Annotated in this window: 43 protein-coding genes, 2 tRNA genes and 20 pseudogenes (2 of these 65 only partly in view); 32 read left to right on the forward strand and 33 right to left on the reverse strand. The window is 58.6% G+C overall.

Going from position 1 to position 57,671, the window contains the following annotated elements:
* The 9 genes from nusA to rlmE all read right to left on the reverse strand — a co-directional run.
* A protein-coding gene (nusA, locus tag EIO60_RS08410; protein ID WP_258576493.1) for a transcription termination factor NusA crosses the window boundary here: on the reverse strand, positions 1-4 show its start. The gene continues 1,484 nt to the left of window position 1, outside the view; 4 of the gene's 1,488 nt are visible here — the first part of the coding sequence; the start codon lies at positions 2-4; its stop codon lies beyond the left edge, outside the window.
* Between the two features lie 24 nt (positions 5-28).
* The gene (rimP, locus tag EIO60_RS08415; RefSeq protein ID WP_258576494.1) at positions 29-487 is read right to left on the reverse strand and encodes a ribosome maturation factor RimP; all 459 of its coding nucleotides are present in this window, start codon (positions 485-487) and stop codon (positions 29-31) included.
* A gap of 208 nt (positions 488-695) precedes the next feature.
* Positions 696-772: transfer RNA gene (locus tag EIO60_RS08420), tRNA-Met, on the reverse strand.
* A 59-nt stretch (positions 773-831) separates the two neighbouring features.
* A tRNA-Leu gene (locus tag EIO60_RS08425) sits at positions 832-918 on the reverse strand.
* Positions 919-966: 48 nt separating this feature from the next.
* Positions 967-1,305, reverse strand: coding sequence for a preprotein translocase subunit SecG (secG, locus tag EIO60_RS08430; protein WP_258576551.1), 339 nt, complete (start codon positions 1,303-1,305; stop codon positions 967-969).
* A 222-nt stretch (positions 1,306-1,527) separates the two neighbouring features.
* Positions 1,528-2,862: a phosphoglucosamine mutase gene (glmM, locus tag EIO60_RS08435; RefSeq protein WP_258576495.1), complete on the reverse strand. Its 1,335-nt coding sequence runs from the start codon at positions 2,860-2,862 to the stop codon at positions 1,528-1,530.
* A 7-nt stretch (positions 2,863-2,869) separates the two neighbouring features.
* Positions 2,870-3,703, reverse strand: a complete 834-nt coding sequence (folP, locus tag EIO60_RS08440) for a dihydropteroate synthase (protein WP_258576496.1) — start codon at positions 3,701-3,703, stop codon at positions 2,870-2,872.
* Positions 3,704-3,779: 76 nt separating this feature from the next.
* On the reverse strand, positions 3,780-5,702 hold the full coding sequence (gene ftsH / locus EIO60_RS08445) for an ATP-dependent zinc metalloprotease FtsH (RefSeq protein ID WP_258576552.1): 1,923 nt from the start codon (positions 5,700-5,702) through the stop codon (positions 3,780-3,782).
* Between the two features lie 113 nt (positions 5,703-5,815).
* Positions 5,816-6,445, reverse strand: coding sequence for a 23S rRNA (uridine(2552)-2'-O)-methyltransferase RlmE (rlmE, locus tag EIO60_RS08450; protein ID WP_258576553.1), 630 nt, complete (start codon positions 6,443-6,445; stop codon positions 5,816-5,818).
* A gap of 126 nt (positions 6,446-6,571) precedes the next feature.
* Here rlmE and yhbY point away from each other — a divergent pair, with 126 nt between their 5' ends.
* Positions 6,572-6,865, forward strand: a complete 294-nt coding sequence (yhbY, locus tag EIO60_RS08455; RefSeq protein ID WP_258576497.1) for a ribosome assembly RNA-binding protein YhbY — start codon at positions 6,572-6,574, stop codon at positions 6,863-6,865.
* Positions 6,866-6,987: 122 nt separating this feature from the next.
* Here the strand turns inward: yhbY and greA are convergent, their stop codons facing one another.
* Complete coding sequence (greA, locus tag EIO60_RS08460) at positions 6,988-7,464, reverse strand: transcription elongation factor GreA (RefSeq protein ID WP_258576498.1); 477 nt, start codon at positions 7,462-7,464, stop codon at positions 6,988-6,990.
* 249 nt (positions 7,465-7,713) lie between these two features.
* Here greA and dacB point away from each other — a divergent pair.
* The 3 pseudogenes from dacB (at position 7,714) to EIO60_RS08475 (ending at position 10,346) form a co-directional block, all read left to right on the forward strand.
* Positions 7,714-9,131, forward strand: a pseudogene (gene dacB, locus EIO60_RS08465) (serine-type D-Ala-D-Ala carboxypeptidase).
* A gap of 3 nt (positions 9,132-9,134) precedes the next feature.
* Positions 9,135-9,591, forward strand: a pseudogene (locus tag EIO60_RS08470) (winged helix-turn-helix domain-containing protein).
* A pseudogene (locus tag EIO60_RS08475) lies at positions 9,588-10,346 on the forward strand (ATP-binding protein). The pseudogenes EIO60_RS08470 and EIO60_RS08475 overlap by 4 nt, the downstream one beginning before the upstream one ends.
* A gap of 42 nt (positions 10,347-10,388) precedes the next feature.
* On the opposite strand, the pseudogene EIO60_RS08480 reads toward EIO60_RS08475, so the two are convergent.
* Positions 10,389-12,068, reverse strand: a pseudogene (locus tag EIO60_RS08480) (FepA family TonB-dependent siderophore receptor); the annotation flags it as partial.
* Between the two features lie 29 nt (positions 12,069-12,097).
* Here EIO60_RS08480 and EIO60_RS08485 point away from each other — a divergent pair.
* The 4 genes and pseudogenes from EIO60_RS08485 to EIO60_RS08500 all read left to right on the forward strand — a co-directional run bounded on the left by EIO60_RS08485 (position 12,098) and on the right by EIO60_RS08500 (position 16,977).
* Entirely contained in the window at positions 12,098-12,376 is a 279-nt protein-coding gene (locus EIO60_RS08485) for a hypothetical protein (RefSeq protein WP_258576499.1), read from the forward strand.
* A 118-nt stretch (positions 12,377-12,494) separates the two neighbouring features.
* Positions 12,495-13,637, forward strand: a pseudogene (fes, locus tag EIO60_RS08490) (enterochelin esterase).
* Between the two features lie 257 nt (positions 13,638-13,894).
* Positions 13,895-14,254 (forward strand): condensation domain-containing protein, encoded by a 360-nt coding sequence (locus EIO60_RS16680; protein WP_374058157.1) that lies wholly within the window; start codon positions 13,895-13,897, stop codon positions 14,252-14,254.
* A pseudogene (locus EIO60_RS08500) lies at positions 14,254-16,977 on the forward strand (amino acid adenylation domain-containing protein). Before EIO60_RS16680 ends, EIO60_RS08500 begins: the two are co-directional and overlap by 1 nt.
* A 186-nt stretch (positions 16,978-17,163) precedes the next feature.
* Here the strand turns inward: EIO60_RS08500 and EIO60_RS16685 are convergent.
* The 4 genes and pseudogenes from EIO60_RS16685 to EIO60_RS08515 all read right to left on the reverse strand — a co-directional run bounded on the left by EIO60_RS16685 (position 17,164) and on the right by EIO60_RS08515 (position 18,506).
* Positions 17,164-17,298, reverse strand: coding sequence for a hypothetical protein (locus EIO60_RS16685; protein WP_374058158.1), 135 nt, complete (start codon positions 17,296-17,298; stop codon positions 17,164-17,166).
* Between the two features lie 3 nt (positions 17,299-17,301).
* Entirely contained in the window at positions 17,302-17,646 is a 345-nt protein-coding gene (locus EIO60_RS16690; protein ID WP_374058159.1) for an ATP-binding cassette domain-containing protein, read from the reverse strand.
* Positions 17,647-17,680: 34 nt separating this feature from the next.
* Positions 17,681-17,815 (reverse strand): annotated as a pseudogene (locus EIO60_RS08510) (iron-enterobactin ABC transporter permease); the annotation flags it as partial.
* 29 nt (positions 17,816-17,844) lie between these two features.
* Positions 17,845-18,506 (reverse strand): annotated as a pseudogene (locus tag EIO60_RS08515) (iron chelate uptake ABC transporter family permease subunit).
* Here EIO60_RS08515 and EIO60_RS08520 point away from each other — a divergent pair.
* Positions 18,477-18,599 carry a hypothetical protein gene (locus tag EIO60_RS08520; protein ID WP_258576500.1) on the forward strand — a complete coding sequence of 41 codons (123 nt, stop codon included), beginning with the start codon at positions 18,477-18,479 and terminating at the stop codon, positions 18,597-18,599. The pseudogene EIO60_RS08515 and the gene EIO60_RS08520 overlap by 30 nt on opposite strands.
* Positions 18,600-18,770: 171 nt before the next feature.
* A pseudogene (gene entS / locus EIO60_RS08525) lies at positions 18,771-19,918 on the forward strand (enterobactin transporter EntS).
* Positions 19,919-19,957: 39 nt separating this feature from the next.
* Here the strand turns inward: entS and fepB are convergent.
* Positions 19,958-20,830, reverse strand: a pseudogene (gene fepB / locus EIO60_RS08530) (Fe2+-enterobactin ABC transporter substrate-binding protein).
* 312 nt (positions 20,831-21,142) lie between these two features.
* Here fepB and EIO60_RS08535 point away from each other — a divergent pair.
* The 5 genes and pseudogenes from EIO60_RS08535 to EIO60_RS08555 all read left to right on the forward strand — a co-directional run.
* Positions 21,143-21,736 (forward strand): annotated as a pseudogene (locus EIO60_RS08535) (chorismate-binding protein); the annotation flags it as partial.
* Between the two features lie 43 nt (positions 21,737-21,779).
* Positions 21,780-23,336: a (2,3-dihydroxybenzoyl)adenylate synthase gene (locus EIO60_RS08540; RefSeq protein WP_258576554.1), complete on the forward strand. Its 1,557-nt coding sequence runs from the start codon at positions 21,780-21,782 to the stop codon at positions 23,334-23,336.
* Between the two features lie 17 nt (positions 23,337-23,353).
* A pseudogene (locus EIO60_RS08545) lies at positions 23,354-24,020 on the forward strand (isochorismatase family protein).
* Positions 24,017-24,777: pseudogene (gene dhbA / locus EIO60_RS08550) on the forward strand (2,3-dihydro-2,3-dihydroxybenzoate dehydrogenase). Before EIO60_RS08545 ends, dhbA begins: the two co-directional pseudogenes overlap by 4 nt.
* Positions 24,778-24,780: 3 nt before the next feature.
* Positions 24,781-25,198, forward strand: a pseudogene (locus tag EIO60_RS08555) (hotdog fold thioesterase).
* Positions 25,199-25,291: 93 nt separating this feature from the next.
* Here EIO60_RS08555 and cgtA read toward each other — a convergent pair.
* The 3 genes from cgtA to rplU form a co-directional block, all read right to left on the reverse strand.
* Positions 25,292-26,404, reverse strand: a complete 1,113-nt coding sequence (gene cgtA, locus EIO60_RS08560) for an Obg family GTPase CgtA (RefSeq protein ID WP_258576501.1) — start codon at positions 26,402-26,404, stop codon at positions 25,292-25,294.
* Between the two features lie 232 nt (positions 26,405-26,636).
* The gene (gene rpmA, locus EIO60_RS08565; RefSeq protein WP_258576502.1) at positions 26,637-26,894 is read right to left on the reverse strand and encodes a 50S ribosomal protein L27; all 258 of its coding nucleotides are present in this window, start codon (positions 26,892-26,894) and stop codon (positions 26,637-26,639) included.
* A 15-nt stretch (positions 26,895-26,909) separates the two neighbouring features.
* Positions 26,910-27,221: a 50S ribosomal protein L21 gene (rplU, locus tag EIO60_RS08570; protein WP_258576555.1), complete on the reverse strand. Its 312-nt coding sequence runs from the start codon at positions 27,219-27,221 to the stop codon at positions 26,910-26,912.
* 260 nt (positions 27,222-27,481) lie between these two features.
* On the opposite strand from rplU, the gene ispB reads away from it, so the two are divergent.
* Both ispB and EIO60_RS08580 read left to right on the forward strand, forming a co-directional pair.
* A complete protein-coding gene (gene ispB, locus EIO60_RS08575) occupies positions 27,482-28,453 on the forward strand; it encodes an octaprenyl diphosphate synthase (protein WP_258576503.1) in 972 nt (323 codons plus the stop codon).
* Positions 28,454-28,687: 234 nt separating this feature from the next.
* A complete protein-coding gene (locus tag EIO60_RS08580; RefSeq protein WP_258576504.1) occupies positions 28,688-28,930 on the forward strand; it encodes a helix-turn-helix domain-containing protein in 243 nt (80 codons plus the stop codon).
* Positions 28,931-29,014: 84 nt separating this feature from the next.
* Here EIO60_RS08580 and murA read toward each other — a convergent pair whose 3' ends face one another.
* From murA to mlaF, 7 genes and pseudogenes are all read right to left on the reverse strand, one after another.
* The gene (gene murA / locus EIO60_RS08585; RefSeq protein ID WP_258576505.1) at positions 29,015-30,274 is read right to left on the reverse strand and encodes a UDP-N-acetylglucosamine 1-carboxyvinyltransferase; all 1,260 of its coding nucleotides are present in this window, start codon (positions 30,272-30,274) and stop codon (positions 29,015-29,017) included.
* Positions 30,275-30,341: 67 nt separating this feature from the next.
* Positions 30,342-30,599: a BolA family iron metabolism protein IbaG gene (ibaG, locus tag EIO60_RS08590; RefSeq protein ID WP_258576506.1), complete on the reverse strand. Its 258-nt coding sequence runs from the start codon at positions 30,597-30,599 to the stop codon at positions 30,342-30,344.
* A 114-nt stretch (positions 30,600-30,713) separates the two neighbouring features.
* Positions 30,714-31,019, reverse strand: coding sequence for a lipid asymmetry maintenance protein MlaB (gene mlaB, locus EIO60_RS08595; protein WP_258576507.1), 306 nt, complete (start codon positions 31,017-31,019; stop codon positions 30,714-30,716).
* A 2-nt stretch (positions 31,020-31,021) separates the two neighbouring features.
* Positions 31,022-31,654, reverse strand: coding sequence for a phospholipid-binding protein MlaC (gene mlaC, locus EIO60_RS08600; protein WP_258576508.1), 633 nt, complete (start codon positions 31,652-31,654; stop codon positions 31,022-31,024).
* Between the two features lie 13 nt (positions 31,655-31,667).
* Positions 31,668-32,207: pseudogene (gene mlaD, locus EIO60_RS08605) on the reverse strand (outer membrane lipid asymmetry maintenance protein MlaD).
* A 4-nt stretch (positions 32,208-32,211) separates the two neighbouring features.
* Entirely contained in the window at positions 32,212-32,994 is a 783-nt protein-coding gene (gene mlaE / locus EIO60_RS08610) for a lipid asymmetry maintenance ABC transporter permease subunit MlaE (protein WP_258576510.1), read from the reverse strand.
* Between the two features lie 4 nt (positions 32,995-32,998).
* Entirely contained in the window at positions 32,999-33,814 is an 816-nt protein-coding gene (gene mlaF, locus EIO60_RS08615; protein ID WP_258576511.1) for a phospholipid ABC transporter ATP-binding protein MlaF, read from the reverse strand.
* A 225-nt stretch (positions 33,815-34,039) separates the two neighbouring features.
* Between mlaF and EIO60_RS08620 the strand changes: the two are divergent.
* From EIO60_RS08620 to npr, 11 genes and pseudogenes are all read left to right on the forward strand, one after another.
* Positions 34,040-34,999: pseudogene (locus EIO60_RS08620) on the forward strand (calcium/sodium antiporter).
* A gap of 17 nt (positions 35,000-35,016) precedes the next feature.
* Positions 35,017-36,003: an arabinose-5-phosphate isomerase KdsD gene (gene kdsD, locus EIO60_RS08625; RefSeq protein WP_258576512.1), complete on the forward strand. Its 987-nt coding sequence runs from the start codon at positions 35,017-35,019 to the stop codon at positions 36,001-36,003.
* Between the two features lie 13 nt (positions 36,004-36,016).
* Positions 36,017-36,515, forward strand: a pseudogene (gene kdsC / locus EIO60_RS08630) (3-deoxy-manno-octulosonate-8-phosphatase KdsC).
* Positions 36,512-37,090 carry an LPS export ABC transporter periplasmic protein LptC gene (gene lptC, locus EIO60_RS08635; protein ID WP_258576513.1) on the forward strand — a complete coding sequence of 193 codons (579 nt, stop codon included), beginning with the start codon at positions 36,512-36,514 and terminating at the stop codon, positions 37,088-37,090. Before kdsC ends, lptC begins: the two are co-directional and overlap by 4 nt.
* Positions 37,059-37,607 carry a lipopolysaccharide ABC transporter substrate-binding protein LptA gene (gene lptA, locus EIO60_RS08640; protein ID WP_258576514.1) on the forward strand — a complete coding sequence of 183 codons (549 nt, stop codon included), beginning with the start codon at positions 37,059-37,061 and terminating at the stop codon, positions 37,605-37,607. Before lptC ends, lptA begins: the two co-directional genes overlap by 32 nt.
* A 5-nt stretch (positions 37,608-37,612) precedes the next feature.
* Entirely contained in the window at positions 37,613-38,338 is a 726-nt protein-coding gene (gene lptB, locus EIO60_RS08645; protein ID WP_258576515.1) for an LPS export ABC transporter ATP-binding protein, read from the forward strand.
* A 47-nt stretch (positions 38,339-38,385) separates the two neighbouring features.
* Positions 38,386-39,819: an RNA polymerase factor sigma-54 gene (gene rpoN, locus EIO60_RS08650; protein WP_258576516.1), complete on the forward strand. Its 1,434-nt coding sequence runs from the start codon at positions 38,386-38,388 to the stop codon at positions 39,817-39,819.
* Positions 39,820-39,840: 21 nt separating this feature from the next.
* Positions 39,841-40,128 carry a ribosome hibernation promoting factor gene (gene hpf / locus EIO60_RS08655; protein ID WP_258576517.1) on the forward strand — a complete coding sequence of 96 codons (288 nt, stop codon included), beginning with the start codon at positions 39,841-39,843 and terminating at the stop codon, positions 40,126-40,128.
* Positions 40,129-40,283: 155 nt separating this feature from the next.
* Positions 40,284-40,763, forward strand: a complete 480-nt coding sequence (ptsN, locus tag EIO60_RS08660; RefSeq protein WP_258576556.1) for a PTS IIA-like nitrogen regulatory protein PtsN — start codon at positions 40,284-40,286, stop codon at positions 40,761-40,763.
* A gap of 54 nt (positions 40,764-40,817) precedes the next feature.
* Entirely contained in the window at positions 40,818-41,672 is an 855-nt protein-coding gene (rapZ, locus tag EIO60_RS08665) for an RNase adapter RapZ (RefSeq protein WP_258576518.1), read from the forward strand.
* A complete protein-coding gene (gene npr / locus EIO60_RS08670) occupies positions 41,669-41,941 on the forward strand; it encodes a PTS phosphocarrier protein NPr (RefSeq protein ID WP_258576519.1) in 273 nt (90 codons plus the stop codon). The genes rapZ and npr overlap by 4 nt, the downstream gene beginning before the upstream one ends.
* Before the next feature lie 3 nt (positions 41,942-41,944).
* Here the strand turns inward: npr and mtgA are convergent.
* Positions 41,945-42,641, reverse strand: a pseudogene (gene mtgA / locus EIO60_RS08675) (monofunctional biosynthetic peptidoglycan transglycosylase).
* Positions 42,642-43,536: 895 nt separating this feature from the next.
* Positions 43,537-45,753: pseudogene (gene arcB / locus EIO60_RS08680) on the reverse strand (aerobic respiration two-component sensor histidine kinase ArcB).
* A gap of 868 nt (positions 45,754-46,621) precedes the next feature.
* On the opposite strand from arcB, the gene gltB reads away from it, so the two are divergent.
* On the forward strand, positions 46,622-51,091 hold the full coding sequence (gene gltB, locus EIO60_RS08685) for a glutamate synthase large subunit (protein ID WP_258576557.1): 4,470 nt from the start codon (positions 46,622-46,624) through the stop codon (positions 51,089-51,091).
* Between the two features lie 49 nt (positions 51,092-51,140).
* Positions 51,141-52,559 carry a glutamate synthase small subunit gene (locus tag EIO60_RS08690; protein WP_258576520.1) on the forward strand — a complete coding sequence of 473 codons (1,419 nt, stop codon included), beginning with the start codon at positions 51,141-51,143 and terminating at the stop codon, positions 52,557-52,559.
* 118 nt (positions 52,560-52,677) lie between these two features.
* On the opposite strand, the gene sspB is transcribed toward EIO60_RS08690, so the two are convergent.
* The 5 genes from sspB to zapE form a co-directional block, all read right to left on the reverse strand.
* Positions 52,678-53,160: a ClpXP protease specificity-enhancing factor gene (gene sspB, locus EIO60_RS08695; protein WP_258576521.1), complete on the reverse strand. Its 483-nt coding sequence runs from the start codon at positions 53,158-53,160 to the stop codon at positions 52,678-52,680.
* 3 nt (positions 53,161-53,163) lie between these two features.
* Entirely contained in the window at positions 53,164-53,799 is a 636-nt protein-coding gene (sspA, locus tag EIO60_RS08700) for a stringent starvation protein SspA (protein WP_258576522.1), read from the reverse strand.
* A 327-nt stretch (positions 53,800-54,126) separates the two neighbouring features.
* Positions 54,127-54,519 (reverse strand): 30S ribosomal protein S9, encoded by a 393-nt coding sequence (gene rpsI, locus EIO60_RS08705; RefSeq protein ID WP_258576523.1) that lies wholly within the window; start codon positions 54,517-54,519, stop codon positions 54,127-54,129.
* A 15-nt stretch (positions 54,520-54,534) separates the two neighbouring features.
* The gene (rplM, locus tag EIO60_RS08710) at positions 54,535-54,969 is read right to left on the reverse strand and encodes a 50S ribosomal protein L13 (protein WP_258576524.1); all 435 of its coding nucleotides are present in this window, start codon (positions 54,967-54,969) and stop codon (positions 54,535-54,537) included.
* Positions 54,970-55,197: 228 nt separating this feature from the next.
* Positions 55,198-56,331, reverse strand: a complete 1,134-nt coding sequence (zapE, locus tag EIO60_RS08715; RefSeq protein ID WP_258576525.1) for a cell division protein ZapE — start codon at positions 56,329-56,331, stop codon at positions 55,198-55,200.
* Between the two features lie 176 nt (positions 56,332-56,507).
* On the opposite strand from zapE, the gene zapG reads away from it, so the two are divergent.
* Together zapG and degQ are read left to right on the forward strand one after the other, a co-directional pair.
* Entirely contained in the window at positions 56,508-56,909 is a 402-nt protein-coding gene (gene zapG, locus EIO60_RS08720) for a Z-ring associated protein ZapG (RefSeq protein WP_258576558.1), read from the forward strand.
* A 108-nt stretch (positions 56,910-57,017) separates the two neighbouring features.
* Positions 57,018-57,671, forward strand: a pseudogene (gene degQ / locus EIO60_RS08725) (serine endoprotease DegQ) (it continues 710 nt past the right edge of the window).

The following is a 57,671-nucleotide window of genomic DNA, read 5'->3' on the forward strand; positions in this document are numbered from 1 at the left end:
TCATCCTGGTTAGCCTCAATCCGGACTTTTAAAAGTGGGGGACCAGGTTCGCTTTCTGAATATTGCTCAGCGCGAACACCTCATCTTTGCCCTCAACGGTCACCGTCACCATTTCGCCGTCGACCGACTTAATGATGCCCTGCCATTTACGGCGATTTTGTACCGCCATACGCAGAACCAGACTCACTTCTTCACCCATAAACCGCGTGTAGTGTTCGGAAGTAAAGAGCGGGTGATCCAGCCCCGGTGAGGAGACTTCAAGGTTGTAAGCCACGGTGATAGGATCTTCCACATCCAGAACCGCGCTTACCTGGTGGCTGACATCCGCGCAGTCGTCGACATTGATGCCATATTCACTATCAATATAGATGCGCAGGGTTGATGTGCAACCACGAACGAATTTAATTCCGACCAGTTCGTAGCCAAGCGCTTTTACCGGAGCCGATACCAACTCTGTCAATTTTTGCTCTAATTCTAATGTGGACAAGCCCACCCCCAAGACATAAAAAAGGGCTTAATAGCCCAGTGATGCGATTTCCTGATAACAAAAAACCCCGAAAATTCGGGGCTTTTTGTGACTGGACCCTGTACGCCGCAATGCGGCTCGGCACTGCCCAGAAGAATTTTTTTCAAAAATCGCTGCGATGCGCCCGTCGATGCACACAGTATATTTGAAAAAGAACTCTAAGGGAAAGTGGTTGCGGGGGCCGGATTTGAACCGACGACCTTCGGGTTATGAGCCCGACGAGCTACCAGACTGCTCCACCCCGCGTCCGAAAACGTGACGAATGTTACGCCGATAATGCACTTTATGCAAGTGATACTACGATTTGGTACCGAGGACGGGACTTGAACCCGTAAGCCCAATCGGGCACTACCACCTCAAGGTAGCGTGTCTACCAATTCCACCACCTCGGCACTTTTCAGTGCAGCGACCTGAATCTGTCGCGCCGCAAGCAGACGAACTTACTTCGGGATATCATTACCCGGCGTGGCCGGTTGTGCAGGCTGCTGAGTCGGTTGCGTTGACTGAGCCGGCGCTGACAGATTTTCCCACTCGCTTCCCTTCGAAGTCTTATTGGTGTTCAGGTTATCCAGAACAAGGCTGATGATAAAGAACAATACCGCCAGGATGCCGGTGGTGCGAGTCATGAAGTTACCTGAACCCGTAGAACCGAACAACGTTGCGGATGCGCCTGCACCGAATGAGGCTCCCATATCAGCGCCTTTACCTTGCTGCAGCATAATCAGACCCACAAGGGCGATAGCGACAATAAGGAAAACAACTAAAAGAGCTTCGTACATAATCAACCGGTTTCCTTGCGCGTTAACCGCACAGTTAAGCTTCTGCCATTACCATTACAGAGGGGCCGTGTCGTCATCACACCATCGGAAACGGGTATGAATACTAACCAAAGGCGTATACCTCTGCAAGCGCAATTTTCACCGAATGATTCGACTGCGGAAAAAGCGCCATGCTGATAATTTTAGTGGCGGTTTGGCGCAAAACCGTCCGCCGCCAGCGTTTTAAATCGCCTTGACGCGATCGGCGATGCGATGCGCCAGTTCGGTGATCTGCGCTTCATCTTCGCCTTCGACCATGACGCGGATCAGCGGCTCGGTGCCCGATTTGCGCAGCAGCACGCGGCCGCGTCCCGCCAGGGTTCTCTCCACCTCCGCCGTCACGCTTTTCACCATTTCATCTTTCAGCGGATCGTTGTTGCCGCTGAATCGCACATTGACCAGCACCTGCGGCAGCATTTTCATGCCGCTGCAGAGATCGTGCAGGCTCATGTGATTGCGCACCATGGCGGTAAGCACTTGCAAACTCGCTACAATGCCGTCGCCGGTGGTAGTTTTATCCAGCAGAATAACGTGGCCGGAATTTTCCGCGCCGAGACGCCAGTGCTTCTCCTGCATCTTCTCCAGAACGTAGCGGTCGCCCACTTTGGCGCGCGCAAACGGAATGCCGAGCTGCTTCAGCGCCAGCTCCAGCCCCATATTGCTCATCAGGGTGCCGACCACGCCGCCGCGCAGCTGCCCCTGACGCAGCCCTTCCCGCGCGATGATATAGAGGATCTGATCGCCGTCTACCTTCGCGCCCAGATGATCCACTATCATGATGCGATCGCCATCGCCGTCGTAGGCCAGACCTAAATCCGCCTTCTCCGCCAGCACGCGCTGCTGCAGCAGCCGCAGGTCGGTGGCGCCGCACTCTTTGTTGATATTCATACCATCGGGCTGGGTGGCGATGGCAATAACCGTCGCGCCCAGTTCGCGCAGCACGTTGGGCGCGATATGATAGGTGGCACCGTTAGCGCAGTCGACCACGATTTTCAGCCCGTTCAGGCTCAGCTCACTGGGGAAGGTGCCCTTGCAGAACTCAATGTAGCGGCCAGCGGCGTCGACAATGCGGCTGGCGCGGCCCAGTTCAGCGGACTCGACGCAGGTCAGCGGCTTCTCCATCTCCAGCTCGATCGCCTCCTCTACCTCGTCCGGTAGCTTGGTGCCTTCGGCAGAGAAGAATTTAATGCCGTTATCGTCGAACGGGTTGTGCGACGCGGAGATAACGATGCCCGCCTCGGCGCGGAAGGTGCGCGTCAAATAGGCGATAGCAGGCGTCGGCATCGGGCCGGTAAAGGCGGCAGAGAGACCCGCCGCCGCCAGGCCCGCTTCCAGCGCCGACTCCAGCATATAGCCGGAGATACGCGTATCTTTGCCAATCAGCACCTTTCTTGAGCCGTGACGCGCCAGCACCTTGCCCGCCGCCCAGCCCAGCTTCAGGATAAAATCAGGGGTGATCGGCGCTTCGCCGACCTTGCCGCGAATGCCGTCTGTACCGAAATATTTACGATTACTCATGCCTTAATTATCCTTTTGCTCTCCGTGTCGCTTTGACCACGCGCATCGCCTCGACCGTCTCTTTTACATCATGCACTCGAATGATCTGCGCGCCCTGCATGGCGGCGATGGTCGCGCAGGTCAGGCTGCCCGTCAGACTCTGTAACGAGCCGACGTTTAACAGCTGACCAATCATCGACTTGCGCGACATGCCCACCAGCAGCGGCAGCCCGAAATGGTGAAAATGGCTGAGATGGGCCAGCAGTTCATAGTTGTGGCTAAGATTCTTACCGAAACCGAAGCCAGGGTCGAGAAGCAGATTCGCTTTTTTAATGCCCGCCGCCTCGCAGCGTGCTATCTGATCAACGAAGTAAGCATCCACTTCGCTTACTATTTTCTGATACGCCGGCGCCTGCTGCATGGTGCGCGGGTCGCCCTGCATATGCATCAGGCAAACCGGCAAAGCGGTTTCCGCCGCCGCAGCCAGCGCGCCAGGTTCTGACAGCGACCGAATATCGTTAATGATGTGAGCGCCCGCTCGTGCCGCTTCCCTTATCACTTCAGCCTTAGATGTGTCGACGGAAATCCACACCTCGAAACGCTGCGCAATCGCCCCTACGACCGGAATCACGCGCGCCAGCTCCTCTTCGATGCTGACCTCGTCCGCGCCTGGTCGGGTCGACTCCCCGCCCACGTCGATAATGGTCGCGCCGGCGTTGACCATCTTGTTGGTATGCGTCAGCGCTTCCACCAGCGAATTGTGTTGGCCACCATCTGAGAAGGAGTCCGGCGTAACGTTTAAAATTCCCATCACGTGGGGAAACGACAGATCGAGATGGTCATCGCGGGCGTACAACTTCATGACGAAAACTTCCTTTTTTTACCTGATTACGGATGTAAAAAACCCCAGCCGGGGTTTTATTAGGGGGCAAACCCTGTTATTTATCGAACTGCTCTGACATGGTGTTGCCAAGGTTCGGCGTGCGCGGCTCGTCGACCGGGCGCGGCGCCTTTGGCGTAGCGTTGCTGTCGGAGTTGCTGCCCGGATCTTCCCAGCCAGCTGGCGGACGCACTTCGCGGCGCGCCATCAGGTCGTCGATCTGCAGCGCATCGATGGTTTCATACTTCATCAGCGCATCTTTCATCGCGTGAAGGATGTCCATGTTCTCGCCCAGAATACGGCGCGCGCGCTGATAGTTGCTGTCGATCAGGTGTTTCACTTCCTGGTCGATAATGTGCGCGGTTTCGTCAGACATATGCTTCGCTTTCGCGACGGAGCGACCGAGGAACACTTCGCCCTCTTCTTCCGCATAGAGCAACGGACCCAGTTTTTCCGAGAAGCCCCACTGCGTCACCATGTTGCGCGCCAAGTTAGTGGCCACTCTGATGTCGTTGGATGCACCGGTGGAGACGTGCTCCGCGCCATAGATAATCTCTTCAGCCAGACGGCCTCCGTACAGGGTCGAAATCTGGCTCTCCAACTTCTGACGGCTGGCGCTAATCGCATCCCCTTCCGGCAGGAAAAAGGTCACGCCCAGCGCGCGACCGCGCGGGATAATGGTGACCTTGTGCACCGGATCGTGTTCCGGCACCAGGCGACCGATAATGGCGTGACCCGCTTCGTGATAGGCAGTAGACTCTTTCTGCGCTTCCGTCATCACCATGGAGCGACGTTCCGCGCCCATCATGATCTTGTCTTTTGCTTTCTCAAACTCCACCATCGACACTACGCGCTTGTTGCTGCGCGCGGCGAATAGCGCCGCTTCGTTCACCAGGTTGGCAAGATCCGCACCGGAGAAGCCCGGCGTACCGCGCGCGATAATCGCTGCGTCGATATCGGTCGCCAGCGGTACGCGACGCATATGCACTTTCAGAATCTGCTCACGGCCGCGCACGTCCGGCAGACCTACAACGACCTGACGGTCGAAGCGGCCTGGACGCAGCAGCGCCGGGTCAAGCACGTCTGGACGGTTGGTCGCCGCGATGACGATAATGCCTTCGTTGCCTTCAAAACCATCCATCTCAACCAGCATCTGGTTCAGGGTCTGCTCACGCTCATCGTGACCTCCGCCTAAGCCTGCGCCACGCTGGCGGCCAACGGCGTCGATCTCATCGATAAAGATGATGCAGGGCGCCGCTTTCTTCGCCTGTTCGAACATGTCGCGCACGCGAGACGCACCGACGCCGACGAACATTTCGACGAAGTCAGAACCGGAAATGGTGAAGAACGGCACTTTGGCCTCGCCCGCAATGGCTTTCGCCAGTAGGGTTTTACCGGTACCCGGAGGACCGACCATCAGCACGCCTTTCGGAATTTTACCGCCCAGCTTCTGGAAACGGCTCGGTTCGCGCAGGTATTCCACCAGCTCGCCGACTTCCTCTTTCGCTTCGTCACAGCCGGCAACGTCAGCAAAGGTGGTTTTGATCTGGTCTTCCGTCAGCATGCGCGCCTTGCTCTTGCCAAAGGACATCGCGCCTTTGCCGCCGCCCTGCATTTGACGCATAAAGAAGATCCACACGCCAATCAGAAGCAGCATCGGGAACCAGGAGATAAAGATCGAAGCCAGCAGGCTCGGCTCCTCCGGCGGTTCGCCAACCACTTTGACGTTTTTAGTCAATAGGTTACCGAGTAACTTAGGATCATTGACAGGAATGTAGGTGATGTATTTATTACTGTCTTTTTTGATTACGTTAATCTCACGCCCGTTAATACGTGCCTCGCGGACCTGCTCCTGGTTCACTTCCGACAGGAAGGTTGAATAATCAACCCTACGGCCATTCGACTCGCTGGGCCCAAAGCTCTGGAATACTGACATCAGCACGACCGCGATGACTAACCAGAGAATCAGGTTTTTCGCCATGTCACTCAAGGGATTAACCTCATATTACAACGATGTTAACAGACAGCGTAGGGTACTATATATCCTTCATATCATGGAATCACGGCCGATGGGCTGCAACTTCATCAATTGGGCTATAGTTTGCGCCCTATCGCCACAATGTATACTTCACGCGAACGTGAACGCGAAGCGTCCGGCTTACGAATTTTCACTTTCGTAAACAGGGAGCGAATTTCCCGCAGGTATTCATCGAAGCCATCTCCCTGAAACACTTTCACAACAAAACTGCCGCCCGGCGCCAGGATATCCCGACACATTTCGAGCGCCAATTCTACCAAATACATCGACCGGGGAATATCGACCGCTGGCGTTCCGCTCATGTTAGGCGCCATATCCGACATGACAACCTGCACTTTCTGGTCGCCTACGCGCTCCAGCAGCGCGTTAATCACCAATTCTTCACGGAAATCGCCCTGAAGGAAATCGACGCCAACGATAGGATCCATAGGCAAAATGTCGCAAGCGATAATGCGTCCAGTCGAGCCGATCTGCTGCACCACATACTGTGACCAGCCACCCGGCGCCGCCCCCAGATCTACCACGGTCATACCAAGTTTGAAAAGCTTGTCACCCTGTTGTATTTCATCAAGTTTAAACCAGGCGCGCGAACGCAACCCTTTTTTCCGTGCCTGTAGCACATATTTATCGCTAAAGTGTTCCTGTAACCAGCGGTTGGAGCTGGCTGAACGCTTCTTACCCATCATAATTTTCTCAACTAAATCGTCATCGCAGCGATAAACCTGCACGCAATGGGTTGCGTTGATTTGGTGATAACCCCGAGATGGCGGTAGAATGAACCGTTTTCAATCCCTGAGTAAGCAAAAAATACGATGAATCTAAGTACCAAACAAAAATGGCACCTGAAAGGCCTCGCCCATCCACTGAAACCGGTGGTGATGCTGGGCGGCAACGGTCTGACCGAAGGCGTGCTGGCCGAAATCGAATCCGCGCTGGAACATCTCGAGCTGATTAAGGTGAAAATCGCCTCGGAAGATCGTGAAACTAAACAGCTGATCGTCGAGGCCATCGTACGTGAAACCAAGTCTTGCAACGTGCAGGTGATTGGTAAAACGCTGGTGCTGTATCGCCCTGCCAAAGAGAGCAAGATCTCCCTGCCGCACTGAGGCGCCGGTCGGGAAGCCGGGCAGAGAAAGTGACATGCTCCCGCATGGGATAAAAGGCCGCAGCACGGCTTTTTTCCATTCTTTACATTATGCTTTCGCACTTTTAAAAGCGTAGGAAGCTATTAAAGGTATTCCACCTTCAGGATTTCATACTCGACGTCGCCGCCTGGGGTTTTGATGACGGTCACATCGTCCGCCTCTTTGCCCACCAGACCGCGCGCCATCGGCGAATTCACCGAAATCAGATTCTGTTTAAAATCTGCTTCATCGTCGCCCACGATACGGTAGGTCGATTTTTCGTCGGTCTCGGTATTGAGCACGGTCACGGTCGCGCCGAAAATAATGCGCCCGTTGTTGGGCATCATGGTCACGTCGATCACCTGAGCATTGGAAAGTTTGGCTTCAATCTCCTGAATGCGGCCTTCACAAAAGCCCTGCTCTTCGCGTGCAGCATGATACTCTGCGTTCTCTTTCAGATCGCCGTGCTCGCGCGCTTCAGCTATAGAGGCAATGATGCGCGGGCGTCTTACTGTTTTCAGTTCGTTCAGCTCTTCGCGCAGCTTTTCTGCGCCCCGTAACGTCATCGGAATCTGATTCATTTAAGCTCCTCGCTCTATTCCTGTTTTAATGGCGGCGTCCTGACCTGTGTCCACAGAAAATCTGGTTCTGCAGGGTCTGACCCTCGTTTTGCAAATAAAAGAATCCTGGCCCGGAAAAGCTTCCGGCCCAGAAAGTGGTTTTGCATTTTGATACGTATTTTAACCCAGAGTTCTCTGCTGGTCATCGTTTACTTTCCACCGCAACGGGACGTAGTATTGACGCCTTCACCCACCAGTTAACATGAGATTATGCGATTTTCACGACTTGTTACCGGGCTAACCTGTTTGCTGCAGGCACAAGCAGCGCCAGTTGATCCCGTTGATGAATACATGCAGTACTTGCCAGACGGTGCCAACCTGGCGTTGATGATGCAGAAAATCGGGGCGGCGACGCCGATCATTGATTATCAAGGCAAACAGATGGCGTTGCCCGCCAGTACCATGAAGGTCATTACGGCGCTGGCGGCGCTACTTGAACTGGGCGGCGACTATCGTTTTCAAACCACCTTTAAAACCAAAGGCGCCATTAGCGACGGCACGCTGAACGGCGATCTGGTCGCCCGCTTTGCCGGCGATCCGACGCTGAGCAGTCAGGATCATGGTCGCCGCGCTAAAGAAGCAGGGCATCACCCATATCAGAGGCAATCTGGTTATCGACACCTTAGTGTTCGCCAGCCATGACATGGCGCCAGGCTAGCCGTGGAACGATCTGACGCAGTGCTTCAGCGCGCCGCCGGGCGCGGCGATTGTCGACAAAAACTGTTTCTCTGTTTCTCCGTCTCTCTCTACAGCGCCAGCACGCCGGGATAAACCGCTTTTGTGCGCATCGCCTCCTACTACCCCGCTCATATGCTCAGCCAGGTACGTAACATCGGCCTCAACAGCGGCGAAGGACAGTACCGCGAGCTGGACGTGGTGCCGGGCGAGCTTAACCGCTATACGCTGACCGGCTGTATGCGCCAGCGCGCAGAGCCGCTGCCGCTGGTGTTCGCTATGCAAGACGACGCTGCCTGGGCCGGCGAGATCCTGAAGCAGGAGCTGCGCTAGGCCGATATCGACTACAGCGGGCATCTGCTGCATCAGACAAAGGTCACTTCGCCAGGCACCGTGCTGGCTTCCACGCAGTCCGCACCGCTGCATTCGCTGCTGCATACTATGCTGAAGAAGTCGGACAATATGCCCGCCGACATGGTGTTCCGCACCATCGGCCATCACTACTTCAACGCGCCGGGCACCTTCCGCGCTGGATCGGATGCGATTCGCCGCATCCTGCGCGAGAAAGCCGATATCGATTTAGGCAACAGCATTCAGGTAGACGGCTCGGGCCTGTCGCGTCATGACCTGATCGCACCGGACACCATGATGCAAGTTCTGCAGTACATCGCTAAAAACGATGCGACGCTCGACTATATTTCGATGCTGCCGCTGGCGGGCCATGACGGCACGCTGCATGAAGCGGGCGTTGACGGCAAGTATCGGCGAAAACCGGCTCGCTGCAGGGCGTCTATAACCTGGCAGGCTTTATCACCACTGCCAGCGGCGCGCGCGTCGCCTTTGTGCAGTTTCTGTCGGGCTACGCCTTGCCGCCGCAGGATCAGCGCACGCGTCGCGTTCCGCTGGTGCGCTTTGAAAGCCGCCTTTACCGGGATATCTACCAGAACAACTAGCATATGAAAATCTTGATCGTCGAGGACGATACGCTGCTGCACAGTGCGCAATACAGTCGGCCTGCCAACCGCGACGGCGGCGATCTGCCGGTGCTGCCTCTGACGGCGCGCGATGCACTCGACGATCGCGTTCAGGGACCTGACGCTGGCGCTGATCCGCCGTTATCAGGGCCATAGCGACAACCTGCTGTAACAGGGCGATCTCACTCTGAATCTCTCTTCTCAGCAAGTGCTGCTGGAGAACCAGCCGCTCGATGTGACGCCGAAAGAGTTTGCGCTACTGACGCGCATCGGCCAGAATGTGCATAGTGAAACGCTGCAGCAGGATCTCTACAGCTGGCAGGACGATACCGGATCCAACACGCTGAAAGTGTATATCCACAATCTGCGCCGCAAGCTCGGCAAGGATCGCATCAAAACCGTGCGCGGCGTCGGCTATAGCCTGGAGCACCGCGAGTGAACAGCATGCGTCAGCGCTTGCTGATCATGCTGGCGCTGATCCTGCTGACCTGCCAGGTGATGAGCGCCTTCTGGCTGTGACATGAGAGCCGCGAGCAGATCGGCTTTCTCGTCAACGAAACCCTTTCCGCCAAAGCGCGCAACGATCGCGTCAAGAATGAGATCCGCAAGGCGATCGCGTCGCTGCTGCTGCCCTCTATCGTTATGGTCGGCCTGACGCTGGTGCTCTCTTTCTGGGCGATTAGCTGGATCGTGCGGGCGCTGCAGACCAGCCTGGCGCAGCAACCAGCTGCTGGCGCGACTCAACCATACGCTTGCAGCAGGACGTGCCGCAAAGCGAGATGCTGGCTGCTAGCGATCCTTCAGCCGCTGCAGCAGGAGCTGGCAGGACAGCGCCAGCAAACGCTTCACTGGCCGGCGGCCGACGTGGCGCCTGCCCAGGGCGAACCGGTGCTGCTGCGCAACCTGCTGGAAAATGCCTCGCGCTACAGCCCGCCGGGCAGCCAGATTACTGTGATGCTGGAAGCGGACGACGACGCCGTTTTCCTGAGCGTGATGGATGAGGGGCCGGGAATTGAGCCTGATGCGGCGGAGGAGCTGACCAAAGCGTTTCGCCGGCGCGATCGGCGCTATGGCGGCAGTGGACTGGGGCTGAATATCGTGCTGCGCATCCTGCAGATGCACTATGGCGAGCTAAATCTGATCAATCGCAGCGGGCTGATCGCCCGCTGCATGCTGCCGCTACGTCTTAACTGATCAGACGTGGGTATTCAGGCTGACGTAGTAGGTGCAGCCTGACTAGTTGTAGGTGTTCGCACCCGCGCCATACAGACAGATAGGAATGAGTATTGGCGTTGCCGGTGGTCTGGGCGTTGCCCTGACGGTAGTGGCGCTTGTCGAACAGGTTGTCGATGCCGACCGTGACGCTGGCGTATTTGTTGACATCATCGGTGCCGCTCAGGCCGACCACAGAGTAAGGGCTGACCTCGTCGGTCGCGCTGCCGGTGACCGCGTTGCCTTTGTAGTCATACTTCTTCGGCACCTGCTTGCCGTACCAGGTCAGGGTGGTCTGCAGCGACAGATCCTGCGTCGCTTGCCAGCTCAGCGTATACTCCGGAATAATCGACAGGCGATCGCCGGTCTCTATTCTTGCTTTGCAGCATATAGGTGAAGTTGTTATTCCACGCGATGCTCTCCGTCACCGGAATATTCACCGTACCTTCCAGGCCTTCTACCACCGCCTTCGGCACGTTTTCCCACTTATAGATGTCGGTGGTGCCGTTCGAGGCTTTGCCCGTCGGCGCATAGCCCGCCTCGATCTTGTTGCGGTAGTCGTTGCGGAACCAAGTCAGACCCGCCTGATACTCCTCATGCTTCCACTCCAGCTCAATCTCTTTGTTGATGCTGTTTTCCGCATTCAGATCCTTGTTGCCCTGCAGATAGCAGGCGCCGGTGCTGGCGGCGCAGCCCTGCCCGTTGCTGTAGAGCAGGTAGTTCGGGTTGGTCTGATAGAAGCTCGGCGCTTTATAAGCGCGGCCGATGCCCATTTTCAGCGTGAAGTCGTCTCCCAGCCCCTGCGACAGGTTCAGCGACGGGCTCCAGTTATCGCCGACGATAGAGTGGTGATCGAAACGCAGGCTGGGCGTCAGCATGGTGCTGTCGGTCAGCTCCATTTTGTCTTCCGCAAACAGCGAGAAAATCTCCGCCTGCGAATAGGGGCTGCGGCCAGTGCTGGAGATACCCGGCACCGAGCCGTTAGAAGTCGCCTGGGTGGTCGACGACGGACCCTTCATGCGCTGCTGATCCCATTCGGCGCCGAAAGTGGCGGTCTGATTCACCAGCAGGTCGAACGGCACGCTCACTTCGCTGTGCAGCAGCACGTCGTCGAGCTGAATGGTATTAAAGCCGCTGTTGGAGAAGATGCCTTCGGTGCCGCCGGCCAGCCCTTCGTTGATGCGCGAGTTGCGGTTATTTTCATAGCACGCATAGGTATTGGTGCTGACGCCGTTATCCCAGGCGCCGGTCCACTTCACCGAGAAGTTCTGGCGATAGAGGCGGTTGGTCTCTTTGCCATACAGGCTTTTCACCAGCGCGCTGGTGTTGGTGTTCTGCGTGTCGCCGGCATAAGAGGTTGCCCTGGCGGCTGTAGCCTGCCAAGAACTGCATCGGCGCGAAGGCCCAGCGCAACATAGCGTTAATGTCTTTAATGACGCCTTCGCGGCCCGCCGGGTAGCTGCCGGCATAGGTGCCGGTGCGATCCGCTGCATGCCCTTCGTTGATATCGTAGGCGTCCGCCTGCGTCTTCGCCAGGTTGCCGTAGAGGCGGAAGCTGACGTCGTCGCCCAGCGGCCCTTCTAGGCTGAAGTTGGTGCGGCGCGTGGCGCCTTCCTCTTTGTGCTCAGGCACGTTGTAGTAGGCGTTCCAGGAACCGTGCCACTGATTGTCATCATATTTTTGGGTGATGATGTTCACCACGCCTGGTCGCGGCAAGGCCGAGTTCAATCAAAATGGCGAATGACAAACGTGATAATTTAGGCATTTTTTATGTTCCTGGATTGCCTGCGGAAATCATACCGTTTCCTGCGGGCGCGCCGGTGAAAGAGTCTTTCCTTGCAAGCACGCGTTCCAGCCGAACCCATGCTTTCCTTCGCGGAACATTAGCCTGGCAGCGCAGGCAAATGAGGTGGATGGAACGCGCGCGCTCCCTGAACCTGAATAAGAGCGGGAAACATTCCATTGCAAATACAAATACAAATACAAATACAAATACAAATACAAATGATTAACAATAGCATTATTCGCAATATCTGCACAACAATGCGCGCATCAGGCCCAGTAAATAATGTATTTATGACATGGTTAACAAACGATACCGACAGTGAAGCCTAGTGGCAGAGCTTGCCATTGATTGAAACCGCCGACAACGGCGAATGCGACGTGACCTTCTTCTGGCGCGATCCGCAGGGCATCGAAATCACGTCGCCCACCCGGCGCGTCTGGATCAACATTACCGGCGTCACCGATCACCACCAGCATGCCGCCCCCCATTATCTCAGCCGTCTCGCCGGCACCGACGTCTGGTACTGGCGCACCCGTTTGCCCGCCAACTGGCGCGGCAGCTACTGTCTGATGCCCGACAGCGATCCAGCCGCCTTTGAGGACGAGCCGGATATGCAGGCTTTACGCGCCTGGTGGAGTCAGAAATTTCCTAGCGCGCAGAGCGACGCGCTGAACCCGCTGCGCGGCTGGTCAGACGGGCGCAGCATGCGCGTCTCGCCTCTTCATCCGCCGGACGCGCCCGACCAGCGCATCTGGCAGGCGGTAGATAAAGGCCGTGCGCCCGCCCTGCCGCTGCAGCACCATATCTGGCAGAGCGCGCGCTTTGGCAATTGCCGCTCGGTGTGGATCTACGCCACCGGCGCGGCGCAGCCAAGCGAGCGTCCGCTGGCGCTGCTGCTGGACGGCCAGTTCTGGGCCAACAGCATGCCGGTCGCCTAGCCGCTGCAGCAGCTTACTGACGCGGGCAAACTGCCGCCGGCGGTGTACGTGATGATCGACATCATCGATCGCGACCACCGCAGCCGTGAACGGCCCTGCAACCCCGAGTTCTGGCTGGCGCTGCAGGAAGAACTCCTGCCGCAGCTGCAGGGCTGGGCGCCGCATCGCAGCAGCGACGCCGATACTCTGGTCAGCGGGCAGTGCTTCGGCGGGCTGTCATCCGTCTATGCGGTGCTCAACTGGCTGCAGCGCTTTGGCGGCGCCGTCAGCCTCTCCGGCTCGTTCTGGTGGCCGGAGCGCGGCCAGCCCAACGGCAGAGTGATTCAGCAGCTGAAACAGGGCGCCTTTCGCGATGCGCCGTCGCGCTTCTACCTGGAAGCCGGTCGCCGCGAGCATTTGATTTTTAAAGCAAACCAACAACTTAAACAGGACCTCTCCGCCGCGGGGCATCAGGTTCTTTTCCATCCGGTCGACGGCGGCCACGACGCGCTTTGCTGGCTCGTCGGCCTGCTCAACGGACTGAAAGCAATGTGGCAGCATATTCTTTAAATTAAATCGCTTATCTCGCCCGGCAGACTGGGGCAGGAGACCGACATGCAACTCAATCCCTTTGACGATCCGCAGCAGGATTGTCACGTGCTAAAGAACGATCGGCAGCAGTACAGCCTCCGCGCAGCCTGCGGGCTGGCAGCGCGTACTTGGCCCTCAGCCGCAGGCGGAATGCCTGGCCTGGCTTAATGCGAACTAGCGCGATATTCGCCCGGCGCTTCCTACCGCAAACCGTAGCAACCATGTCTGAGATCCTGATGAATCCACAACACACCGAACAGAAGCTTATGCCGCTAGTGGCGGCGCAGCCCGGCATCTGGATTGCCGATCAGCTCACGAAACACGCCAACGCCTATGCGGTGGCGCACTTTGTCGAACTGCGTGGCAAGATCGACAGCGCGCGGCTCGCCGAGGCGATCGTCGCGGGCATGCGGGAAGCCAATACGCTGAATATGGCTTTCGGCGAGCAGGAAAGCGAAGCGGTACAGTGGTTGTCGCCGCAGGCGTTCTCGCTGCCGGAGGTGATCGACCTACGCGGTGAGGCCGATCCCGACGCCGCCGCCCGTGCGCGCCGATATGGCGAGCGAGCGGCGCGCCGCTCTGGCATCACCAGCTGATGCGCCTCGGCGATCGGCACTGGTACTGGTACTGGTACTGGTACCAGCGCTACAACCACCTGGTGGTGGACGGCTTCAGCTTTACCGCCCTGACGCGCCGCATCGACAACCGATACAGTGCCGCGATGCGCGACGAAACGCCAGAGCCGACGCCCTTTGTGCCGTTCAGCAACGTGGTGGAGGAGTACCAGCGCTATCAGGCCTCTCCGACCTGACAGCGCGACCGTGAATACTGGCGCGAGAAGAGCGCGCAGCTGCCACCGCCCGCAACGCTTTCGCCGCTGCCGCTGGCCGGACAGAGAGCCGGCACCGCGCTGCTGCGCCACGCCTTCTCGCTGGATCGCGCGCTGTTCCAGTTGCTGACCCAGCAGATGGCCGTCAGTGCTGCCGACACCGCCTTTGCGCTGGTGGCGCTCTGGCTGGTGCGCCTCAGCGGGCAGAACGATTTCGCGGCGGGCTTTATCTTTATGCGCCGCATCGACTCTGCGGCGCTGTGCGCCACCGGCCCGGTGATCAACGTGCTGCCGATGGCGGTGCGCTACAGCCCCGATCAGCCCCTTGCCGCGCTGGCGCAGCAGCTGGCCGCGCTCGGTTTTTCTGTCGCTGGCGCTGCAGGCCATCGTCAGCGTCGGCGCGGCCTATTTGCTGCTCGACACTGGCTACCCCGACGACCGCCTGCAGCTGATGCTGGGGAATGCCGCGCCGAAGATGCTGCTGACCAGCCGCGAGCTGGCGACGCGCCTGGCGGCGATTTCGCCGGTCGCGCCGCACTTCTACGACGCGCTGCTGCCTGACACCGCCGTTGACGATCTGCCGCAGGCGCCGCGCCCGCAGGACGGCGCCTATATCATCGATACCTCCGGCTCGACCTGCCGCCCGAAAGGGATGCTGATCGGACGCGAGGCGATCGTCAATCGCCTGCTGTGGATGCAGGTGAGCTATCCGCTCAACGCCGACGACGTGGTGCTGCAGAAGACGCCCAGCAGCTTCGACGTCTCGGTGTAGGAGTTCTTCTGGCTACTGATCGTCGGCGCGCAGTTAGTGATGGCGCCGCCGGAGGCACACCTCGAGCCCGACGCGCTGCAGCAGCTTTTCGCCCGCTATCGCGTGACCACCACCCACTTTATGCCCTCGATGCTGGCGGCGTTTATCGCCTCGCTGAACGACAAAGCCGCCGTGGCGCGCTGCGCCAGCCTGCGCCGCGTCTTCTGCAGCGGCGAAGCGCTGCCCGCCGATCTATCACGCCAGTGGGAAACCCTGATGCAGACCGCGCTGCACAATCTCTACCTCTACGGCCCGACCGAGGCGGCGGTGGACGGCGACAGCGTGCCGATCGGCTTCCCGGTCTGGAACATGGAGCTACGCATCCTCGACGCGCGCCTGCAGCCGGTGCCGCCGGGCGTCGCCGGCGATCTCTATCTTACCGGGGTGCAGCTGGCGCACGGCTACCTTGACCGCCCCGACCTTACCGCCAGCCGCTTTGTCGCCGATCCCTTCGGCCACGGCACGCGCATGTACCGCACCGACGACGTGGCGCGCTGGCTCGCCAACGGCGCGGTGGAGTATCTGGGCCGCAGCGACGATCAGCTGAAGATCCGCGGCCAGCGTATCGAGCTGAGTGAAATCGACCATGCGCTGGCGTCGCTGCTGGGCGTGCTGCAAGCGGTCACTCACGCGGTGGTGCTTGGCAACGCCGGATCGCAGCAGGGCGATGCGCGTCAGCTGGTTGGCTACGTGGTGGCGGATCAGCCGATCGACGCCATGCACGCCGCGCTGGCGCAGCTACCGGCCCATATGGTGCCGGTGGCGATCGTCGCGCTCAACGCGCTGCCGCTGAGCAGCAACGGCAAGCTGGATCGTAAAGCCCTGCCGCTGCCCCAAAGCCGCACGGGCGAAGCGGGCCGCGTCCGGGACTGGAGACGCAGCTGGCGGACGCCTTTGCCGTGCTGCTGGCGATGCGGCTGGCGGCGCAAAATGCCGGCTTCGAGCCGCTGCTGCCACTTCGTCGCGGCAGCGGCCCGACGCTGTTCTGCTTCCATCCCGCCTCGGGCTTCGCCTAGCAGTTCAGCGTTCTGCAGCGCTATCTCGACGCGCGCTGGTCGATTGTCGGCATTCAGTCGCCGGACGCCAGCGGCCCGCTCAACCAGGCGGCGCATCTCGACGCCGTGTGTGAGGCGCACCTCGCCATGCTGCGCCAGCAGCAGCCGCACGGCCCCTACTACTTCCTCGGCTATTCGCTGGGCCGCACCCTGGCGCAGGGCATCGCCGCGCGGCTGGAAGCGGCGGGCGAAGAGGTGGCGTTCCTCGGCCTGCTCGATACCTAGCCACCGGAAACGCAGAACTGGGATGAAAAACGCGGCGAGAATCAGCTCGATCCGGCGGTGCTAGAGGAGGTGAACCGCGAGCGCGAGCAGTTTGTCGCCGCGCAGCGCCAGCAGGCGGAAGAAGGTCTGGAGGCGATGTTCGACGCCATTGAGGCCAACTACGCCAGCTCATTCTGACTGCTGGCGACGGCGCGCAGCGCGCGCTTCAACGACCGTGCCACGCTGTTCCTCGCCACCCAAACGCAGCAGCCGGGTCAGGATGCGCGACGCGCCTGGGCGCCTTATGTCGGCGAGCTTGATGTGCGGCCGCTGGACTGCGCCCACGTGGAGATTATCTCGCCGCGCATGTTCGAGCAAATCGGCCCGCAGTTGCAGCAATTGCTGGCAAAGTTTGCCTGACGTTTTTTTACAGGCAGCTGATTAGCTCGAAAAGCGGATGGTATAGCCCGAAGAGCAAAGCGTCCCGCGACAAGGATGTCGCGGGTCGAGCGAGCAGGGATGCGTAAGCGACTTTGCGATCGGGCCATACCATCCGCTTTGGCACCTGTCTCCTACACCATCCATACTCAGGTTTTGGCTAGCCTCTCAGTTGCTGCCGCGCCCCAGCGGCACAATCATCGGCGTCTTCGCCACCGGATCCTTGACAATAATGCAGCGCAAGCCGTAGACCGCCTCAATCAACGCTGGCGTAACGATCTCGGACGGCCTGCCCTCGGCCACAAACTAGCCGTTGCGCATGGCGATCAAGTGGGTGGCGTAGCGGCACGCCTGATTAAGATCGTGCAGCAGCAGCGTCTGCTGCGCTAGCACCATGGCGATCCAGACGCGCTGGCGCTGGCCGCCAGAGAGCTGATCCACCGGCTGTGCGGCGATATCGGCGACGCCGGTTGCCCGCATCGCCTGCTGCACCGCGGCTTCGTCTTCGTCGCGCCAGCGGCCAAATAGCGACTGATGCGGATAGCGGACGCGCGCTACCAGCTCGCTTGCCCGTAGGCGTCTGCGAGCTTTGCGGCAGCAGACCGAGACGTCGCGCCACCTCTTTAGTGGAGAGGCAGGAAATCGCCTCACTGTCCAGCAGCACCTGTCCCTGCAGCGGCGAGGTCAGCCAGCTTAGCGCCCGCATCAGCGCGCGCACGCTGATGCCGATAATAATCAGCCGAAAGGTTTCGACGCCGTTGCGCCAGGCAAACAGCCAGACCACGCCCGCCGTCAGCAGGCCGTCCAGCAGCGCCGCCAGCATCCAGAGGGTATGGATCATCGCTCGGCTCATAGCTGCCCTCTCCCCAGCTTGCGGCGCACCAGCACAATCAGCATCGGCGCGCCGAGCAGCGCAGTGACCACCGAAACGCGCAGCTCGCCAGGCACCAGCAGGCGCCCGAGAATATCGGCCGCCAGCAGCAGACAGGGCGTCATCAGCAGCGTGCCGGACAGCATCCAGCGATGATCGTTGCCGAGCAGCCAGCGCGCCAGTGCGGCGTCATCAGCCCGACGAAGGCGATGGGGCCGACGGCGGCGGTGGCCGCACCGCTCAGCAAAGCGATAGCCAGCAGCCCCAGCAGCTGGGTGCGCGCCACGCGCGTGCCGAGCACCGTAGCCAGATCGCCGCCCATGCTCAGGCTGTTGAGCGCGCGCGCCAGCAGCAGCGACGACAGCAGCACACCGCCAAAGGCGAAACCGAGCCAGTCGGCGGGCGAATCCGCGCCGAACAACGCAATGCCCAACACCACGGCGAAGCCGGCACCTGCGTTGACGCCAAGAATGCCGGGATCAGCGAGTGGATTGCCCGTCAGGCTCAGCATCAACGCGCAGCCCGGCCACAGTGTACGCGGCAGGCGCGCTTCGCGCACGATGATGCAGTCTGCGCTGCCGCAGTTAGTGGTTAAAGCAAGAGAGAGATCGTGGAGGGGGATGAATTTTGCGCCGAGCATCAGGCTGAGCGCGAGCAGGAGCAGGAGCAGGAGCAGGAGCAGGAGCAGGAGCAGGAGCAGGAGCAGGAGCAGGAGCAACAGCAGCATCCCTGAGGCGGCTATTGCGGTGAGTTGGCGCATAACGTTCCGAACCTTAACTATTTAACTGACACAACTAGCGCGTCAATTTGATAATGATACTTGTTATCGCTATTACTCGTATTTTGTATGTTACCATGATTCGCCCTAACCATAACGAGGAAAACCGCAGTAAAAGGCGACGAAATGAATAAATCCTCCCATTTGATCGATCTCAGCCTGTTGAAGACGCATTCCGCTTTCCGCGCCATTTTTATCGCCCGCTTTATCTCCATCGTTGCGCTCGGCATGCTGGCCGTCGCCGTGCCGGTACAGATCCAGCAGCTGCCCCATTCGCCTGCGCTGGTGGGGCTGGCGGTCACGCTGTCGGGTGCCGGCATGTTTGTCGGTTTTCTGACCGGCGGCGTGCTGGCAGATCGCTATGAGCGCAAGCGTTTGATCCTGCTGGCGCGTTCCACCTGCGGGCTGGGCCTTGTCGGGCTGGCGATTAACGCCGTGCTGCCGACCCCCTCGGTAAGCGCCGTTTTCCTGCTGGGGCTGTGGAACGGCTTTTTCGGCGCGCTTGGCGTGACCGCGCTGTGCAGGCGGGCGATATCACCATGCTGACGGTGCGCTTCGGCTCGATACTTTCGTCTGCCATCGGCAGGCTGGTGATGGAGCACGGCGGCGCGGTGTGGAACTACGGCCTCGCCGCGTTTGGCACGCTGCTCAACGTCCTGACCCTGCTGCGGCTGTCGGTGATGCCGCCGCCGCAGCCGCGTGAACATCCGCTGCGGGCGCTCGCCAGCGGCGTGCAGTTCATGTTTGCCGCTCCGCTGGTCGGCATAGCGGCGGTGACCGGCGCGCTGGTGACGCTGGCCAGCGCGGTGCACGTGCTCTATCCGGCGCTGGCGCCGCACTGGCAGGTGAGCCTCGACCAGCTGGGCCTGATGTATGCCGCGGTGCCGCTCGGCACGGCGCTGGGCTCGCTGACCAGCAGGCGGCTGGCCCAGTCGCCGCAGCCCAGCAGGCTGATCCTAGCCAGCGCCATCGCCGCCTTTGTGGCGCTGGGGCTGTTCAGCCTGATGCCTTGGTTCGCGCCTGGTCTGGTTTACCTGGCGGCGTTTGGCTACTTCAGCGCTATCAACAGTCTGGTGCAGTACGCCATGATCCAGTCGCTGACGCCGGACGCGCTGCTGGGACGCATCAACAGCCAGTGGACGGCGCAGAACGTTACCGGCGACGCGATCGGCGCACTGGGCAGCTGTCTGCTGACGCAGCAGGCCGCCGCTTTTTTCGGTTTCGGCGCGGCGCTGCTGGGGATGGTGATGTGGATCCTGATGGCGCGGCTGTGACGCTATCAGCCACCAGCGCCGACGCTGGCGGACGAGGCGTCATGACTTAACGAATAGCTGCTCAAGACGCGCCAGCAAATGCGTGGCGCTGTAGTAGTCGAGACGGAAGATCTCCGCCCCCAGCGCGTAAACCTAATGCTGCTTTACTGCTGCCGAAGGGATTCTGCATGACCTGCTGCGCGGTCTTATCCTCCGCGGCGAACAGCAGGAAGGTGTTGCCGTTCAGGCCGCTGGCGACGTTATCGCCGGAGAGCTGAATGATGTCTTTTCTCTGCCCCATGCTGTGCAGCTGCTGCAGGCCGGCAGGCGGCATGGCCAGGGTAAAGCCAAGCTGTTCCAGCAGCTTGCCCTGCGCCGATTCGCTGGTCCAGAGGTTGACTGCGCGGCCGTCGCCGTTCACCACCATCGCCGAGACGGGCTGCGGCGGCAGCGCGATCTTGCTTTTCAGCGCCGCCTCTTGCGCATCGAACGCCTTGACGCACGCCGCCGCGGCCTCATAGCCGGCAGCCTGGCCCAGCAGCGTAACCAGCTGCTGCCAGCTTTTATCGCCATAGTTCACCACCAGCATCGGCGCAATGGTGGAGAACTGATCCACCAGCTTGATGGCGGAGTCGTTGCCTGTGGCACTGACGATAATCAGATCGGGCGCTTCCACCGCCACCGCTTCGGGGCTCGACTCGCCGATATAGAGCCGTTTGACCCCTTTCTGCTTCGCTACCGCGCCCCACTGACGGAAAAAGCCCTGCTCATCGGCCAGGCGACTGCCGGGCGCAGTAGCGCCGCTGGCGATCACCGGCGCGTCGATCGCCAGCAGCGAGCCGGTCAGCATGACGCTGGTTGAAACGATACGCTGCCGTTCGCGCCTTACACATTGCTCGGCCAGCTGTCATCGGCCCGAGCCAGAGAAGTCATTGCCGTCAACGCCACAGAAATCAGCGCGACAGCCGCCAGGAAACTCCGCTTAACCATAAGCACTGGTCCACCATTTGTGAGAAAACCTTGCCCGGTAATTCCTCCTAATCGCATCGCGCTTCAGGACAGTATGCCGCACACTCCGGCGTAATCAACGTAGGTTACAGGGCCATAACACAAATGATAATCATTGTTAATTATCTTATCATTTATAGGTGAAAATTATGGGGGAAACGTTGACGTTTGGAAATCCCCTGCTTCAGGATTTCTCCGCGCTGTGAAGGAGATTTATCTTCACATCGCCTTGGCGCAGCATCGCCACTGCTGCGCAAGCAGGGACGCGACTTCAGTTCCTGCCCGCTCGCCGGCTCCGCGCGGCGCGATGTCGATCCGCAGCGCGATCGCGAAGCGGGCGATCCCCTGATGCGCTCCACGAAAGATCGCCACGAGCACAAGCTGGTGACCGACGCGATGCGCGACGTGCTGCAGCCGCGCAGCCGCCTGCTCTCCGTGCCCGCGGCGCCGTCGCTGCTCACCACCGCCACGCTGTGGCATCTGGCGACGCAGATTGACGGCGAAGCACGCGACGAGCGGGAAAACGCCCTGTCGCTCGCCTGCCTGCTGCATCCGACCCCTGCCCTGAGCGGCTTTCCGCACCAGCGCGCCCAGCAGCTGATTCAGACGCTGGAGCCGTTTGAGCGCCAGCTGTTCGGCGGCATTGTCGGCTGGTGCGACGACCAAGGCAACGGCAAATGGGTAGTGACCATCCGCTGCGGCACCGTGCACGGCGCGCGCGTGCGCCTGTTTGCCGGCGCGGGCATCGTGGCAGATTTGCAACCGGAATCAGAATGGCGCGAGACCGGAGTCAAGCTCGACACCATGCTGCGCGCTTTTGGAATGCAATAAAGGAAATACCATGTAGATCCCATATAACCGCTAGCCAGAGGATCTGGCGGCCCGTTACCGCGAAAAAGGTTACTGGCTGGATGTGCCGATGACCGATATCCTGGCGCGTCATCAAACCAGCGACGCCATCGCCGTTCTTGAGGGCGATCTGCAGCTGAGCTACCGCGAGCTGGCGCAACGCAGCGACAATCTGGCGGCGGCGCTGCAACGTCGCGGCATTAAAAACGGCGACACCGTGCTGGTGCAGCTTGGCAACGTCGCCGACTTCTACGTCACCCTGTTTGCGCTGTTCAAGCTGGGCGTCACGTCGGTCTATGCTCTGTTCAGCCACCAGCGCACCAAGCTGCAGGCCTATGCCGCGCAGATCGAGCCTGCGCTGCTGATCGCCGATCGCAGCCATGCCCTCTTTGCCGACGACAGTTTTATCGACGCGCTGTGCTCGGCGCAGCCGGCGCTGCGTCAGGTGATCCTGCGCAATAGCGACCAGGCGGAGAATACGCTGGAGGCGCTGATGGCCGAAGCGGCAGGCGACTTCCAGCCGACGCCGACCGCTACCGACGAAGTGGCGTTTTTCCAGCTTTCCGGCGGCAGCACCAGCACGCCCAAGCTGATCCCGCGTACCCACAACGATTACTACTACAGCGTCCGCGCCAGCGACGAGATCTGCGCCATCACCGCCGACAGGCACTACCTGATCGCCCTGCCCGCACCGCATAATTTCGCCATGAGTTCGCCCGGCCCGCTGGGCGTCTTCTACGCCGGTGGTCAGGTGATCCCGGCCGAAGACCCCAGCGCCACCCACAGCTTCCAGCTGATTGAGAAGCATCAGGTCACCGATACCGGTCTAGTACCACCCGCCGTCAGCCTCAGTCTGCAGGCGATCAATAAGTGGGTCAGCTACAAGACGCTGGCGTCGCTGCAGCGTATGCAGGTAGGCGGCGCCAAGCTGGGAGAAACCCTAGCGGTGCGCATTCAGAGCGAAATAGGCTGCAGGCCGCAGCAGGTGTTCGGCATGGCCGGAGGGGTGGTGAACTACACGCGCTTCGACGACGGCGAGACCACCATTTTCACCACTCAAGGTCGTCCGATTTCGCCGGACGACGAAGTCTGGGTGACGGACGAGAACGACGATCCGCTACCGAGCAGCGAGGTTGGCCGCCTGATGACGCGCGGTCCTTACACCTTCCGCGGCGACTATAAAAGCACGGAGCACAACGCGGCCAGCTTTGACGTCAACGGTTTTTACTGCTCGGGCGATCTGATCGAGATTAACCCGCAGGGCTACATTACTGTGCAGGGCGGCGAGAAGATCGCAGCGGAAGAGATCGAAAACCGGCTACAGCGCCATCCCGACGTGATTCATGCGGCGCTGGTGTCGATACATGACGAGCTGATGGGCGAAAAGAGCTGCGCCTTTATCGTCGCCCGCCAGCCGATTAAGCCGGTGGCGCTGCGCCGCCATCTGCGCGAGCTGGGCGTCGCCGAATATAAACTGCCCGATCGTATTACCTGCGTGGATAAACTGCCACTGACGCCCGTCGGCAAAGTTGACAAGAAACGCCTGCGCCAACAGCTTGCCGATCAACAAGCGCAAGCCTGACCTGTTCCGGAGATTTTATGGCTATTCCAAAACTGACCTCATACTCACTGCCCGCCGCCGCTGAGCTGCCCACCAACAAGGTGAAATGGACGCTGGAGCCGCAGCGCGCCGCGCTGCTGATTCACGATATGCAGGCCTACTTCCTTAACTTCTGGGGCGAGAACAGCCCGCTAGTCAATCAGGTGGTAGAGAACATCGCTCGCCTGCGCGCCTACTGCAAAGCGCAAGGCATTCCGGTGTTCTACACCGCCCAGCCCAACCAGCAGAGTGATGAAGATCGCGCGCTGCTCAACGATATGTGGGGTCCGGGGCTGAACAAGCATCAGGAACAGCAGAAAATTGTCGATGCGCTGGCACCCGACGCCAACGACCATGTGCTGACCAAGTGGCGCTACAGCGCCTTTGTGCGCTCGCAGCTGGAGTCGACTCTGAAAGAGATGGGCCGCGATCAGCTGATTATCACCGGCGTTTACGCCCATATCGGCTGCCTGACCACCGCGACCGACGCCTTTATGCGCAATATCTAGCCCTTTATGGTGGCGGACGCGCTGGCGGACTTCAGCCGCGAAGAGCATATGATGGCGCTGGCGTCAGGTGCACGGCGATATCGACTTCGTCAGCCTGGCGAAAAACCCCTCCATCGACGGCTGGTGGGCGCTGCTGTCACGGGAGCCTGCGCAATGAGCCAGACTTTCGACTTCATCGGCAAAATCGTCTGGGTGACCGGCGCCGGTCAGGGCATCGGCTATCCACACCGCGCTCGCCTTTCATGCGGCGGGCGAGCAGGTGCAGGGCTTCGACCAGCGTTTTCACGACCAGAACTACCCCTTTGCCTGCCATACGCTGGACGTAGCCGATCCAGAGCAGTTTAACACCCTCTGCCAGCGCCTGCTGGCGGAGCAGCCGCGCCTCGACGTGCTGGTGAACGGCGCGGGCATCCTGCGTATCGGCGCCACCGACGAGATTGCCTTTGCGGATTTCCAGGCGTGCCTGGCGGTCAAAGTTGGCGGCGCCTTCAATATGTTCCAGCAGACGCTGCCGGTTTTCCGTCAGCAGCGTGCCGGCGCCGATCGTCACCATCGCCTCTAACTCGGCGCACGCGCCGCGTATCGGCATGTCCGCCTATAGCGCATCGAAGGCTGCGCTGCGCAGCCTCTGCCTGACGGTCGGCCTGGAGATGGTGCCGTTCGGCGTGCACTGCAATATCGTCTTGCCCGGCTCCACTGATACCGAGATGCAGCGCAGCCTGTGGCATACGTCAACCGCCGAGCAGGAGATGATCGACGGCTTCCCGAAACAGTACAAACTGGGGATCCCGCTGCACAAGATCGCCAAACCGCAGGAGATCGCCCATAACGTGCTGTTCCTCGCGTCAGATCTCGCCAGACACGTGGTGATGCAGGATATCGTGGTCGACGGCGGCGCGACGCTGGGAGCCTGATTGATGGCCATCTGGAAACGCGACATCGACCTCGATGCGCTGAACGCCATGGGCGATAACTCGCTGGTGGCGCATATCGGCATCCGCTTTACCGCTATCGGCGACGATTATCTGGAAGCGGTGATGCCGGTGGACACGCCACCCCTCATCCTTTCGGCCTGCTGCACGGCGGCGCGTCGGTAGTGCTGGCGGAGTCGATGGAATCGATTGCCAGTTACCTCTGCACCAACGAGGGCAAAAGCGTGGTGGGCACCGAGGTGAACGCCAGCCATCACCGCCGCACTTCAGCGACGAAGTGCGCGGTGTCTGCCGCCCGCTGTATCTCGGCTCGCGCAGCCAGGTGTGGCAGGTTGAGATCCGCAATGCGCGAGGCCAGCTCTGCTGCTCGTCGCGCCTGACGGTGGCGGTGCTGGGCCAATAAAAAGGGGACCGCTTTCGCTGTCCCCTTTGTCTGGCATTAACGCTGGTAGATGATTTCGACGCCTTCGTCGTCATCTTCTTCCCAGTCGTCATCCTACTCTTCATCTTCTTCCACCGCATTTTCAATCGCTTCGCGATGGTAGTCGTCCCACATAAAGGCGACTTTTTCTGGTTTCTGCTCTTCTGCTTCCGCTTCTTTCGGGTTGGCGTTGATGAAACTCATCACGTCCCAGCAGAGCTCCTGCACGCCCTGCCGGCTTGCCGCCGAGATCAGGTAGTACCGCCCTTCCCAGCCCAGCGTCTCGGCAACCGCTTTGGCGCGCGCCTGCGCTTCCTCTTCGCCGATCACGTCGATTTTATTGAACACCAGCCAGCACGGCTTGTTGAACAGCTTGTCGCTGTATTTCTCCAGCTCGCCGAGAATGATGCGGGCATTTTCCACCGGATCGGATTCGTCGATTGGCGCAATGTCGATCAGGTGCAGCAGCACGCGGCAGCGCTCCAGGTGCTTCAGGAAGCGAATGCCGAGGCCAGCGCCATCGGCGGCGCCTTCAATCAGGCCCGGAATATCGGCCACCACGAAGCTCTGCTCGCTGTCCATACGCACCACGCCCAGGCTTGGCACCAGGGTGGTAAACGGATAGTCCGCCACCTTCGGTTTGGCCGCCGATACAGCGCGGATAAAGGTCGATTTGCCGGCATTCGGCAGGCCGAGCATGCCGACGTCGGCCAGCAGCATCAGCTCAAGCTGCAAATCGCGCTTCTCGCCCGGCGTGCCCATGGTTTTCTGGAGCGGGGTACGGTTAACCGACGACTTAAAGCGGGTGTTGCCCAGGCCGTGCCAGCCACCTTTGGCGACCATCAGCTTTTGCTCGTGACGCGTCATATCGCCCAGCGTTTCGCCGGTGCCCTGATCGATCACGCGCGTGCCGACCGGCACCTTGACAATAATGTCCTGACCGCGCTTGCCGGTACAGTCGCGGCTCTGGCCGTTCTGACCGCGTTCAGCGCGGAAGGATTTTTCGAAGCGGTAGTCAATCAGGGTATTCAGGTTTTCGTCGGCAACTAGATAGACGTCGCCGCCGTCGCCGCCGTCGCCGCCGTCCGGGCCGCCCTTAGGAATATACTTCTCGCGGCGGAAGCTGACGCAGCCATTACCGCCATCGCCGGCAACCACCAGAATTTTCGCTTCATCAACAAACTTCATTTTCTTTCTCCGTCACACAATCTCCCGAAGCGCAGAACACGGCTTACGAGCGGGTCCGCCAGGGTCTCTCTGCGCTGACCGGCGGCGGATAAATCAGGACTGATTTTCATCAGGCGTACATAAAGTGTACAGCACTATTTCTGCGACAGGTCGCAGAATGTAAAAAGCCCCGCAATGGCTGCGGGGCTTTTATTTGTGCGTTCAGACTGTGACTGTCTGCATCACGACAACCTTACTCAGCAACGATGCTGATGTATTTACGGTTGTTCGAACCTTTCACTTCGAATTTTACTTTGCCGTCTGCTGTAGCGAATAGAGTGTGGTCACGACCACAGCCTACGTTGTTACCCGCGTGGAATTTGGTGCCGCGCTGACGAACGATAATGCTGCCTGCCAGAACAGATTCGCCACCGAAACGTTTTACGCCCAGACGTTTTGCATTGGAGTCACGACCGTTACGAGTCGAGCCACCAGCCTTTTTATGTGCCATTTGTCAGATCTCCTCTTAAGCGCTGATGCCAGTAATTTTCACATCAGTGAACCACTGACGGTGGCCAGCCTGCTTACGGTAGTGCTTACGACGACGAAACTTAACGATTTTAACTTTCTCGCCACGACCGTGAGCAACGATTTCAGCCTTGATCACGCCACCTGAAACAAGTGGCGCGCCGATTTTCACGTCTTCGCCATTTGCGATCATCAGCACTTGGTCAAACTCGATAGTTTCACCGGTTGCTTTGTCCAGCTTTTCCAAGCGAACGGTCTGACCTTCGCTTACTCGGCGTTGTTTACCACCACTTTGGAAAACCGCGTACATTAAAATAAAACTCCGCTTCTGCGCATGCCTTTCGTTCATCAGGCGGCGCGATAAATATTCACAATAGGACCCAAATTCTACGCAAATCTCCAGCAGAAGACAAGTGCACTTTGCACTCTCTTGCAGAAAAGAAACACAGGCCGATCGCAAACGTTTCTCATCCAGAAAATTCAAGTACAATTAGTAACAGATTACCTGAACTCAGGCTGGTTAAAACAGGTACCATTAGCCGTTGAAACGAGTCAAAGCTGAACAGACGAATGAACTTAGAACAGATAAATGAATTAACCGCGCAGGATATGGCGGCCGTCAACCAGACCATCCTCGACCAGCTGAATTCCGAGGTCTCGCTGATCAATCAGCTTGGCTATTACATCATCAGCGGCGGCGGCAAGCGCATCCGTCCAATGATCGCCGTGCTTTCGGCACGCGCGCTGGGCTATCAGGGCGATCTGCACGTAACTAACGCGGCACTAATCGAATTTATCCACACTGCCACGCTACTGCATGACGACGTGGTGGATGAATCCGATATGCGCCGCGGGAAAGCCACTGCCAACGCGGCGTTCGGCAACGCGGCCAGCGTGCTGGTGGGAGATTTTATATACACACGCGCCTTTCAGATGATGACCAGCATGGGCTCGCTGCGTATTCTGACGCTGATGTCGGAAGCGGTAAATGTCATCGCCGAAGGCGAAGTGCTGCAGCTGATGAACGTCAACGATCCCGACATCACGGAAGAGAGCTATATGCGCGTGATTTACAGCAAAACCGCGCGTCTGTTTGAAGCTGCCTCGCAGGCCTCGGCTATTCTGGCCGAGGCGAACCCGGTGCAGGAGCAAGCGATGCAGGATTATGGACGCTATCTCGGCACCGCTTTCCAGTTAATTGACGATCTGCTCGACTACAGCTCCGATGGAGCCAAGCTGGGCAAAAATACCGGCGACGACCTGAGCGAAGGCAAGCCGACGCTGCCGCTGCTGCACGCGATGCATCACGGCACGTCGGCGCAGGCGATGATGATCCGCGAAGCGATCAAACAGGGCAACGGCCGTCATCTTCTAGAACCGGTGCTGGCCGCGATGCAGCAGTGCGGCTCGCTGGAGTGGACGCGCAAGCGCGCCGAACAGGAAGCGGACAAGGCGATTGAGGCGCTTGCCGCCCTGCCGGAGTCGCCGTGGCGCAGCGCGCTGGAATCGCTAGCGCATATGTCCGTTCAGCGTGATTTCTGATGCCCCAGCGGAGCGGCACCCGCCGCTCCGCTGTTTTTCTGCCCGCCTCACTTTTTCCCGCAACGTCCTCTGTTTGTTGCTGCACTTTTGCGCGCTGACCTGCACTTCGCCGCATCAGTCCAAAAATTAATGGAAACTATCTGTTATGAGATTCCATAAATTTCCAGATAATGGTTCGGTAAGTTCTCTCATTGCACGAGGTAGATTTCACACCAGCGATAAGGAGAATCCGGTATGTATAAAAGGAACGAAGACTGGCATCCTGCCGATATTATCGCCGCGCTGTCGCGCCTGGTGGGTTTGAGTTCGTTGACGTTAGCCAACGCCCTCTCGCGCCCTTGGCCGAAGGGAGAGTGGCTGATTGCCGACGCGATTGACGTCCATCCGGCAGAGATCTGGGCAAGCCGCTACTACGATCCGCAGACGCATCGGCTGCTGGATCGCAAAAAGCGCATTCGATTGCCCATCACGCTATAGAAAATCCCACCGACGCCTGACGATCCTGCAGGCGAAAAAAACTAGCCGCGTGAATGCGACTGGTTTCATGCTGGCTATGGGGGCTTATTCGCCGCTTACGCGCTTGATCTGTGCGCCCATCGCTTTCAGCTTGTCTTCGATGTGCTCATACCCACGATCGATGTGGTAGATGCGATCCACAAGCGTGGTGCCTTCGGCGATACAGCCCGCCAGCACCAGGCTTGCCGACGCGCGCAGATCCGTCGCCATCACCTGCGCGCCGGAGAGTTTTTCCACGCCGTGGCAGATAGCGGTATTGCTCTCGATCTCGGCGTGCGCGCCCATGCGAATCAGCTCCGGAATATGCATAAAGCGGTTTTCGAAGATAGTTTCCGTGATCACGCCGGTGCCCTCTGCGACCAGGTTCAACAGGGTGAACTGCGCCTGCATATCCGTCGGGAAGCCCGGGTGCGGCACGGTGCGCACGTTGACCGCTTTCGGACGCTTGCCGTGCATGTCTAGGCTGATCCAGTCGTCGCCGATTTCAATGTCGGCGCCTGCGTCGCGCAGTTTCGCCAGTACGGCGTCCATCGTGTCCGGCTGGGTATTGCGGCACAGCACCTTACCGCCTGAAATCGCCGCTGCCACCAGGAAGGTGCCGGTTTCGATACGGTCCGGCAGAACGCGATAGACACCGCCGCCGAGGCGCTCAACACCCTCAATGGTAATTTTGTCGGTGCCAGCGCCGCTGATCTTCGCGCCCAGCGCAATAAGGAAATTAGCGGTATCGACGATTTCCGGCTCGCGCGCCGCGTTTTCGATGATGGTCACGCCGGTAGCCAGCGTCGCCGCGCTCATGATGGTAACCGTCGCGCCGACGCTGACTTTATCCATCACGATATGCGCGCCTTTCAGACGGCCATCGACCGAGGCCTTCACGTAGCCCTCTTCCAGCTTGATCTCCGCGCCCAGCTGCTCCAGGCCCGTAATATGCAGATCCACCGGACGCGCGCCGATGGCGCAGCCGCCAGGCAGCGAAACCTGTCCCTGGGCAAAGCGTGCCACCAGTGGTCCCAGCGCCCAGATAGAGGCGCGCATGGTTTTCACCAGCTCGTACGGCGCACAGAAGATATCCACTTTGCTGGCGTTGACGTGCACGGAGCCGTTGCGCTCAACCTTCGCACCCAGCTGGCTCAGCAGCTTCATAGTGGTATCAATATCACGCAGCTTCGGCACGTTCTGGATCTCGACTGGCTCTTCGGCCAGCAACGCAGCAAACAGAATCGGCAGCGCGGCATTTTTCGCCCCGGAAATGGTCACTTCACCACTCAGACGGGTAGGGCCTTGCACACGAAATTTGTCCATTAACACGGCTCTCAATTAACTAAAAACAGGTCAGACTCGCCAGCGGCGAGCGCGCCACGCTGAATGCTCAGAAACCGTTGAGTTTACGGTCGCGCGCCCATTCAGCGGGGATATAGGTTTTAATGGAGACAGCATGAATGCGGTTGTCGGCAATATATTCCATCAGCGGCGCGTAGACGGCCTGCTGCTTTTTCACGCGGCTCAGCTCGCCGAACATTTCGCCAACGGCGATCACCTGAAAGTGGCTGCCGTCGTTGCTCATCACATGCACTTCTTCCAGCGGCAGCGCTTGCATCAGCACGGCCTGAATTTCACTGTTTTCCATTGCTCATTGCTTCACTTGAAAATGATAAAGGGTGCCATCTTAGAGGAAAGCGGCGGACTCTTAAACATGCAAAAGCCCCTGCGAACAACAGGGGTTTAGCAGGCTTAGGCGGGATCAGCGGCTTTTTTCCGCAGAAACAATAATCTGCTGAAGGTTGTAGAGCGTAATCAGCGACTGCAATTTATCGCTGACGCCGCTGAAGCGCGGCGTGACGCCCTGCGCACGGGCGATCTCCTGCAGGTGCACTAGCAGGGCCAGGCCGGCTGAATCGACGCGCGCCAGGCCGGAAACGTCGATGATCTCGACCTTATTGATCAGCGTGTTGCGCTGCTGCCAGAGCGCCAGCAGCGTATCGCGATCCAGTTCGCCGTAGAGCGACAGGGTGCTGGCGTCACGCTGCCAGCGTAATGACTCATGCATCGTTACTGTTTATCCAGCGTAATCGGCTGCGCCGCGTAGGTTTTCAGCTGTGCAGTCAGGCCGTCAATGCCTTTGGTGCGCAGCAGGTCGCTCCACTCGTTCTGTTTCGTGGTGATCATGCTGACGCCTTCCGCCACCATGTCATACGCCTGCCAGTTGCTGGTCTGGCTGTTTTTGCGCCACTGGAAGTCCAGGCGCACCGGCGGACGGCCGTTGGGATCGAGAATGGTGACGCGAATGGCGAGGATTTTGGCGTCGCCCAGCGGCTGCTCCGGCTGGATCTGGTAGGTCTGGCCGTGATAAAGCGCCAGCGCCTGGCCGTAGGCCTGTGCCAGATAGTCGCCGAAGGCGCTGAAGTAGGCGTCGCGCTGCGCCGGCGTCGCTTCGCGGTAGTAGCGGCCCAGCACTAAGGCGCCGGCGTATTTAATCTGCACATAGGGCAGCAGCTCCTGACGCACGATATCGCGCAGGTAATTCGGTTTCTGTTTGATTTTCGACTGCTCATTTTTTAGACGCGTAAAGGTTTTGTCCGCCGCCTCATTCATCAGCTTGTAAGGGTTACTTTGATCGGCGGCCTGCACCGCCGTCAGCGGCGCAACCACCAGCATGGCAATCATCATTAAACGTTTAAACATTGTGTGTGACCTCTCAGGGTTGTGCCGGGGCCGCAGGCGCGCTCTCGGCGCCCTCTTGTTATCTTGGCTCTCTTTAATTATCGCCGCCGCTCTTGTAGAGGAACTGACCGATCAGGTCTTCCAGCACGATAGCCGACCTGGTATCGCGGAGCGTGTCGCCGTCTCTCAACATCGCCGAGCCCAGCTCGGGATCGTCAAAGCCTAAATTCAACGCTAAAAACTGCTCGCCGAGTAAGCCCTGTGTGCGGATCGCCAGCGAGCTGGTATCGGAAATTTTTCCGGCGTACTCGTCGCTGATCGCCATGGTGACGCGCGGCAGCAGGATTTTCGGCTCCAGGGTAATATCGGTGACGCGGCCAATCACCACCCCACCAATTTTCACCGGCGAGCTGACTTTCAGGCCGCCGATATTATCGAAGGTGGCGTAGAGCTGCCAGGTCGGCTGGGTGCCGAGCGACTTCAGATCCGCGACGCGCAGGCAGAGAAACAGCATCGCCCCCAGCGCCAGCAGCATAAACACGCCAACCCAAATTTCGCTTTTTTTGCTTTGCATTGCTTTAGTTCCCAAACATCAGTGCTGTCAGCACAAAATCGAGACCGAGCACCGCCAGCGAGGCGTGTACCACCGTACGCGTCGTCGCGCGGCTGATCCCTTCAGAGGTCGGAATCGCGTCATAACCGTTAAACAGCGCGATCCAGGTTACCGTGACGGCAAAAACCGCGCTTTTGATGATGCAGTTAATCACGTCGCTACGAAAATCCATGGCGTTCTGCATCGCCGACCAGAAAAAGCCGGCGTAGATCCCTTTCCAGCTCACGCCGACCAGCGCGCAGCTGGCGATGCCGACCGCGGTAAAGATTAGCGCCAGCAGCGGCATGCTGATAAAGCCGGCCCAGAAGCGCGGCGAAACGACGCGACGCAGCGGATCCACTGCCATCATCTCCATGCTGGAGAGCTGTTCGGTCGCCTTCATCAGGCCGATCTCCGCCGTCAGCGCCGATCCGGCGCGTCCGGCGAACAGCAGCGCGGTCACCACCGGCCCCAGCTCACGCAGCAGCGATAGTGCTACCAGCATGCCAAGGCTGGTTTCGGCGCTGTAGGTGGTCAGCACCAGATAGCCCTGCAGGCCCAGTACCATGCCGATAAACAGCCCAGAAACTATGATAATCAGCAGCGACAGCACGCCGACGCTGTAGAGCTGTTTGATCAGCAGCGGCGCGTGTTTACGAAAGGCGGGCTTGCCCGCCAGCACGTGAAACAGCATTAAGCCTGCCCGACCAAAGGTAGAACAGGTGTCGATTCCCCGGCGTCCCAGTGACGCTAGCGCCTTGAACAACATTGACTTACACTCTCCCTGAGCCGGTTAAATCGGAAAGATAATCGCCAGCGGCAAAGCGGAACGGCACCGGCCCGTCCGCGATCCCGTCGAGGAACTGCCGCACCCGCGGATCGGGATTTTCCCGCAGCTGCGGCGTGCTGCCCTGCGCAATGATCTTCTGTCCGGCAACGATATAGGCCCGATCGGCGATGCTGAGCACCTCGGGCACGTCATGCGACACCACGAGGCAGGTGACGTCGAGCGAGTGGTTCAGCTCGTCGATCAGCTTTACCAGCACGCCCATGGTAATGGGATCCTGTCCGACAAAGGGTTCGTCAAACATAATCAGTTCCGGCTCCAGCGCAATCGCGCGCGCTAGCGCGGCACGCCGCGCCATGCCGCCGGAAAGCTCCGCAGGCTTAAGCTGCGCCGCGCCGCGCAGGCCGACCGCTTCCAGCGTCATCATCACCGTGCTGTGCAGCAGCGGTGCCGGCAGCTGCGTATGCTCGCGCAGCGGCCAGGCGACATTTTCATACACGGTCAGATCGGTAAACAGCGCGCCTGACTGAAACAGCATGCTCATTTTTTTACGCGCTTCATAAAGCTTCGTGCGCGACAGGCGGGGAATATTCTCGCCGCGAAACCAGATATCGCCGCAATCGGGCTGTAGCTGACCGCCAATCAGGCGCAGCAGCGTGGTTTTGCCGATGCCCGACGGCCCCATAATGGCGGTGACTTTTCCCTTGGGCACCGTCAACGAAATATTGTCAAAAATCGGGCGATTGCCGCGCGAAAAACTGACGCCACGAACCTCGACCAGGTTCGTTTCCTGTTGGTCCATTATTACCTCTTCTGTGGATCGGGCATTATAAAGTCTACGATGTTAGCCTGTAACGCGCCAATGCGCGATAGCTTTACAGAAACCTAGCGTCTCGATTTAGCTAAAGCGGGCATTAAATTTACTTTTGCCGCGCAGGCGGTCAAAATCAGCGCTTGTTTGTAATGACAGAACCTGAAACCTGCCGTACAAGACGTGTCGGGATTGCATTTCATCGAAGGATTTTTCATGTTCGTAGCTTCTGCCCTACTGATCATCGGTTTGATTTTACTCGCTTATGGCGCCGATCGCCTGGTTTTCAGCGCCGCGATACTCTGTCGATCCTTCGGCATCCCGCCGTTGAGCATCGGCATGACGGTCGTCAGCATCGGCACCTCGCTGCCTGAAATGATCCTCTCTTTTTCGGCGGTGCAGCACGGACAGATGGATCTCGCTGTCGGCACCGCGCTCGGCTCCAACATCACCAACATTCTGCTGATCCTAGGCGGCGCGGCGCTTTCATCCCCTGACGATCCATTCCAATCTGGTGCGGCGCGAGCTGATGCTGTTCGACAACTACCTGAGCCGGCTGGACAGTGCCGCGCTGATCGCCATCGCCCTGATCTATCTGCTGGTGGCGATCCGCATTGCGCGCCGCGCCGAGCGCGACAACAACGATACCCTGAGGCGTGAGCAGCTAGCGGAGCTGCCGCGCGAAGAGAACGGCAATACGGTGGCGCTTCTCTGCTTCTCTGGCTGGCGGTTGCGCTGATTATCCTGCCGATGTCGACGCGCATGGTGATCGACAACGCCACCGCATTCGCCGACTATTTCGGCGTCAGCGAGCTGGTGATGGGTGCGACGCTGATCGCAGTGGGCACCAGCCTTCCGGAGCTGGCGACGGTGCTCGCCGGCGAGCTGAAGGGCGAGGACGATATCGCCATCGGCAGCCTGGTTGTTGCCAATATTTACAATATCGCCATCGTGCTGGGCCTGCCGGCGCTGATGAATCCCGGCAGCGTGGATGAGCACGCCTTCTTCTCATTCGCGCGCGATTACTAGGTGATGCTGGGCGTCAGCGTGCTGTTCGCCCTGCTCTGCCTGCAGCGCAGCCGCCGTATCGGGCGTCTGGCCGGCACGCTGTTACTCTGTGGTTTCATCGTCTGGGCGGCGCTGCTGTGGATTCAGCCCGCTTTCATCGACGGATAACAAAGGACCGATTTGCCATGTCAACTCAGCTTCCAGTCACGAATTTCGATTTCCAGACGGCGGGAAAAGCGGTATTGCGCATAGAACTCGAGGGTCTGGAGCAGCTGGACCAGTATATCAACGACGATTTTACGTGCGCCTGCGAGATGATTTATCACTGCCAAGGAAAAGTGGTGGTAATGGGGATGGGGAAATCAGGCCATATCGGCAAAAAGATGGCCGCCACCTTCGCTAGTACCGGCACGCCCGCCTTTTTCGTTCATCCAGGTGAAGCCAGCCACGGAGATCTCGGCATGGTCGGCAGTAGCGACGTGGTGCTCGCAATCTCCAACAGCGGCGAATCGAACGAGATTCTGGCGCTTGTTCCGGTGCTGAAGCGGCAGCATGTGAAGCTGATCTGCATGACTAGCCGTCCCGACAGCGCGATGGGCCGCGTCGCCGACGTGCACCTGTGCGTGAAAGTGCCGCAGGAGGCGTGTCCGCTTGGCCTAGCCCCGACCAGCAGCACCACCGCCACGCTAGTGATGGGCGATGGGCTGGCGGTCGCGCTGCTGGAAGCGCGCGGCTTTAGCGCCGAGGATTTCGCCCTCTCCCACCCGGGTGGCGCGCTGGGGCGCAAGCTGCTGCTGCACGTTAGCGACATTATGCACAGCGGCGATGAGATGCCTTACGTCACCCGCGACGCCTCGCTGCGCGACGCGCTGCTGAAGATTACGCGCAAAAATTTAGGGCTGACGGTGATCGTCGACGATCGCATGAAGATCGAGGGCATCTTTACCGACGGCGACCTGCGCCGCATCTTCGATATGGGCATCAATTTCCAGCACGCCACCATTTCAGAGGTGATGACGCGCGGCGGCATCCGGGTGCGCCCGAACGTACTGGCAGTGGATGCGCTCAACCTGATGCAAAACAAAAACATTACCGCGCTGCTGGTGGCCGATGACGATCGTCTGCTCGGTGTGGTACATATGCATGACATGCTACGCGCCGGCGTAGTCTGAACAGGAAACAAGAATGTCGGTTAATACTTCCTTGGTGGAAACCTGCTACGGTCCGGTCAGCGCTGAGGTGATGGCGCGCGCCAGCCAGATTCGCCTGCAGAATCTGCGACGTCGACGGCGTGATGTCGGACGGCGTAATTTATATGGGCAATAATGGCGAAGAGCTGAAAGCCTTTTAACGTGCGCGACAGCTATGGCATCCGCTGTTTACTAACCTCTGATGTGGCGATTATTACCGGACGTAATGCGCGCCTGCTAGAGGATCGCTGCCGAACGTTGGGCATTCGCCATCTTTATTAGGGACAGTCGGATAAGCTTTTGGCCTATCGCGAAAACTTCTGGATAAACTGTCGCTTTCCGACGAGCAGGTCGCCTATATCGGCGACGATCTGATCGACTGGCTGGTATATGTTACCCGCATCACTAGCGGACGCGGCGCGGTGCGCGAACTGTGCGACCTGATACTCATGGCGCAGAACAAATTTGAGGATGCCAAAGGGCAATTAGTATGATTAAAAGCAGGCGTAGGATAACGCTGATTCTGGCCTTGATTGCGCTGGTGCTAATCGGCTGGAACCTGACGAATCAGGACGAAGAGCGCGCGCCGACCACCGGCAGCGATAGCGAGCCGACCTATACCAGCGCGCAGTCCAATACCGTGGTCTACAACCCGGAAGGCGCGCTGGCCTATAAGCTGGTGTCGGAGAAAGTGACCTATTTCGCTGCGGATGAAATCAGCTGGTTCGATAAGCCGATGATGACCACCTATGACGAAAACAAGGTGCCGACCTGGTCCGTGCGCGCGGATAAAGCCAAACTGACCAAAGATCGTATGCTGTATCTGTATGGACATGTTGAGGTCAATACCTTGACGCAGGATTCACAGCTTCAGCGTATTAAAATGGACAACGCGCAGGTCAATCTCGTTTCGCAAGACGTGACGTCCGACGACCAGGTCACGCTGTTCGGGCGCGGTTTTAACTCTACCGGCATGAAAATGCGTGGAAATTTACGAACGAAAAACACCGAGTTGATTGAGAAGATCAAAACGTATTATGAAATTCAAAATGCACAACAACAGCCTTAAATGTTTTCTGGTCGGTTCGCTGCTGGCGGCCAGCCTGCCCGCGCTGGCGGTCACCGGCGACTCCGACAAGCCCGTCAACATCGACGCAGAAAACCAGGTGCTGGACCTGCAGGGCAACGTGGCGACCTTCAACGGCAACGTTATCGTGACCCAGGGCACCATCAAGATTACCGCGGACAAAGTGGTGGTGACGCGTCCGGGCGGCGACAGCAACAAAACCATCGTTGACGCCTGGGGCAATCCCGCCACCTTCTACCAGATGCAAGACAGCGGCAAGCCGGTACAGGGCCACGCCGCCAAGCTGCACTATGAGCTGGCGAACGACTTCGTTGAGCTGACCGGCAACGCCTATATCGAACAGCTCGACAGCAACATCAAGGGCGACCGCATTACCTATCTGGTGAAAGAGCAGAAAATGCAGGCTTACAGCCAGGGTCAGAGCAAGCGCGTGACCACCGTGCTGGTGCCGTCGCAGCTGCAGGACAAAAACGCTAACAGCCAGAAAAAGAGTAACTGATCACTATGGCCACACTTATTGCAGAAAACCTGGCGAAGGCCTATAAGGGCCGCCGCGTGGTGGAAGACGTCAGCCTGCAGGTCAAATCCGGCGAGATCGTCGGTCTGCTGGGCCCGAACGGCGCGGGTAAAACCACGACGTTCTATATGGTGGTCGGCATAGTACCGCGCGACGCTGGCCGCATCGTTATTGACGAGGATGATATCAGCATCCTGCCGCTGCACGCGCGCGCGCGCCGCGGCATCGGCTACCTGCCGCAGGAAGCCTCGATTTTCCGCCGCCTCAGCGTCTATTACAATCTGATGGCAGTGCTGCAGATCCGCGACGATCTCTCCGAAGAGCAGCGCCAGGATCGCGCCAACGAGCTAATGGATGAGTTCCATATCGACCATCTGCGTGACAGCATGGGCCAGGCGCTGTCGGGCGGCGAACGCCGCCGCGTGGAGATTGCACGTGCGCTGGCCGCCAATCCCAAATTCATTCTACTGGATGAGCCTTTCGCCGGCGTCGATCCCATCTCGGTTATCGACATCAAAAAGATTATCGAGCACCTGCGCGACAGCGGCCTCGGCGTGCTGATCACCGACCACAACGTGCGTGAGACGCTGGCAGTGTGCGAACGCGCCTACATCGTCAGCCAGGGCCGCCTTATCGCCCACGGCACGCCCAATGAAATTCTTGCAGATGAGCAGGTTAAGCGGGTTTATTTGGGCGAAGAGTTCAGACTCTGATAAGGTGTCGTTAATACGATGTTTGCTTAGGAAATCCTGTCCTGACTATGAAGCAAGGTTTGCAACTCAGGTTTAGCCAACAGCTGGCGATGACGCCCCAGCTGCAGCAAGCGATCCGGCTACTGCAGCTCTCTACGCTCGAACTGCAGCAGGAGCTGCAGCTGGCGATGGAGAGCAATCCGCTACTGGAGCAGGCCGAGCTTCATGATGAAGTCGACAACCGCGACTATCAGGACGAAGAGGTGCTGGACACGCGCGAGGCGCTTGAGCAGAAAGAGATGCCTGAAGAGCTGCCGCTCGACGCAACCTGGGATGAGATTTATACCGCGGGCACGCCGTCCGGCACCAGCACCGACTACCAGGATGACGAGCTGCCGGTTTACCAGGGCGAAACCACTCAGTCGCTGCAGGATTACCTGATGTGGCAGGTCGATCTGACGCCCTTCACCGACACCGATCGCGCTATCGCCACCTCCATCGTCGACGCCATCGACGACACCGGCTACCTGACCGTCTCGCTGGATGAGATCCTCGACAGCATGGGCAACGAAGAGCTGGCGCTGGACGAGATCGAGGCGGTGCTGAAGCGCGTGCAGCGCTTCGATCCCATCGGCGTCGGCGCGCGCGATCTGCGCGACTGCCTTCTGGTGCAGCTTTCCCAGTTCGCGCCGACGACGCCGATGCTGGCCGAGGTGCGCCTGATCGTCAGCGAACATCTCGATCTGCTCGCAAACCACGATTTCCGCAGCCTGATGCGCGTTACCCGCTTGAAGGAGGAGGTGCTGAAAGAGGCGATGCTGCTGATTCAGTCACTGGATCCGCGCCCGGGCCAGTCGGTGCAGACTGGCGAGCCGGAATATGTCATTCCTGACGTGCTGGTGTGCAAGGTCGGCAAACGCTGGACGGTGGAGCTTAATGCCGACAGTCTGCCGCGCCTGCGCATCAACCAGCACTATGCCGCCATGGGCGGTGCCGCGCGCAACGACAGCGACAACCAGTTTATCCGCAGCAATCTGCAGGATGCGCGCTGGCTGATTAAAAGCCTGGAGAGCCGCAACGATACGCTGTTGAAAGTGACGCGCTGCATTGTGGAACAGCAGCAGGCGTTCTTCGAACAGGGTGAAGAGTTTATGCGTCCAATGGTGCTGGCGGATATCGCCCAAGCCGTGGATATGCATGAATCCACCATCTCTCGCGTCACCACACAGAAATATCTGCACAGCCCGCGCGGCATTTTTGAACTAAAGTATTTTTTCTCCAGCCACGTCAATACCGAAGGCGGCGGTGAAGCCTCGTCTACCGCGATCCGCGCGCTGGTGAAAAAATTAATCTCGGCGGAGAACCCCGCTAAACCCTTGAGTGATAGCAAGCTCACCTCCATGTTATCTGAACAGGGGATCATGGTGGCGCGTCGAACCGTTGCTAAATACCGCGAGTCTTTATCTATCCCGCCCTCGAACCAGCGCAAGCAGCTGGTTTGACCGAAATGAGAAGGAAGACCTATGCAGCTGAACCTTACTGGGCAGAACGTTGACGTTACGCAGCCGCTGCGTGAATTCATCACCACCAAGTTCGCCAGACTGGAACACTTTTTCGATGGTATCAATCAGGTTTATATTGTGCTGAAAGTGGAAAGGGTCACCCAGGTTGCTGAAGCGATCTTACACGTCAACGGCGGCGAGCTGCACGCCACGTCGGAAGCGGACGATATGTATGCGGCGATTGACGGGCTGCTCGACAAGCTTACCCGCCAGCTAAACCGGCATAAAGACAAACTGAAAAAACACTAACCTTCACGCTTGCAGAGCGCGCCGCGCGCGCTCAGGGCGGACTGGATGGGGCGGATCGACCGCCCCGTTTTGCCATCTGTGCAAGCGCCCGGGATATCGCGCCGCTTCTGTGCGCGGTAAGCCTGCGGCTCTGTGAACTCGCAAGTGAAACGATGATGAACAACGATCTGACACTGGAACTGAGCACCGTGCTGACGCCTGCCTGTACGCGCAGCGGCGTGCATTGCCAGAGTAAAAAACGCGCGCTGGAGATTATCAGCGAGCTGGCGGCGAAGCAGCTTAACCTGCCCTATCAAACGCTGTTTGAAGCGATGCTGACCCGCGAACGCATGGGCAGCACCGGAATCGGCAACGGCATCGCCATCCCGCACGGCAAGCTGGAAGAGGACACGCTGCGCGCCGTCGGCGTGTTTATCAGCCTTGACCAGCCGATCGCCTTCGACGCGGTAGACAACCAGCCGGTCGATCTCCTGTTTGCGCTGCTGGTGCCTGCCGACCAGTGCAAAACCCATCTGCATACCCTGTCGCTGGTCGCAAAGCGACTGGCGGACAAAACCGTCTGTCGCCGCCTGCGCACTGCGCAGAGTGATGAAGAACTCTACGCCATTATTACAGAAGCTCCAGAGGAGCAGTAACGCGCGCTGCGCTTTTACCGGCGTGCGCGCCGGGGGAAAACGGGAGAGAAGGTCATGGTGCTGATGATCGTTAGCGGTCGGTCAGGCTCAGGAAAATCGGTGGCGCTACGCGCCCTTGAAGACATGGGATTCTACTGCGTTGACAACCTGCCCGTGGTGCTGCTGCCCGAGCTGGCGAATTCGCTGGTGGAGCGCAATATCTCGGCGGCGGTCATTATCGACGTGCGCAATATGCCGGAATCGCCGGAAGTGTTCGAAACCGCGCTGAACAACTTGCCTGAGGCTTTTTCACCGCAGCTGCTGTTTCTGGATGCCGATCGCAATACGCTTATCCGCCGCTACAGCGACACGCGCCGACTGCATCCGCTCTCCAGCAAAAACCTGTCACTGGAAAGCGCTATCGACGAAGAAAACGACCTGCTGGAACCGCTGCGTTCCCGCGCCGATCTGATTATTGATACCTCCGAGATGTCGGTTCACGAGCTGGCGGAGATGCTGCGCACGCGCCTGCTAGGCAAGCGCGAGCGTGAACTGACGATGATGTTCGAATCCTTTGGCTTCAAGCACGGCATTCCTATCGACGCCGACTACGTTTTCGACGTGCGCTTTTTGCCCAATCCGCACTGGGATCCCAAGCTGCGCCCGATGACCGGTCTCGATCGCCCCGTCGCCGCCTTTCTCGATCGCCATACGGAAGTGCATAACTTTATCTATCAGACGCGCAGTTACCTTGAGCTATGGCTGCCTATGCTGGAAACCAACAACCGCAGCTACCTGACCGTGGCGATCGGCTGCACCGGCGGCAAGCACCGTTCGGTGTATATAGCCGAGCAGCTGGCGGACTACTTTCGCTCCCGCGGCAAAAATGTACAGTCGCGCCATCGCACGCTGGAGAAACGCAAATCATGACCGTCAAACAAACCGTCGAAATCAAAAACAAGCTGGGCATGCACGCGCGGCCCGCGATGAAGCTGTTTGAGCTGGTCCAGAGCTTTGACGCTGAAGTGCTGCTGCGTAACGAGGCAGGCACCAAGGCGGAGGCGAGTAGTGTTATCGCTTTGCTGATGCTCGACTCGGCGAAAGGCGGTCATATTGAAATCGAGGCGAGCGGCCCGGAGGAGATCCGGGCGCTAGCGGCCGTGATTGAGCTGTTTGAGGCCGGGTTCGACGAAGAGTAAACGCTAGTCGAGGCGATGGCGCTGCAGAAAGCCCTCTCCGCCCAGCTGACGCATAATCCACTGCTGGCGCTGACAGATATAGCCTGACGGCGCGTTGGCGTGAAAGCGGATGGGATTCGGCAGCAGCGCCGCTTCCGCAATCGTCAGGCGGCTGGTTGGCTTATGGAAATAGCGCTGCGCCGCTGCTTCGACGCCAAATACACCCGGACCGAACTCCGCGATATTGAGATAGACGGTCGATGCGCCGCTTGGTCCAAACAGTTTCAATGCCCAGGATTAATCCCGCTTCCAGTCCCTTGCGCACCCAGCTGCGCCCATCCCAGAGAAAAAGATTTTTTGCCGTCTGCTGCGACAGAGCCGAGGCGCCGCGCATGCGCTCGCCTTCGCTACCGAGCACCGACTCAATCGCATCGACGTCAAATCCCCAGTGCTGCGGGAATTTCTGATCTTCCGAGGCGATCACCGCCAGCCCCATCCATGGCGAAGTGTCGCTATGCCCTACCCAGTCAGAATGCGCCACGTAATGAAAACCGCCGCTCGGCCAAGCGGCCAGCTGACGCTCCACCATTACCGCGGAGAAAGGCACCGGCAGAAAGGAAAATAGCAGAATGCCGGCGGCCCACAGGCCCACCAGCGTCAGCACGACGCGCACTCCGGCTCGCTTACCCCGCTGCCACAGGTTCCCTTTATTCTTATTCATACAATATTCTCTTAACTGTTCCCTGTGTTAATCAATTCCTGAAGGGATGAGAGACTCATCTTCGTCAAAATACCTGAAGAAGCGTAAATTTATGCGAAAATTTCCTGCGTTGGAAAAATCTTGCGCGCCCCGAAAACGCTGACAGCTCGAGTGACATCAAGCACTTCCGCATAAAAGGAATCGGTTCCATAGCCGATGAGTACTAATCGTTTTTCTCGAAATACATTTAATCAATTGTGATAAACACCGCGAAAAATCATTCATATTTATAAATTATCAATGATGCGCCACAGTGTTGCTTTTCATCATTTGGAACTCAAGGTTAATCTTTAGCTTCTGTAATGCCCTGTTTTCTGCTGATTAACGCGTCAGGACGGTTTTCTGGCCCGCCGCGGGTTTCCTGAAAATATACCGCGCATCGAGGATCTGGAAATTTATACCTCCGCTTTCCAAAGCGTTTTGGATAAAAGCGGAAACTCTCTTTTTTTAACTTTAAATATCAGTCAGTTAACCACGAAAACTGCCGTAACGCTCGGATACGCTGACTTTCTTCGCTTTCGAGCGCGGGCGCAGTCCTCGCAGCAAACGACAACCGTGCCAAAAAAATAGTACAATTGGTCAAAATGAGCGCAAGGCAACGCAGAAATTAATTCCTTGCTTGACTGTGTTGGCAAATTAATGTTTTCTGTACTCAAGCGCTTCTCGACATCACAAATTTTAATGAATCTTCAGCCAGTGAAAGATGAATTTGCTGAGGTGATGTCAGACGTTAACCAATACCACGCTGTTGCACTTTAATCCCTCTAACTAAGTATAGCAACAGCGCCTTTTTCCCTGGTGTTGGCGCAGTATTCGCGCACCCCGGTCTCGACTGGGGTCATTTTTTTTAATACCCTTACGATTCCTTCTCCGCTACCCAGTCGTGCAGTACCTGCACGTCATGGCGCCATTCACGCTTGGGCTCTTCTATCCATTCGCCAACGTTATCCCACTAGGCCGGCAGTTCCGGACTCTGAATTTGTTTCGCCACCTGCTGTAGATGCTGAAGTCCCACAGATCCCGCCGCACCCTTGATCTTGTGCCCCTATTCCGCGATCCCTTTTTGATCGCGCGCCATCAGGTTGGAATCGAGCACCTCCAGGTAGCCTGGCATCATCTGTTCGAACATCGTCAGGCTCTGGGTCATCAGACCGGGGCCGACCAGCTTGAGATACTGCTCCAGCATCGGCAGGTCGAGTAGCGTGCGCGTGGCGTCCTCGCTGTCAGCGCCTGGGTCCTCGTCGTCGCGCTGGTTGTCCCAGAATTTCTTGATCATGGCGGTCAGCGCCGGCACCGACAGCAGCTTGCTCAGCACGTCATCCATACCCGCGTCGAGATACTCTTTTTCATCCTTGAGCACGTTAGCGGTCAGCGGCGGCAGCGTGGCCTCTGGATAGCGCGCGAGACGTCGAGGCCGGTCATATCGGGCAGCTGAATATCCAGCAGCGCGAGATCGAACTCCAGCGGATCGAACATATCCAGCACCGAACGCGCTACGATGACGTTCAGCTCGATATCTTCGACCAGTAGCACATGCAGCGCCGGCAACAGCATGCTGTCATCCATATTATCATCCTCCACCTCTTCCGCCACGCGCGGCGCGTTAATCACCACGGTAAAGCAAGCGCCCTCTCCCAGCGTGCTGCGCACGGTGATATCGCCGCCCATCGCCTGCGCCAGCCGGCGTGACACCGCCAGCCCAATGCCGGTGCCGGTCGCCGGCTTACCGCCGTGCGGATCCTTAACCTGATAGTACATGGCGAAGATTTTATCCTGCTCCTCCTGCGGAATGCCCTGGCCTGAATCCTCGACCTCGAAGCGCAGCGTTTCGTTCTGCTCATAGGCGACGCGCACCACGATTTCGCCCTGCTGGGTGAACTTCATCACGTTACCGATCAAATTCCACAGGATCTGGCGCAGACGCGTGCCGTCGGCGCAGATTTTGTGCGGTAGCGGCAGGCGCGGCGCCATCACGAACTTCAGCCCTTTCGGCTGCGCCAGCAGGCCAGAAAGGTTTTCCAGGTCGGCCAGGAAGCCGGTAAAGTCGAGCGGCTGGTTATCCAGCTGCACTTTACGCCGCTCGATTTTGTCGACCTCGATTATGTCATTAAAGATATTGCCGAGCATGATGGCAGAAACGTGAATGGTTTTCAGGTACGTCAGCTGCTCCTGGGTTAAATCGGTGTCGAACAGGATGCGGCTCAGGCCAACGATGCTATTAAGCGGCGTACGCAGCTTGTGGCTGATGGTGGAGATAAAGGTGGTTTTTTCCCGGCTGGCGTTCTCCAGCGCGTCCTGGTAGCGCTTACGCTCGGTAATATCGCGGCCGAAGCCCATCAGCCCGCTGCGTTTGCCGACGCGAGCGTAATAGGGCACCTTTTGGATTTCAAAACAGGCCTTGCGCCCGTCAGGGTATTGCAGCCACTGTCCGTAGGTGAGCGAAACGTTATATGGCGGAACACCTTCTCGTCGGTCTCCAGCACCTTACCTGCGGCGTCTTCATCATAGATATCGCGCGGCGTCAGGCCAATAAGCTGCTTTTCGCTCTTGCCGGTGAGCAACTCCATGGCGCGGTTACAGCCAGAAAACTGCTTATCGATGTTGCGGTAAAACACCAGATCGGGCGAGGCATCGAGGAAGGAGCGTAAAAACGAGGACTGCTGTTCCAGTTCGATCTGCGCCTGTTCGCGGCGCGCCATCTCTTCGCACAGCTTATCCATCACCTGCTCGCGCGCCTGCTTGGCTTTAATACAATCGTTGATCTCCTGATTCAGCTGGGTGATCGTCTCCTTTATCAGCTGGTTCAGCTCAAATCGCGGGTGCGCATCTCCTCCAGCTTATCCACCAGGCGCGACAGGCGCTGGCGTGACTCCTCCAGCTGATCTACCACCACCGAGAGAAAGTAGACCGCCTAGGGAGTAATCAGCAGGCCAAAGAAGACGGAGCGTACCACGTCAATACTCTCGACGTGTCCGCGCAGCACCATGGTAACGGCCATCTGGACCACTATCGCCAGCACCACCAACGCCGAGGCGAGCATCAGCGAAAAGCGCACCAGTCCTAGCTTAACCATCAAATCAACGTAATATTGCGCCAGCAGGCTCTCTGGAAAAGAAACAGGCTCATGATAGCGCACTTAGGTAGCGAAGTGCGCGGCGGGGCCACAAAGCGCGCGTTACGCCCCATTCTAGTACAGCTGGAGCCACGATCGCCGACGATGCCTGCCAGCGCGTTAAATCACTTGACTAATTGTGCCAACTGCATAATCTAAAGCGCCGCCTGACGGCGAGCCAAAAACATCATAAATCTTTCATATTGCTGACTAATAGCGCGCTGCTGTTCTGGCATCGTTTTTTCTTTATGAATAGCCATTCACTTTTACTGGCTGAAAATTCATAGCTAGCTTGATTAATTTTACTTATGCCCCCCTCATTTTGATTTAAATATGGGGTGGTAAGAAAAACAGATACTTGATGTGCAGGTAATCTGCTAAACAGCATTTCCTGATGTTAAAGGGTATTTTGCCAGCATGGTGCAGGTATTTGACCGCTGAACTACAGTGAGACAGTTCACATTTCCGCCGAACCGGGCAGGCGAGCCAATCGCCCTTTTTTCATATAAAATGAAATTAAAATCAATATGTTAACTCAAAAACCCTGTCAAAAATGACGACCAGGAACACTATTTGACCTTATTATGCTTTCCCGATAAGTTGGAAATTCGCTGGAAGCTTTCTGGACGGGTGCTCAATCCGTCACATTTATGCAGTAACAGAGATTCCCCCTGTAACAAGACCTCGACGCTTGTGACAACGACGCTAACGGCCAGATAAATGGGGCGACACAGGAGTGCAGCGCATGATGCGCGGCTCCGTCGTCTGCCCTTTCTGCGCCCGTCGTCTGACCAAAGGGAATCCACAGAGCCTGGGGAGTTTCACTGAAATGTTGTATGACAAATCCCTTGAAAAGGATAACTGTGGTTTCGGCCTGATCGCCCATATAGAAGGCGAACCTAGCCACAAAGTAGTGCGTACTGCCATTCATGCACTGGCCCGTATGCAACACCGCGGAGCGATCCTTACTGACGGCAAGACTGGCGACGGCTGTGGTCTGTTATTACAAAAACCTGACCGCTTTTTCCGCGTCGTGGCGGAAGAGAAAGGCTGGCGTTTGGCAAAAAACTACTCTGTCGGCATGCTGTTCCTCAGCCATGACGAAGAAGAAGCGCAGGCGAGCCGCCGCATCGTGGAAGAAGAAGTGATCCGCGAAACCCTCTCTGTGGTGGGCTGGCGCGACGTGCCCGTCAATCAGGACGTGCTGGGCGAGATAGCCCTCTCCTCTATGCCGCGCATCCAGCAGCTGTTTATCAACGCACCGGCCGGCTGGTGCCCGCGCGATATGGAGCGTCGCCTCTACATGGCGCGCCGCCGTGCGGAAAAGCGGATTGAGCAGACCGACGATAAAGCCTTTTACATCTGTAGCTTCTCGAACCAGGTCAACATCTATAAAGGCCTGTGTATGCCGGCCGACCTGCCGCGCTTCTATCTTGACCTGGCGGACCTGCGTCTGGAATCGGCCATTTGCCTGTTCCACCAGCGCTTCTCCACCAACACCGTGCCACGCTGGCCGCTGGCGCAGCCGTTCCGCTATATGGCGCACAACGGCGAGATCAACACCATTGCCGGCAACCGCCAGTGGGCGCGCGCGCGCGCCTATAAATTCAATACGCCGCTGATCCCCGATCTGCAGAATGCCGGGCCTTTCGTCAACGAAACCGGCTCCGACTCCAGCTCAATGGATAACATGCTGGAGCTGTTCCTGAACGGCGGTATGGACTTGGTGCGTGCCATGCGCCTGCTGGTGCCGCCTGCGTGGCAGAACAACCCGGATATTGATCCGGAGCTGCGCGCCTTCTTTGACTTCAACTCCATGCACATGGAGCCGTGGGACGGCCCGGCGGGCATTGTGATGTCCGACGGCCGCTACGCCGCCTGTAACCTGGATCGCAACGGCCTGCGTCCGGCGCGCTACATTATCACCAAGGACAAGCTGATTACCTGCGCCTCAGAGGTCGGCATCTGGGACTACCAGTCGGACGAAGTGGTGGAAAAAGGACGAGTCGGCCCCGGCGAGCTGATGGTGATCGACACCCGTATCGGCCGCATCCTGCATTCGGCGGAAACCGACAACGACCTCAAAAGCCGCCATCCCTATAAAGAGTGGATGGAGAAAAACGTCAAGCGCCTAGTGCCGTTCGAAGATCTGCCGGACGATCAAGTCGGCAGCCGCGAGCTCGACGACGTGCAGCTGGCGACCTGGCAGAAGCAGTTCGCCTACAGCAGCGAAGAGCTGGATACCATTATCCGCGTGCTGGGCGAGAACGGCGAGGAAGCGGTCGGCTCAATGGGCGACGATACGCCGTTCGCCGTGCTGTCCAGCCGCCCGCGCATTATCTATGACTACTTCCGCCAGCAGTTCGCGCAGGTGACCAACCCGCCGATCGATCCGCTGCGTGAAAATCACGTGATGTCGCTGGCGACCAGCATCGGCCGCGAAATGAACGTCTTCTGCGAAGCGGAAGGCCAAGCGCACCGCGTCAGCTTTAAATCGCCGATTATGCTGTGGTCTGACTTCAATCAGCTGACCACCATGGAAGGCGAGTACTATCGCGCCGACACGCTCGACTGCACCTTTGATCCTGCGACCCAGACGCTGGAGCAGGCGATACATATGCTGTGCGACGAAGCGGAACGTATGGTGCGCGACGGCACCGTGCTGCTGGTGCTCTCCGACCGCGCCATCAGCGAAACGCGCCTGCCGGTACCGGCGCCGATGATCGTCGGCGCAGTGCAGACGCGACTGGTTGAGAAGAGCCTGCGCTGCGACGCCAACATCATCGTTGAAACCGCCAGCGCGCGCGATCCGCACCACTTAGCCGTTCTGCTCGGTTTCGGCGCGACTGTCATCTACCCTTACCTCGCCTACGAGTCGCTGGCGAAGATGATCGACAGCAACGTGATCGAAAAAGATTACCGCGCGGTGATGCTCAACTACCGTAACGGCATCAACAAAGGCCTGTACAAGATCATGTCCAAAATGGGCATCTCGACCATCGCCTCTTACCGCTGCTCGAAGCTGTTTGAAGCGGTGGGCCTGCACGCCGATGTGTCGGGCCTCTGCTTCCAAGGCGTGGTCAGCCGCATCAGCGGCGCGAACTTCGCCGACTTCCAGCAGGACCTGATCAACCTGGCGAAGCGCGCCTGGCGGCAGTGTAAGCCGCTGGATCATGGCGGTCAGCTGAAGTACGTGCACGGCGGCGAGTATCACGCCTATAACCCGGACGTAGTGGGCACGCTGCAGCGCGCCGTCGAAAGCGGCGAGTACAGCGACTATCAGGCCTATGCGAAGCTGGTGAACGAGCGTCCGGTGGCAACGCTGCGCGATCTGCTGGAACTGCAGCCGGGCACCGAATCGATCCATATCGACGACGTCGAGCCGGCCAGCGAGCTGTTCAAGCGTTTCGATACCGCGGCGATGTCAATCGGCGCGCTCAGCCCGGAGGCGCACGAAGCGCTGGCCGAAGCGATGAACTCGCTCGACGGCTATTCAAACTCCGGCGAAGGCGGCGAAGATCCGGTGCGCTACGGCACTAACAAAGTGTCGCGCATCAAACAGGTTGCTTCGGGCCGATTCGGCGTCACCCCAGCCTACCTGGCGAATGCCGACGTGATCCAGATAAAGGTGGCGCAGGGCGCCAAGCCAGGCGAAGGCGGCCAGCTGCCGGGCGATAAGGTTACCCCTTATATCGCGAAGCTGCGCTATTCGGTGCCGGGCGTGACGCTGATCTCACCGCCGCCGCACCATGACGTCTACTCAATCGAAGATCTGGCGCAGCTAATTTTCGACCTGAAGCTGGTGAATCCGAAGGCGATGATTTCGGTGAAGCTGGTTTCCGAACCGGGCGTCGGCACCATCGCCACCGGCGTGGCGAAAGCCTATGCCGATCTGATCACCATCTCCGGCTACGACGGCGGCACCGGCGCCAGCCCGCTCAGCTCGGTGAAGTATGCCGGCTGTCCGTGGGAGCTTGGCCTGGTGGAAACCCAGCAGGCACTGGTCTCCAACGGCCTGCGCCATAAGATTCGCCTGCAGGTGGACGGCGGCCTGAAAACCGGACGCGACATTATCAAGGCGGCGATTCTGGGCGCAGAGAGCTTCGGCTTCGGCACCGGCCCGATGGTGGCGCTGGGCTGTAAATACCTGCGTATCTGTCACCTCAACAACTGCGCGACCGGCGTAGCAACCCAGAATGACAAGTTGCGTAAGAATCACTATCACGGCCTGCCCTTCAAGGTAACCAACTACTTTGAATTCATCGCGCGCGAAACGCGCGAGATCATGGCCAACTTGGGCGTTAAACGCCTGACGGATCTGATTGGACGCACCGATCTGCTGAAAGAGCTGGATGGTTTCACCGCCAAACAGCAGAACCTGGATCTCTCGTCGCTGCTGAAAACCGCCGTGCCGATGCCGGGCAAGGCACTGCACTGTACCGAGGGCAGCAACCCGCCGTTCGACAAGGGCGAGCTGAACAAGGCACTGCACGACCAAGCGATGCCGTTTGTCCAGGCGCGTCAGAGCAAGACGTTCTACTTTGACATCCGCAACACCGACCGCTCGGTGGGCGCGACGCTCTCCGGCGCCATCGCGGCGATCCACGGCGATCAGGGGCTGTCGGCGGATCCGATCCGCGCGCACTTCTCCGGCACCGCCGGCCAGAGCTTCGGTGTCTGGAACGCAGGCGGCGTCGAGCTGACGCTGACCGGCGACGCCAACGACTATGTCGGCAAAGGTATGGCTGGCGGCATGCTGGTGATTCGTCCGCCGGTCGGCTCCGCCTTCCGTAGCCACGAGGCCACCATTGCGGGTAACACCTGCCTCTACGGCGCGACCGGCGGCAAGCTGTTCGCCGCTGGCCGGGCGGGCGAGCGCTTCGCGGTGCGCAACTCCGGCGCTATCACGGTAGTGGAAGGGATTGGCGACAACGGGTGCGAATATATGACCAGCGGCATCGTCTGCGTGCTGGGCCGCACCGGCGTCAACTTCGGCGCAGGCATGACGGGCGGCTTCGCCTACGTGCTGAATGAAGATGGCGAGTTCCGCAAGCGTGTCAACCCGGAGCTGGTAGAAGTGCTGAACGTCGACGAGCTGGCGATCCACGAAGAGCATCTGCGCGGCCTGATCACCGAGCATGTGCAGCACACCGGCTCCAGCCGTGGCGAAGAGATCCTCGCCAATTGGCCGCTCTGGTCGTCGCGCTTCGCCCTGGTTAAACCCAAGTCCAGCGATATGAAAGCCTTGCTGGGTCACCGCAGTCGTTCCGCAGCCGAGCTGCGCGTGCAGGCACAGTAATAGTTCGCCCCGTCCGGTACGCCGGACGGGATTGCCGTAAGAGGTTACGATGAGTAAAAACGTATATCAATTTATCGACTTACAGCGTGTTGACCCGCCAAAGAAACCGCTGAAAGTGCGTAAAATTGAGTTTGTAGAAATTTATGAGTCCTTTTCTGAAAGCCAGGTGAAGGCGCAGGCCGATCGCTGTCTCTCCTGCGGTAACCCTTACTGCGAGTGGAAGTGCCCGGTTCACAACTACATCCCTAACTGGCTGAAGCTGGCGAACGAAGGCCGCATTATCGAAGCGGCAGAGCTATCGCATCAGACCAACAGTCTGCCGGAAGTCTGCGGTCGTGTCTGCCCGCAGGATCGCCTGTGCGAAGGCTCGTGCACCCTTAACGCCAAGTTCGGCGCGGTAACCATCGGCAATATCGAGCACTACATCAACGATAAAGCGATAGAGATGGGCTGGAAGCCGGATATGTCGCACATCAAACCGACCGGCAAGCGCGTGGCGATTATCGGCGCTGGCCCGGCGGGCCTCGCCTGCGCCGACGTGCTGACGCGAAACGGCGTCAAGGCGGTGGTTTACGATCGCCATCCGGAAATCGGCGGCCTGCTGACCTTCGGCATCCCGTCGTTCAAGCTGGAAAAAGAGGTGATGATCAAGCGCCGCAAGCTCTTTACCGATATGGGCATTGAGTTTCAGCTCAATACCGAAGTGGGCCGCGACGTGCAGATGAGCGACCTGGTAAACACCTATGACGCGGTGTTCCTCGGCGTCGGCACTTATCAGTCGATGCGTGGCGGACTGGAGAACGAGGATGCGTCGGGCGTCTATGACGCGCTGCCGTTCCTGATCGCCAACACCAAGCACACCATGGGCTTCGCGCAGCAGGATGACCAGCCCTACATCAATATGGAAGGCAAGCGCGTCGTGATGCTCGGCGGCGGCGATACGGCGATGGACTGCGTGCGCACCTCTATCCGTCAGGGCGCGACGCACGTTACCTGTGCCTATCGCCGTGACGAAGAGAACATGCCGGGTTCAAAACGCGAAGTGAAAAACGCACGCGAAGAGGGCGCGGAGTTTCAGTTCAACGTGCAGCCGCTGGGCGTCGAAATCAATGCCAACGGCCGCGTCAGCGGCGTGAAAGTGGCGCGCACCGAAATGGGCCAGCCGGATGCCGCTGGCCGTCGCCGCGCCGAAATCGTGCCCGGCTCGGAGCACGTGCTGCCAGCCGACGCCGTGGTGATGGCGTTTGGCTTCCGTCCGCACAAGATGGAGTGGCTGGCCGACTTCAGCGTCGAGCTGGATAGCCAAGGCCGCATTATCGCGCCGGAGCGCGAGGAGAGCGCGCACCAGACCAGCAACCCAAAAATCTTCGCCGGCGGCGACGCCGTGCGCGGCTCGGATCTGGTGGTGACGGCGATTGCCGAAGGCCGTAAAGCGGCAGAAGGCATCATGGACTACCTAGAAGTGTAATTCGCGCCCTGCTCTGCTAACACCAACCCGACCTTGCTCCGGGTTTTTTATGTGAAGCATCGGCGCAATGTAAAAAGCCAGCTTTTCAGCTGGCTTTTCTCTTTTGCGGAAGCGCGCGTTACTTCACGACGCGCAGCGACGGGCGACCACCGCGCAGCGGCTCGTCGTCTGGCGACGGATCGTCATTGGGCGCGTCATCCGGGCGATCGTCGTCTATGACGGACATCACCGGCTCTTCTGATGTCGCGTCGTCATTCTGCTCGCCTAGCTCGTAGGCCGGTTCTGGCTCGAACATAGTTCCTACGCCGTTCTCGCGCGCATAAATCGCCAGAATGGCGGCCATCGGCACGGAAACCTTGCGCGGCACGCCGCCAAAGCGCGCGTTGAAGCGCACTTCGTCGTTGCCCAATTCCAGATTGCCGACCGCGCGCGGCGCGATGTTCAGTACGATCTGACCATCGCGAGCGTACTCCAGCGGCAGCTGAACGTCAGGCAGATTAGTGTCGACCACCAGGTGCGGCGTCAGCTGGTTGTGGAGCAGCCAGTCGTAGAAGGCGCGCAACAGATAGGGACGTCGGGCTGTGAGTTGCGACATTTCCATAGGTTAGCCTCGGGCTTGCAGGCGCATTTCGCGTTCCGCTTCCGTCAGCGAAGCGAGGAAGGAGTCGCGTTCAAACACGCGCGTCATATAGCCTTTGAGTTCTTTCGAACCGGCGCCGGCCAGATCCACGCCCATCGACGGCAAACGCCACAGCAGCGGCGCCAGGTAGCAGTCCACCAGGCTGAACTCTTCGCTCATAAAGAACGGGGTGCGGGAGAAAAGCGGCGCAATGGCTAGCAGCTCTTCACGCAGCTGCTTGCGCGCCGCTTCCTGAGCGTTGCTCTTTTCAATGGTGTGCATCAGGCTGTACCAGTCCTGCTCGATGCGGTGCATCATCAGGCGGCTTTCGCCGCGCGCCACTGGGTAGACCGGCATCAGCGGCGGATGCGGGAAACGCTCATCCAGATACTCCATAATGATGCGCGATTCATACAGCGTCAGTTCACGATCTACCAGCGTCGGCACAGTGCGATACGGGTTGAGGTCAATCAGATCCTGCGGCAGGTTATCCATTTCGACCTGCTCGATCTCCACGCTGACGCCCTTTTCAGCCAGTACGATACGTACCTGATGGCTGAAAATATCCGTGGGACCAGAAAACAGCGTCATTACCGAACGTTTGTTGGCAGCGACAGCCATGAAAACCTCCAAGTTTGTTCACAAAAAGTTACTGCGAATAGCCAACCACACGGCGACTCACCTGCTCAATCGTTCGCTCACAGCCTGCGCTAGCGTTGTCGCGCTGACATCCTGACAGAGGAGCGGCATCACACGCCGACTTATGGGCGCAAAGTGTCACAGAGTTTACCAGATTTTGGGCAGCTTGTGGGCGGGGATTAGAGATTTGCGGGGAATTTGCGAACAGCGCTGAGATTTAGCGCGCGCTTTGCCGCAAGGCGATGGCCAATAAAAAACCCGCCGAAGCGGGTTTTTTGATCGTAGCGTCGCAGCCAGAGCTGCAAACAATTAACGCTTGGAGAACTGCGGACGACGGCGTGCTTTGCGCAGACCGACTTTCTTACGTTCAACCTGACGTGCGTCACGGGTAACGAAGCCCGCTTTACGCAGTTCAGAACGCAGAGACTCGTCGTAATCCATCAGAGCGCGGGTGATACCGTGGCGGATCGCACCTGCCTGACCAGAGATACCACCACCTTTAACGGTGATGTACAGGTCCAGTTTACCAACCATATCAACCAGCTCCAGCGGCTGACGCACGACCATGCGTGCAGTCTCGCGACCGAAGCACTGCTCCAGAGAGCGCTGGTTAATTACGATGTTACCGCTACCAGTCTTGATAAAGACGCGTGCGGAAGAGCTTTTGCGGCGACCAGTGCCATAGTTTTGAGTTTCAGCCATTGCCTGTAATCCCAATTAAATGTCAAGAACTTGCGGTTGCTGTGCCGCATGGTTGTGCTCGGTGCCCGCGTAAACTTTCAGCTTACGGAACATTGCACGACCCAGCGGGCCCTTCGGCAGCATGCCTTTAACCGCGATTTCAATCACACGCTCCGGACGGCAAGCAATCATCTCTTCAAAGGTCGCCTGTTTGATACCACCGATGTGGCCAGTGTGGTGATAGTAGATCTTGTCTGAACGCTTGTTGCCGGTTACAGCAACTTTGTCAGCGTTCAGAACGATGATGTAATCACCGGTATCAACATGCGGAGTGTATTCTGCTTTATGCTTACCACGCAGACGGCGCGCCAGTTCAGTCGCTAGGCGACCCAGGTTTTTGCCAATTGCGTCAACAACATACCAGTTGCACTGTACGGTTTCTGGTTTAGCTGTAGCTGTAAAAGTTTTCATCGAAAAGCTTACCCAAATTAAGTTTCACGTTGGTGAAAACCCAAACGCTTAAGTAAACGGTCGAGGCTCACACGACCGTTTTGACCAGCAAGCCCACCCCTTCGGATAGAGTTACCGGAGCACAACGGATTCGGGAAATAAATCCAGTTGCTGTAACGTGGGGCCGCAAAATTATAGAGAAGTCGATTCTAAAAATCGAACCCTATTTGATCTTTTTATTGTGTGCACTTACGGCAGGTGCGGCAGGCGCAAATACTCCTCACTCTGCATCTCCTGTAGGCGCGACAGGCAGCGCTGATACTCAAATTTCAGCCGCGTGCCCTGATAGATTTCGAACAATGAGGTTTCGGCCGCAACCACCAGCTTGACGTGGCGCTCGTAGAACTCATCCACCAGCGCGAGGAAGCGCCGCGCCTGGTCTTCGGTTTTGTAAATCATCACCGGCACGTTATAGAGCAGCACGCTGTGGAAGCGTCGCGATAGCTCGATATAGTCATGCTGGCTGCGCCCTTCCCCGCACAGCGTCAGAAAGTCGATCGCCAGCCCTCCTTCGCTGACGCCCAGCGTCGCTATCTGGCGGTGGTTGATCTCCAGCGCCGGCGCCTCGTCGCGCGCGCTGCCCGCCAGCGCCTTGAACATGCGCTCCATCTCGGCCTGCGTCGCCTCGTTCAGCGGGTAGTTCCACAGGTGCGCCGAGGTCAGAGTGCGCAGGCGGTAGTCGATGCCCGCGTCGACGTTCATCACGTCGCAGTGCTGCTTGATCTGCTCAATCGCCGGCAGAAAGCGCGCGCGCTGCAGCCCGTTGCGATAGAGTTCGTCCGGCAGAATATTCGAGGTCGCCACCAGCGTAATGCCGCGCGCGAACAGCGCCTCCATCAGCGTGCCAAGCAGTATGGCGTCGGTGATATCGGAGACGAAAAATTCGTCGAAACAGAGAATGTCCGTTTGCGCCTTAAAGCGGTCGGCGAGCGTCAGTAGCGGATCGCTCTGGCCCTGAAGCTGCGCCAGCTCTTCATGCACGCGTAGCATAAAGCGGTGGAAATGCAGGCGCAGCTTGCGATCGCCAGGAATAGACTGAAAAAAGAGATCCATTACCCAGGTTTTGCCACGCCCGACGCCGCCCCACATATAGAGACCGCGCACCGGCGCCTGTGCCTCCGGTTTATCTTTGCCCATTAGTCGGGACAGGCGGCCGAACAGGCCTTTGCCGGCGGCGGCGGCGGGCGCCTCGGCCTGACGGGCGATCAGCGCGCGCTGCACCGCATCCAGTCGGGTAATCGCGTCACGTTGTACATCGTCGGGTTTAAAGTCGCCCAGCGACAGCGCCTGCTCATAGCGCGCAAGCGGAGATGAGGTTTGCATGGTTCTCTCAAAGTCCCTGAAAAAGATCGTATTCACAGTTCGGTTGTCGAAAAAAAGGCCTCTCTACACTAAGCTATGCCGCCTCAGAGTTCCACATCCTTAAGATTAACGGGTATAGTGGCTACTATTGAAATGGTGGGTGCCCTACAAACAAAGGAAATTACATGGGAGTCATTATGACCTGGGAATACGGGCTAATTGGTTTAGTCATTGGCATTATTGTCGGCGCGGTTGCCATGAGTTTCGGAAACAAAAAACTGCGCGAGCAGCGCAGCATGCAGTACGAGCTGGAGAAGAGCAAAGCAGAGCTGGCCGACTATCGCGAAGAGTTGACCAACCACTTTGCGCAGAGCGCTGAGCTGCTGGACAACATGGCGCGCGACTACCGCCAGCTCTATCAGCACATGGCGAAGGGATCGAACGATCTGCTGCCAAATCTGCCGGGCGAGAAAAACCCCTTCACCTATCAGCTGACCGAAGCTGAGGCGGACAACGATCAGGCGCCGGTGCAAATCCCGCGCGACTATTCAGAAGGCGCTTCCGGCCTGCTGCATGGCGAACGTGCCGCGCGCGACTAATCCTTTTAGGGCGCAATCCGTTTGCGCCCTGTTTTTTGCGAACCCAACCTCAAATCAGCTGTCACATACGTTTATTCCCCCACTTTTCTCAGCGAGAGCGTTGTAGCAATGAAAAAACAAGCACGACTGTTAAGCGCATTAGCCTTGAGTATCAGGATGAGCCTTGCCGCAGCGCCGGCTGCTATAGTGACCTTGCCTGCGCAGGTTCAGGGCCAGCCGTTGCCCAGCCTGGCACCGATGCTGGAAAAAGTGTTGCCCGCCGTGGTCAGCGTCCACGTCGAAGGCACGGAAACGGCCAGCCAGACGCAGGAGATTCCCGAGCCGCTGAAGCGTTTCTTTGGCCAGGGCGGCGATCAGCCGTAGCCGTTTGAAGGATTAGGCTCCGGTGTAATTATCGACGCCGCGAAGGGCTATATCCTCACCAACAACCATGATGGTGAACGGCGCGGACAAGATCAGCGTGCAGCTGGGCGACGGCAGCGAATATGACGCGAAGCTGATTGGTCATGACGAGCAGACCGATATCGCCCTGATTCAGGTTGAAGGCGCGAAGAACCTGACCCAGGTGAAAATCGCCGACGCCTACCAGCTGAAAGTGGGCGATTTCGCCGTAGCCATCGGCAACCTGTTCGGGCTGGACCAGACCGCGACCTCCGGCATTATTTCTGCGCTGGGACGCAGCGGCCTTAACCTGGAAGGGTTGGAAAACTTTATCCAGACCGACGCCGCCATTAACCGCGGCAACTCCGGCGGCGCGCTGTT

The organism is Candidatus Pantoea persica, assembly GCF_013753875.1.
Taxonomy (GTDB): Bacteria; Pseudomonadota; Gammaproteobacteria; order Enterobacterales; family Enterobacteriaceae; genus Pantoea; species Pantoea persica.

What these genes read in the sequence shown, in the direction of transcription:
- rplM (WP_258576524.1), bottom strand. Translation starts at nt 54,969, where the DNA reads ATGAAAACTTTTACAGCTACAGCTAAACCAGAAACCGTACAGTGCAAC.
- ispB (WP_258576503.1), top strand. Translation starts at nt 27,482, where the DNA reads ATGAACTTAGAACAGATAAATGAATTAACCGCGCAGGATATGGCGGCC.
- EIO60_RS08580 (WP_258576504.1), top strand. Translation starts at nt 28,688, where the DNA reads ATGTATAAAAGGAACGAAGACTGGCATCCTGCCGATATTATCGCCGCG.
- ftsH (WP_258576552.1), bottom strand. Translation starts at nt 5,702, where the DNA reads ATGGCGAAAAACCTGATTCTCTGGTTAGTCATCGCGGTCGTGCTGATG.
- rpoN (WP_258576516.1), top strand. Translation starts at nt 38,386, where the DNA reads ATGAAGCAAGGTTTGCAACTCAGGTTTAGCCAACAGCTGGCGATGACG.
- EIO60_RS08690 (WP_258576520.1), top strand. Translation starts at nt 51,141, where the DNA reads ATGAGTAAAAACGTATATCAATTTATCGACTTACAGCGTGTTGACCCG.
- mlaC (WP_258576508.1), bottom strand. Translation starts at nt 31,654, where the DNA reads ATGTTTAAACGTTTAATGATGATTGCCATGCTGGTGGTTGCGCCGCTG.
- sspA (WP_258576522.1), bottom strand. Translation starts at nt 53,799, where the DNA reads ATGGCTGTCGCTGCCAACAAACGTTCGGTAATGACGCTGTTTTCTGGT.
- yhbY (WP_258576497.1), top strand. Translation starts at nt 6,572, where the DNA reads ATGAATCTAAGTACCAAACAAAAATGGCACCTGAAAGGCCTCGCCCAT.
- lptA (WP_258576514.1), top strand. Translation starts at nt 37,059, where the DNA reads ATGAAATTCAAAATGCACAACAACAGCCTTAAATGTTTTCTGGTCGGT.
- ibaG (WP_258576506.1), bottom strand. Translation starts at nt 30,599, where the DNA reads ATGGAAAACAGTGAAATTCAGGCCGTGCTGATGCAAGCGCTGCCGCTG.
- mlaE (WP_258576510.1), bottom strand. Translation starts at nt 32,994, where the DNA reads ATGTTGTTCAAGGCGCTAGCGTCACTGGGACGCCGGGGAATCGACACC.
- ptsN (WP_258576556.1), top strand. Translation starts at nt 40,284, where the DNA reads ATGAACAACGATCTGACACTGGAACTGAGCACCGTGCTGACGCCTGCC.
- rpmA (WP_258576502.1), bottom strand. Translation starts at nt 26,894, where the DNA reads ATGGCACATAAAAAGGCTGGTGGCTCGACTCGTAACGGTCGTGACTCC.
- secG (WP_258576551.1), bottom strand. Translation starts at nt 1,305, where the DNA reads ATGTACGAAGCTCTTTTAGTTGTTTTCCTTATTGTCGCTATCGCCCTT.
- glmM (WP_258576495.1), bottom strand. Translation starts at nt 2,862, where the DNA reads ATGAGTAATCGTAAATATTTCGGTACAGACGGCATTCGCGGCAAGGTC.
- lptB (WP_258576515.1), top strand. Translation starts at nt 37,613, where the DNA reads ATGGCCACACTTATTGCAGAAAACCTGGCGAAGGCCTATAAGGGCCGC.
- rlmE (WP_258576553.1), bottom strand. Translation starts at nt 6,445, where the DNA reads ATGATGGGTAAGAAGCGTTCAGCCAGCTCCAACCGCTGGTTACAGGAA.
- gltB (WP_258576557.1), top strand. Translation starts at nt 46,622, where the DNA reads ATGTTGTATGACAAATCCCTTGAAAAGGATAACTGTGGTTTCGGCCTG.
- EIO60_RS08485 (WP_258576499.1), top strand. Translation starts at nt 12,098, where the DNA reads ATGGCGAATGACAAACGTGATAATTTAGGCATTTTTTATGTTCCTGGA.
- rpsI (WP_258576523.1), bottom strand. Translation starts at nt 54,519, where the DNA reads ATGGCTGAAACTCAAAACTATGGCACTGGTCGCCGCAAAAGCTCTTCC.
- folP (WP_258576496.1), bottom strand. Translation starts at nt 3,703, where the DNA reads ATGAAGTTGTACGCCCGCGATGACCATCTCGATCTGTCGTTTCCCCAC.
- mlaB (WP_258576507.1), bottom strand. Translation starts at nt 31,019, where the DNA reads ATGCATGAGTCATTACGCTGGCAGCGTGACGCCAGCACCCTGTCGCTC.
- hpf (WP_258576517.1), top strand. Translation starts at nt 39,841, where the DNA reads ATGCAGCTGAACCTTACTGGGCAGAACGTTGACGTTACGCAGCCGCTG.
- lptC (WP_258576513.1), top strand. Translation starts at nt 36,512, where the DNA reads ATGATTAAAAGCAGGCGTAGGATAACGCTGATTCTGGCCTTGATTGCG.
- sspB (WP_258576521.1), bottom strand. Translation starts at nt 53,160, where the DNA reads ATGGAAATGTCGCAACTCACAGCCCGACGTCCCTATCTGTTGCGCGCC.
- kdsD (WP_258576512.1), top strand. Translation starts at nt 35,017, where the DNA reads ATGTCAACTCAGCTTCCAGTCACGAATTTCGATTTCCAGACGGCGGGA.
- rapZ (WP_258576518.1), top strand. Translation starts at nt 40,818, where the DNA reads ATGGTGCTGATGATCGTTAGCGGTCGGTCAGGCTCAGGAAAATCGGTG.
- zapG (WP_258576558.1), top strand. Translation starts at nt 56,508, where the DNA reads ATGACCTGGGAATACGGGCTAATTGGTTTAGTCATTGGCATTATTGTC.
- rplU (WP_258576555.1), bottom strand. Translation starts at nt 27,221, where the DNA reads ATGTACGCGGTTTTCCAAAGTGGTGGTAAACAACGCCGAGTAAGCGAA.
- zapE (WP_258576525.1), bottom strand. Translation starts at nt 56,331, where the DNA reads ATGCAAACCTCATCTCCGCTTGCGCGCTATGAGCAGGCGCTGTCGCTG.
- mlaF (WP_258576511.1), bottom strand. Translation starts at nt 33,814, where the DNA reads ATGGACCAACAGGAAACGAACCTGGTCGAGGTTCGTGGCGTCAGTTTT.
- EIO60_RS16680 (WP_374058157.1), top strand. Translation starts at nt 13,895, where the DNA reads ATGAATCCACAACACACCGAACAGAAGCTTATGCCGCTAGTGGCGGCG.
- cgtA (WP_258576501.1), bottom strand. Translation starts at nt 26,404, where the DNA reads ATGAAGTTTGTTGATGAAGCGAAAATTCTGGTGGTTGCCGGCGATGGC.
- greA (WP_258576498.1), bottom strand. Translation starts at nt 7,464, where the DNA reads ATGAATCAGATTCCGATGACGTTACGGGGCGCAGAAAAGCTGCGCGAA.
- murA (WP_258576505.1), bottom strand. Translation starts at nt 30,274, where the DNA reads ATGGACAAATTTCGTGTGCAAGGCCCTACCCGTCTGAGTGGTGAAGTG.
- npr (WP_258576519.1), top strand. Translation starts at nt 41,669, where the DNA reads ATGACCGTCAAACAAACCGTCGAAATCAAAAACAAGCTGGGCATGCAC.